A 56,003-nucleotide genomic window follows, 5' to 3' on the forward strand; every position below is an offset into this window, starting at 1 on the left:
GTCGTCAGAAACCGGATAGTGGTCCCGGCTTTCCAGAAAGCTCATCAGGACGCGGCTCTGCTCGATAATTTGCTCTGCTGATCGATGATCACCGGCGGGGCGCACTGTAGGCCCCTCCATTTCCCGGACTTGCTTTTGTTCGTTTACGCGCATGTAGTTAGGAGGAACAGGGAGCGGCTTAATGCCTTCGGGTGTAATCGTACTCATGGAAACCTCAGCGATGAATGTGTGAAGGGGTATTGTTTTATGTAAGAACAATGGCCCCCCCTATGTGGTCCATCCTGCGATTTGGTTCCTGCTCAAAACGAACGCACAATCCGCCCCAGCGTCTCCATGGCTTGTTCCGACGCTTCAGTCCACGGGCTGCCGTAGTTCAGGCGAATACAGTTGCGAAAGCGCTGGGTCGCCGAAAAGATCGGCCCCGGCGCAATGCTGATGCCTTGCGCCAGCGCCATCTGGAACAACTTCAACGAATCGGTCTGCTCCGGCAATTCCAGCCACAGGAAATACCCGCCGGCCGGTTGGCTCACCCGTGTCTGCGCCGGGAAGTAGCGGGCGATCGCCGCCAGCATGGCGCTTTGCTGTTCTTCCAGGGCATAGCGCAGTTTACGTAAGTGGCGGTCATAGCCTCCGTGTTGCAGGTAGTCGGCAATCGCCGCTTGCGCCGGCATCGAGGGGCACAGCGAGGTCATCAGCTTCAAGCGCTCGACCTTCTGCGCATAGCGCCCGGCCGCCACCCAGCCGACGCGATAGCCCGGCGCCAGGCTCTTGGCGAAGGAGCCGCAGTGCATCACCAGGCCTTCGGTGTCGAAGGCCTTGGCCGGCTTGGGTGCCTGCTGCCCGTAGTACAGCTCGGCGTACACGTCGTCCTCGATCAACGGCACTTGGTGGCTACGCAGCAATTCCACCAGCGCCTGCTTCTTTGCTTCCGGCAATGTGGCGCCCATGGGGTTCTGGAAGCTGGTCATGGTCCAGCAGGCCTTGATCGGGTAGCGCTCCAGGGTTTGCGCCAGGGCACCCAGGTCAATGCCGTCGCGCGGGTGCACGGGGATTTCCACCGCCTTGAGCTTCAGGCGTTCCAGCACTTGCAGGCAGGCGTAGAACGCCGGGGCCTCGATGGCCACCAGGTCGCCCGGTTCGGTGACCGCTTGCAGGCACAGGTTCAGCGCTTCCAGGGCGCCGTTGGTGATCAGCAGCTCCTCCATGGGCAGCATCAGGCCGCCGACCATATAGCGCAGGGCAATCTGCCGACGCAGTTGCGGGTTGCCCGGCGACATATCGGTGACCACCAGGCGCGGGTCCATCTCGCGGCTGGCGCTGGCCAGGGAGCGGGCCAGGCGCGGCAGCGGGAACAGCATGGGGCTGGGAAAGGCCGAGCCGAAGGGTACGGTGTTGGGGTCTTTGATCGAATCGAGTACCGAGAACACCAGTTCGCTGACATCGACTTCGGTGGACTCATGCACCTGCTCGCTCACCACCGGCTCGGAGAACGGGCTGGGTGCATGGGTGTTGACGAAGTAGCCGGAGCGCGGCCGTGCCCGGATCAACCCGCGACGCTCCAACAGGTAGTAGGCCTGGAACACCGTGGACGGGCTGACGCCATAGGTCTGGCTGGCATAGCGCACCGACGGCACACGCTGGCCGGGGCCGAGCACGCCGGAGCGGATCAGTTCTGCGATGTCGTCGGCGAATTTTTCGTAGCGTTTCATGTTGGCCTTAAACAAATAGGTAATATGAGTGCAGCCCCTCCCACATTTGATCTGCATCATTTTCGATAGCGAGGTCTCAGCGGTTGAGCGGTGCCACAAAGCGGCTGTCGGCGGCGCTGTAGATCCACGGCTCGTCCACATCCGAAACCTTGAAGCGCACTGTCTGCGAACTGCTCGCCGGCTTGTCGGCCAGCAACGCCACCGACACCGGCACATCGACGATTTCCCCCGGTGCCAGGCTGATCTCGGTCTTGCCTTGCAGTTGGAAACCCTCTGCATCCAGCAGCTCCACCTGGTATTCCTGGCGCTGCTGTGTCTTGTTGATGACCTTGAGGCTGTAGATGTTTTCGATCTGGCCCTGGGCGTTCTCGCGGAACATGCCACGGTCCTTGGTCACGTCCAGCGACACCATTGGCCGCTCCACCAATGCCACCACCAACGCCGCAATCATCACCAGCAGCACCGCACTGTAGCCGATCAGGCGCGGCCTGAGCAGGTGGGTCTTGCCGCCTTGGAGTTGATGCTCGGAGGTGTAGCTCACCAAGCCCCGCGCATAGCCCATCTTGTCCATGATCGAATCACAGGCGTCGATGCACGCCGCGCAGCCGATGCACTCCATTTGCAGGCCGTCGCGGATGTCGATGCCGGTGGGGCAGACCTGCACGCACAGCTGGCAGTCGATACAGTCGCCCAGGCCGACATCGGCCGGCGTGACCTCGCGTTTGCGCGGGCCGCGATGCTCGCCACGGGCGCTATCGTAGGAAATGGTCAGGGTGTCTTTATCGAACATCACGCTCTGGAACCGCGCATACGGACACATGTGCATGCACACCGCTTCACGCAGCCAGCCGGCGTTGATGTAGGTGGCGGCGGTAAAAAACAGCACCCAGAACAGACTCACGCCCCCCATCTGCCAGGTCAGCAGTTCGGCGGCCAGGGGGCGGATCGGCGTGAAGTAGCCGACAAAGGTCAGCCCGGTGAGGACGCTGATGCCCAGCCACAACGTGTGTTTGGCCGAGCGCCGCGCGAGTTTGTTCAGACTCCAGGGCGCCGCTTGCAGCTTGATACGCTGGTTGCGCTCGCCCTCGGTGACCTTTTCGCACCACATGAACAGCCAGGTAAACGAGCTTTGCGGGCAGGTGTAGCCACACCACACGCGGCCGGCGAACACCGTAATCGCAAACAGGCCGAAGGCACAGATGATCAGCAAAGCCGATAACAGGATGAAATCCTGGGGCCAGAAGGTGGCGCCGAAAATATGGAATTTGCTTTCCGCCAAATCCCACAGCACGGCTTGCCGCCCACCCCAGTTCAGCCACACCGTGCCGAAGAACGCCAGGAACAGAAAGCCCGCGCCAGCCACGCGCAAGGTGCGGAACAGGCCGGTGAAACTGCGGGTATGGATCAGGTTGTCGCTGGATTTGGCCTTCACCTTCTTTGGGTGTATCGGCTCAAAGGTTTCCACGGTTGGGATTCGTTCGCTCATGGTCGTTCGCTCATCAGCCTCCATCAGGCCGATGAACTATGCGCGCCGGTCTGTTTGCGTAACAGACTCAGGTATGGCGATAAAAAGCGGATCAGATGGGCTTTGGCCAGGGGCCTGCGTCAATGTGCTGCACCCCATGGCGCTTGAGGTGCAGCCAGATATGGCGCGTGCTGATAAAGATCAATTAAATCAGCGAACCAGGTTCTTCAGCCTTTACATGCTGGCGCCCATCATGGGCACCTGCCACCGTCAGGGCGTCGGCCTCGGCTTCGGTGATGTAGATCCGCTCGGCGGCCAGTTCCACGTACGACATGGATTTGTCGGTGTCGGTAACGATATTGACCCGGGTCGCCGGCACACTCTGTTCCTGTCCGTTCTCATCGAGCATGAAGTAGCACAACTGGTTTTCGATACGTATTGTCATGTCGATCTCCTTTTCATGGGCTGTGTAAGGTTAGGGTTCGGCGATGCCGGCGCGTTCAAGGCAACTGACTGGCGGTCGCCGCTGTCCATCCTTTATCAATAAAGACAAAGGACAGTGTTCATGGACGCCTGGTGGCATGAAGTGTGGCAAACCCTGCAGGCCGAATTTGCCGATATCGGCGACGCCCGGCAGCTCACCCAGATCACCGTGCGCCTGGTGATCGCCGCGATCCTGGGCGGCATTCTCGGGTTCGAACGCGAGAGCAAGGGCAAGGCCGCCGGCGTGCGCACCCACATGCTGGTGGCCTTGGGCGCAGCGTTGTTTGTCATGGTGCCGCAGATGTCCGGCAATCAGGCAGATGCCATGAGCCGCGTGGTGCAGGGTGTGATTGCCGGGATTGGGTTCCTGGGCGCCGGCACCATCATCAAGGGCAAGGATGATGACGAGGGGCATGTGAAGGGCCTGACGACGGCTGCCGGTTTGTGGATGACCGCTGCGATTGGGGTCTCGGCCGGATTGGGTCGGGAATCGACAGCGGTGCTGAGTACCTTGCTGGCCTTGGCGGTGTTCAGCGTGATGCCAAAAATCGTCAAGCGGTTTGAGAAGGACTGACGATCACCGGCGGCATGGTCGTCGGCGGTTCCTCTACCGGTGGCGGTTCATTTTCCGGCGGTTCCTTCTCGGGAATCGGCTCCGGCTCCGTGGGGGGCAAGGTCGGGTTGTCGATATTCGGGTCCGGGGTTTCTGCCGGGATCGGGATATTCATCGGTGTGGCCTCCTTTGTGCTTTGCTCCAGTGGTGGACATCCGCCGGGGCCAATTGATTCCCCGCCCAGTGGCGGTACATCCAGCTGAACTTTTAACCCAGGCCCAAGCTCGGACCTATAGCGGCCCTGCTCAGGGAGAGCGCGGCCGTATCGGAATTCGGATCAAGCAAAGAGCGTCCACAGGGCGTAAGGGGAAGATGCTCGATGACTGCTGAAACACTGGCTCCAGAAGACTCCATATTGCCGCTGTCCCAGGCGCTGTTGCTGCCCAGGATCGCGATCGAAAGCACTTCACCCGTGATCGACGGCGGCGAATTTGCCGTCAAGGCCGTGGTGGGCCAACGCGTCAACGTCACCAGCAAGGTATTCGCCGATGGCCACGACAAGCTGGCCGTATTGATCCGTTGGCGTGCGCTGCATGAAGAAAGCTGGCACAGCGTGGTCATGAACGACGTGGGCAACAATGGCTGGGAAGGGGCGTTTACCGTCACCGTCCAGGGCCCTCACGAATACTGCATCGAAGCCTGGATCGATACCTTCGCCAGCTTCTGCTATGAACTGCGCAAAAAACATGAAGCCGGGGTGCCGGTCAGCCTGGAGTTGCAGGAAGGCCGCAGCCTGGTGCTGCAGGCCGCCGAACGCAGCGACAACGAACTGCGCGACCGCCTGATGCTGTTGCACCACGAACTCTCCGGTTTGCTGGAAACCGAGCAGGTCGCGCTGTTTTTGCACGAAGACAGTGCACACCTGATGACCCAGGCCGACCACCGCGCCTACTTGAGCATCAGCACCGTCTACCCGATTGATGTGGAGCGCGAGGCGGCGCAGTTTGCCAGTTGGTACGAGCTGTTTCCCCGTTCGATCACCGACGATCCGGCCCGCCACGGTACGTTCAACGACGTGCACTCGCGCCTGTCGATGATCCATGACATGGGGTTTGACGTGCTGTACTTCCCGCCGATCCACCCGATCGGGCGCAGCCACCGCAAAGGCAAGAACAATTCCCTGACCGCAGGCCCCGATGATCCGGGCAGCCCCTATGCCATCGGCAGCGAGGAGGGCGGCCACGAGGCCATCCACCCGCAGTTGGGCAGCCGTGATGACTTCAGGCGCCTGGTCAAGGCCGCCGCCGAGCATGGTCTGGAGATCGCCCTGGATTTCGCCATCCAGTGCTCCCAGGACCACCCGTGGCTCAAAGAACACCCAGGCTGGTTCAATTGGCGCCCGGACGGCACGATCAAATATGCCGAGAACCCGCCAAAGAAGTACCAGGACATCGTCAACGTCGACTTCTATGCCGCGGATGCGATCCCAGGCCTGTGGACCGAGCTGCGCGACATCGTGGTGGGCTGGGTGGAAGAGGGCGTGAAGACCTTTCGCGTCGACAACCCCCACACCAAGCCGCTGCCCTTTTGGCAGTGGCTGATCGCCGATGTACGGGCAAAGCATCCCGAGGTGATTTTCCTCGCCGAGGCGTTCACCACCCCGGCGATGATGGCGCGCCTGGGTAAGGTCGGTTACTCCCAGAGCTACACCTACTTCACCTGGCGCAATACCAAGGCCGAACTGGCCGAATACCTGGCGCAATTGAACGAGTCGCCGTGGCGCGAATGCTACCGGCCGAACTTCTTCGTCAACACGCCGGATATCAACCCAGGCTTCCTGCATGAGTCCGGGCGCCCAGGTTTCTTGATCCGCGCCGCGCTGGCCACTATGGGTTCGGGCCTGTGGGGCATGTATTCGGGGTTTGAGCTGTGTGAGGCGGCACCGGTGCCGGGCAAAGAGGAATACCTGGACTCGGAGAAATACGAGATTCGCCCTCGGGACTTTACCGCACCCGGCAATATCATCGCCGAGATCGCCCAGCTCAACCGCATCCGCCGCCAAAACCCGGCCTTGCAGACCCACCTGGGGCTGAAGCTCTACAACGCCTGGAACGACAATATCCTGTACTTCGGCAAGCGCAGCGAGGACGGCAGCAACTTCATTCTCGTAGCCGTCAACCTCGACCCGTTCAATGCCCAGGAGGCCCACTTCGAGTTGCCGTTGTGGGAATTGGGCCTGCCGGAAGATGCGCAGACCCAGGGTGAAGACCTGATGAACGGCCATCGCTGGACTTGGTATGGCAAGACCCAGTGGACGCGGCTGGAGCCGCAGATGCCGTTCGGGATCTGGCGCATCAGCACCTCCTGAGCCTGGTGAAGATCAACATGTGGGAGGGGGCTTGCCCCCTCCCACATTGACCCGGTTCAGTCTGCACGATTTTCGAGTATTTCAGGAGTTTCCAATGGCGAAGAAACCCAAGGCTGCCACCTTCATCAAAGACCCGCTCTGGTACAAGGACGCGGTGATCTACCAGGTTCACGTCAAATCCTATTTCGACTCCAACAACGACGGCATCGGTGACTTTCCCGGCCTGATCGCCAAGCTCGACTACATCGCCGACCTGGGTGTCAACACCATCTGGCTGCTGCCGTTCTACCCCTCGCCACGCCGCGATGACGGCTATGACATTGCCGAATACAGGGGCGTGCACAGCGACTACGGAACCATGGCCGATGCCCGGCGCTTTATCGCCGAAGCCCACAAGCGCGGGTTGCGGGTCATCACTGAACTGGTGATCAACCACACCTCCGACCAGCACCCGTGGTTCCAGAGGGCACGCAAGGCCAAGCCGGGCTCGGCGGCGCGGGATTTCTACGTGTGGTCCGATGACGATCAGAAATACGACGGCACCCGCATCATTTTCCTCGACACCGAAAAGTCCAACTGGACTTGGGACCCGGTCGCCGGCCAGTACTTCTGGCACCGCTTCTATTCCCACCAGCCGGACCTCAATTTCGACAACCCGCAGGTGATGAAAGCCGTGCTGTCGGTGATGCGCTACTGGCTTGACATGGGCATCGACGGCCTGCGCCTGGACGCCATCCCCTACCTGATCGAGCGCGATGGCACCAACAACGAAAACCTGCCGGAAACCCACGACGTCCTCAAGCAGATCCGCGCCGAGATCGACGCCCATTACCCCGACCGCATGCTGCTCGCCGAGGCCAACCAGTGGCCGGAAGACACGCAGCTGTATTTCGGCGACCGCAAGGGCGATGACGGCGATGAGTGCCACATGGCGTTCCACTTCCCGCTGATGCCGCGCATGTACATGGCGCTGGCCCAGGAGGATCGCTTCCCCATCACCGATATCCTGCGCCAGACCCCGGAGATCCCCGCCAATTGCCAATGGGCGATCTTCCTGCGCAACCACGATGAACTGACCCTGGAAATGGTCACCGATAAAGAGCGCGACTACCTGTGGAACTACTACGCCGCTGACCGCCGCGCACGCATCAACCTGGGCATTCGCCGGCGCCTGGCGCCCCTGATGGAGCGTGATCGCCGCCGTGTCGAGTTGCTCAACAGCCTGCTGCTGTCGATGCCCGGCACGCCGACCCTGTATTACGGCGACGAAATCGGCATGGGCGACAATATCTACCTCGGCGACCGCGATGGCGTGCGCACGCCGATGCAATGGTCCATCGACCGCAACGGCGGTTTCTCCCGCGCCGACCCGGCCAGCCTGGTGCTGCCACCGATCATGGATCCGCAATACGGCTACCTGTCGGTCAACGTCGAAACCCAGGCCCAGGACCCGCACTCGCTGTTGAACTGGACCCGCCGCATGCTGGCGGTGCGCAAGCAGTCCAAGGCGTTTGGGCGCGGCAGCCTGAAAATGCTCTCGCCAAGCAACCGCCGCATCCTGGCGTATACCCGCGAATTCACCGGCGAAGACGGGCGCAACGAAATCATCCTGTGTGTGGCCAATGTCTCGCGCAGCGCCCAGGCGGCCGAGCTGGACCTGTCGGCCTTTGCCGGCATGGTTCCGGTGGAGATGCTCGGCGGCAATGCGTTCCCGCCCATCGGCCAACTGAATTTCCTGCTGACCCTGGCGCCGTATGGCTTCTATTGGTTCGTGCTGGCGGCGGAAAACCAGATGCCCAGCTGGCACGTGGAGCCGGCGCAAAGCATGCCGGACTTCACCACCCTGGTGCTGAAAAAACGCATGGAAGAGCTGCTCGACGAACCGTGTCGCACCACCCTCGAACAGACCTCGCTGCCCGCCTGGCTGCCCAAGCGCCGTTGGTTTGCGGGCAAGGACACCGCCATCGACAGCGTACGCATCGCCTACGGTGTGCGCTTTGGCGACCCGCAGCACCCGGTCTTGCTCAGCGAGCTTGAGGTGACCGCCGGTGGCCAGGTCAGCCGTTATCAGCTGCCGTTCGGTTTTCTTGGCGAAGACCAGTTCACCAGCGCCTTGCCGCAACAGTTGGCCCTGGCCCGCGTACGGCGGGTGCGCCAGGTCGGCCTGGTGACGGACGCCTTCAGCCTGGAGCACTTTATCCGCGCGGTGATCCAAGGTCTGCAGGCCGGTACCGTGTTGAACGGCAGCGACGGCGACCTGCGTTTTGAAGCCACGCCACACTTGGACACGCTGCAACTGACGGACGAGTCGCCGGTGCGTTACTTGTCTGCCGAGCAGTCCAACAGCTCGGTGGTGGTGGGCGAGAGCCTGGTGCTCAAGCTGATCCGCAAAGTCAGCGCCGGGGTGCACCCGGAGCTGGAGATGAGCGCCTACCTGACGCAGGCGGGTTACCCGAATATCTCGCCGCTGATGGGCTCGGTGATTCGCCGTGATGGCGCCGGCGAGGACAACCTGCTGATGATCGCCCAGGGCTACTTGAGCAACCAGGGCGACGCCTGGAGCTGGACCCAGAACAACCTGGAGCGTGCGATTCGCGATGAACTGGCCGAGGCCATCTCCGAACAGGAACAGCATTACAACGCATTGGGCGAGCTGGCGGACTTCGCCGGGCTGCTCGGCCAGCGCCTGGGTGAAATGCACGGGGTACTGGGCGCCAAAACGACCAATAAGGACTTCAAGCCCGAACCGACCAGCGCCAAGGATACCCAAGCCTGGGCCAAGGACGTTGGCGCGCAGATCGACCGTGCATTGCAATTGCTCAAGCTGCATCAAAGCCAATTGAACCCTGCCGATCAGGCGCTGGTCAGTGAATTGCTGGCGCAGAAAAAAGCCATCGGCACGCATGTCCAGGCGCTGGCGAAAGCCACCTTGGGCGGGCTGCGCATTCGGGTTCATGGTGACTTGCACCTGGGCCAGGTGCTGGTGGTGAAGGGCGATGCCTACCTGATCGACTTTGAAGGCGAACCCGCGCGGCCGCTGCATGAACGGCGCGGCAAGCACAGCCCGTATAAAGATGTGAGCGGCGTGTTGCGCTCCTTTGACTATGCGGCGGCCATGGCCTTGAACGTACAAGGGGTGGATCACTCGCCCGCAGCGGACCAGGCGCGCAGACGCGTGACCGATCGCTACCTGAAAGAGGCCCGCCAGGCATTTATCCAGGCTTATCAGGCCGCTGCGTCTACACTGGCGCATGACTGGCAGGATGCCAAGGGCCAGGACGCCGCGCTGACGTTGTTCAGCCTGGAGAAGGCCGCGTATGAGGTAGCGTACGAAGCGGAAAACCGTCCGACCTGGTTGCCGGTGCCCTTGCAGGGCTTGCACGGGTTGTTGAGCGGGATTACATCTAAATCGAACACTGCACGCGGTGGGGAGACGTCATGAGCTTTACGAATAAAGAACCGCTGCAACCTAAGTTGACAGCCATGCCGGCGTCCAAGGACGTCGAAGCGCTGGTGCGCGCCGAGCACCACGACCCGTTTTCCATTCTCGGGCCACACGATGACGAGCAGGGCGGGCAATTTATCCGCGCGTTCCTGCCGGAAGCCTTGAGTGTCCAGGTGCTGAGCCGCGATGGCGGTGAACAGATCGGCAGCCTGGATGCGACCCAGGTGCCGGGCCTGTTCGTCGGGCAGTTCAACACCCGCCAGGCGTACTTGCTGAAAATCCAGTGGGCCGGTGGCGAGCAGATCACCGAAGACCCTTACAGCTTCCAGCAACTGTTGCTGGGGGAGATGGACCTGTACCTGTTCGCCGAAGGTAACCACCGTGACCTCAGCAGTTGCCTGGGGGCTCAGGTGACCAGCGTCGATGGCGTAGACGGCGTGCGTTTTGCCGTGTGGGCGCCGAATGCGCGGCGGGTCTCGGTGGTGGGGGACTTCAATATCTGGGACGGCCGCCGCCACCCGATGCGCCTGCGGCATCCGTCGGGCGTGTGGGAAATCTTCATTCCACGCCTGCAACCTGGCGCCGCCTACAAGTACGAAATCCTCGGTGCCCACGGGATTCTGCCGCTCAAGGCCGACCCGATGGCGCTGGCGACCCAGTTGCCACCCGATACCGCCTCGAAAGTCGCCGCGCCGTTGCAGGTGGACTGGCAGGACCATGAGTGGATGCAAGCGCGGGTCGAGCGCCAGAAGGCCACGGCGCCGCTGTCGATCTACGAGCTGCATGTGGGTTCCTGGCAGTGCGAGCTGGATGAGGCCGGCGAAGTGGCGCGCCAATACACCTGGCGCGAGCTGGCCGAGCGGTTGGTGCCGTATGTGCAGCAACTGGGCTTCACCCACGTTGAATTGATGCCGATCATGGAACACCCGTTCGGCGGGTCGTGGGGTTACCAGGCGCTGTCGCAGTTCGCACCGACGGCGCGTTTTGGCTCGCCGGAGGACTTCGCCTATTTCATCGACGCGCTCCATCAGGCCGATATCGGCGTGATCCTCGACTGGGTGCCGGCGCATTTCCCCACCGACACCCACGGCCTGGCGCAATTCGATGGCACTGCGTTGTATGAATACGCCAACCCGCTGGAAGGCTTCCACCAGGACTGGGACACGTTGATCTACAACCTGGGCCGCACTGAGGTGCACGGCTTCATGCTGGCCTCGGCGCTGCATTGGCTCAAACACTTCCATATTGACGGGCTGCGCGTGGATGCGGTGGCGTCAATGCTGTACCGCGACTATTCGCGCAAGGCCGGTGAATGGGTGCCCAACCGCCATGGCGGGCGCGAGAACCTGGAAGCCATCGACTTCCTGCGCCACTTGAACGACGTGGTGGCACTGGAAGCGCCCGGCGCCCTGGTGATCGCCGAAGAGTCCACTGCCTGGCCCGGCGTCAGCCAGCCCACCCAACAGGGCGGCCTGGGCTTCAACTACAAGTGGAACATGGGCTGGATGCACGATTCTTTGCATTACATCCAGCAAGACCCGGTCTACCGCGCCCACCACCATAACGAGCTGAGCTTCGGCCTGGTGTATGCGTGGTCCGAGCGTTTCATCCTGCCGATTTCCCACGATGAAGTGGTGCACGGCAAGCACTCGCTGATCGACAAGATGCCCGGCGACCGCTGGCAGAAGTTCGCCAACCTGCGCGCCTACCTGACATTCATGTGGATGCATCCGGGCAAGAAGCTGCTGTTCATGGGCTGTGAATTCGGCCAGTGGCGCGAGTGGAACCACGACCAGCAACTGGACTGGTACTTGCTGCAGTACGCCGAGCACAAAGGCGTGCAAAAGCTGGTGGGTGACTTGAATCGCCTGTATCGCGAGGAGCCGGCCCTGCACGAGCAGGACGATGCGCCCCAGGGTTTCCAGTGGCTGATCGGCGACGACGCGATCAACAGCGTCTACGCCTGGCTGCGCTGGAGCAAGGACGGCAAGCCGGTGCTGGTGGTGGCCAATTTCACCCCGGTGCCCCGTGAGGCCTACAAGGTGGGCGTACCGTTCGGTGGGCGTTGGAGCGAGGTGATCAACAGCGACGCCGACACCTATGCGGGTTCCAATTATGGCAATGGCGGTGGCGTGTTCACCGAGGATGAACCACGCCATGGGCAACCGGTGTCGCTGTCGTTGAACCTGCCACCGTTGGGGGTGCTGATTTTGCGACCTGAGGCGAGTTAAAGGCTCTACCTTGCTGGATTCAGTTGTCCACGCTGCTGGCAGGGTGCCACAATGGCGCCTTTGTCATGGCAGTCGAATCAGGCGAATTTCATGAATGGCCTTGGGCATGGGCAGGACCAGGATTGCTTTATAGAGGCACAGGTGCGAACCGACCGTTTGCACCAGTTGTTTCGCCAGTCATTTGCAGCCATTTTCGGCAGCTACATGGCGGCCGCCATGCTCTGCTGGCTGTGCTGGGAGCGCTTCGATCACACGTCCATGCTGGTGTGGCTGGTGCTGCTGGGCGCCTCGTCGCTGCTGCGGGTCAAGATGTTCCTGGACTGGTTTCGCTGCCCCAACAGCGAACGCACCCCGGACCGCTGGGAGCGCCGCTACTGGGTCACGCTGGTATTGTCCGCGAGCATTTGGGGGGCTGGGGCACTCGCGCTGATGCCCCCCGATGATCGGTTGTCCCAGGCGCTGGTGATGCTGTTCACCGTGGGGATGTCGGTCAGTGCGGTGTCGTGTTATTCGGCCTATCGCTATATGACCCTGGTGTCCATCGGCCTGGTGTTGCTGCCGTGCACCCTGTGGCTGTTGTTCCAGCCGACATCGATGCAGGTGGGTATCGGTATCGCGGTCCTGGTGTTTTCCACGTTTGTGGCCAGTGCCACGCGCAAGTTGTCCGATGCACTGGAGAAAGCCTTTCGCCTGACCCGGCAAATGGAACGGGCCCATAACATCTCGACCCGTGCCGCACAGACCGATGAGCTGACCGGCCTGATGAACCGCCGGGCATTTTTCGAACATGCGCAATTGCTGTATGCGCAATGCCGTCATAACCAGCAGCCGCTGTGCGCGCTGATGATGGACATGGACCACTTCAAGCAAATCAACGACACCTATGGGCACCAGGCCGGCGATCAGGTGTTACGCCAGATTGGCGGGGTGATCAGTGCGTCGTTCCGCAAGGCCGATGTGTATGGCCGTTTGGGCGGCGAAGAGTTTGCCGTGTTGTTGCCCAATACGTCGTTGGACACCGCGCGCACTATCGCCGAGGGCCTGATCAAGGCTATCGCCGGTTTGGCCGCCGAGCCGGTCAAGGGGCTGTCAGCCAGCCTTGGGGTGGCGTTCACCCATGCCGTGGACGAGGACCTGCACGGCCTGATGAACAGCGCCGACAAAGCGCTGTACCGGGCCAAGGCGCTGGGCCGCAACCAGGTGGCCGTGGCGGAGTAGGGCGCGGCTCAGTCCTTGTGCATGGCCTTGATCAATACCCGCGAAACCTGCTCGGCAGAGTAAGGCTTGGGCAGGAACTCGAAGCCGTCATAGCCATTATCGGCCAGCTCTTCGCTGTAGCCCGAGGTCAGTATCACTGGCAGGTCCGCCCGACGCTGGCGCAACAACTTGGCCATGGCGACGCCGGTGATACCGGGCATGACCACGTCGGAGAAGATTACATCGAAAGCCCTCCCATCGTGCCCGGCAAGGGTCAGGGCCTGTTCGGCATCGGTCACCCAGGTGGCCTGGTAGCCCAGGTCTTGAAGAATCTGGCTGGCAAACCGCCCGATCTCCAGGTTGTCCTCCACAATCAGCACCCGGCACTGTGATGTGTCGTGGGACGAAGCCGGCGCTTCCTCGCAGGGGGGCGGCAGTGCTGCTTCGGCTTCGACCTGGGGCAGATACAAGGTGAATACGCTGCCTTGGCCGGGCGTGCTGGTCACATCGATATTGCCCCCCGACTGCTTGGCGAAGCCGAAGACTTGCGACAGGCCCAGGCCGGTGCCTTTACCCACCGCCTTGGTGGTGAAGAACGGCTCGAAAATGCGTTCGACGGTGTCTTCGGGAATGCCGGGGCCGGTATCGGCGAGCGAAATGGCGACATACGCCTTACCCGACCCGGCGTCGCCGCGAATGTGGGGCAACGGCTGTGCCCCGAGGACCTTCAGGGTCAGGGTGCCCTGGCCCTCCATTGCGTCCCGTGCATTGAGGGCGATGTTGATCAGTGCGGTTTCAAACTGGCTGGCATCAATCCGCGCAAAACACGGCTGCGAAGGCATCTCGACACGTACATGAATACGCGCGCCTGTGACGCTCTCCAGCATCTCGCCGATGTTCTGTACGCGCTGGCCCACGTCGAAGACTTCCGGGTTCAGCGGTTGGCGGCGGGCAAAGGCGAGCAATTGGCTGGTTAACTTGCTCGCCCGCTCTACGGTATCCGCCACTGCGCCCATATAGCGCTGGCGACGCTGTTCCGGCAGGTCTGGCTGACGCAGGAAGTCCACCGATGAGCGAATGATGGTCAGCAGGTTGTTGAAGTCATGGGCCACGCCGCCGGTGAGTTGGCCGATGGCTTCGAGTTTCTGCGACTGGCGCAGCGCGGCTTCGGCCTTGGCCAGCGCCAGGGTGCGTTCTTCGACGCGCTGTTCGAGAGTGGTGTTCAGTTCGGCATAGGCCGCCAGGCCCTTGCGCACATCGGCATCGGCACGCACGCGCTCGATATGCGCCCATGAGCGCTCGGTGACTTCCCGCAACAGGGCCAGGTCGTAGGGTGACCAGGGGCGTGGGTTTTTGTCATGGACGGCCATCAGGGCCGTCAGGCGACCGTTCTTGATCAGCGGCATGCAGATCGTCGCCGTCACCCCCAGGGCCTGGAAGGTGGCGGACTCTGCGGGCGGCAACTCGCGCAGATTGTCGTGGATCACCAGGGGCTCGCCGGCGCGCAGGCAGTTGACGGCCATCTCGCCGAACGCCGCCAGGCTGTAGCGGCCGATGATGCTGGGCGAGCCGGGCGCGGTCCAATTGTCTCGAATGGTAAAGCCGTCTTCATCGGCGTCCATGTCGGCGTAGGCGCAATTGCTCACCTGCAGGTGTTCGGCCAGCAACCGGGTGGTGCTGGTCATGATGGCTTCGGCATCGGCGGCGTTGGCCACCGCGTTGCCGATGGCGTCCAGCACCGCCAGGCGGCGTGCCAGGAACACCGTGGCGGTGGTCTCGGTGACGGTGTCGAGCATGCCGACCACCTTGCCTTGGGGATCGCGGATCGGGCTGTAGCAGAAGGTGAAGTACGCCTGCTCCCGCCTCGGGCCGCGTTCAATCACCAGGGGAAAGTTTTCGATATAGGTGGCGTGGCCCTCGAAGGCGGCGTTGGCGATGGGGCTGACGTCATCCCACACCTCGGCCCACACTTCGTTGAACGGGCGCCCCAACGCATAGGGCTTGCTGCCCAGGATCGGGATAAACGCATCGTTGTAGAGCGTGATCAACTGGGGGCCCCAGACAATCGCCTGGGGAAAGCTCGACGCGAAACACAGCGCGACCGTCGTCTTCAAAACGTCTGGCCACTGCTCCAATGGACCGAGAGGTGAATTGGCCCAATCATGCTGGCGCACCTGTTCGGCCATGTCGCTGCTGCTTTGCAGCCAATTCATCATTCGGGAAACACCTTGTTTTTCAGAATCTTCGGCGCGCCTGTCAGGATCCGGCGCAAAGCTACAGACCCGCTTGAGCGCTACCAGTTCAGCCGAATTATCCGATAGATGGCAATTTGATTCTCCGCTCGCTTGAATAGCCCGAGTTCAGCGCTATCGGACGATTACCCCACCTTATTGCGCGCCGAATAAACCCGTCCAGTAAATGCCCGCGTCACTCTTCGGGTCCATGGCATAGGCTGCGCCCAATTCGCGAAATTGCGGGTTCATCAGGTTGGCGCAATGACCCGGGCTGGCGAGCCAGCCGTCGACCACCTTGCGCGGGGTGTCCAGGCCGGCGGCGATGTTTTCGCCGATGTTCTTCGCGATATACCCGGCCAGTTCGGCGCGGTCGCCAGGCGTGCGGCCGTCGTGGTCCAGGTGGTCGAAGAAATTGCCGTTGGCCATGTTGCGCGTGTGGCTGTTGGCGGCCCCGGCCAACGCCTCGTTCCACGACAATGGTGTGGTCGCGGTAAACGCCTGGGTGCCGCACTGGCGCGGTTGTGTACGGGCGGCATTGATCAGGTCGAGCAGCTTGCGGCCTTCGGTTTGCCAATCGCCCAGGCCGCTGGACAGCAACGGGCGGGCCAGCACGATGCGCCAATCCTGGCCGCTGTTGCTCACGCCGATGTCGACGAATTGCGGGTCCAGCACCACCCTGCAGAAACTCTCGCGCACGGCTTTCATGGCTGCCTGGGCGTCCTTGGGCCCGGACAGGCTGATGGCCTGCACATTGACCATCGGGTAAGCGGCCCGCGCTAGGGCCTGCTGCAGGTCGCCGACGTTACTGGCCGGCAGCACCAGCCGTGTATCGTTGGCCAGCGGTGGCAGTTCCTGGGAACCCTGGTCGCCGCAGCGCTGCACCTGGCTGCGGTACTCGTTGATCTGTTGCACCAACTGACTTTCTTCATTCGCCATCGCGCTGGCGCAGAACACCGTACTGGCGGCCAGCGTCGTAAGACCCATCATCAATGACAGAACGCGCATGGACGTTACCCTTGAGCTTGAAAGTGCCCATGATGCGCGATGTAACCCCGTCTGGCGCAACGCCTTTTTTGTTTTTTTGCCTCAACGGGCATTCTGTGGGGCATTCACGGCGCGGATGCGGCCCGCTGCCATCGCGGTGGCCAGCAGGATCAAGCCCACGGCGACGGTGAAAGTCGCATGCAGGCCACTGGTCACGGATTGCGCGGTGGCGCGGGTGACATCCGGGGTCGCCCAGGCGAACACCGCCCCCAGGGCCGAGGTACCGAAGATCAGCCCGATATTGCGTGACAGGTTGAGCAAGCCTGCGACCGTACCTCGGCGCGCACCGTCTACATCGCACATCACCGCAGTGTTGTTGGCGGCCTGGAACAGACTATAGCCCGCCGTCAGAATCACCAGTCCCGCCAGGTAGGCGATCAATCCCGAAGCCAACGACAACAGTAAGGCCCCGCAAAACAGGATGCTCAGCCCGGCAAAAGTCATAAGGCGCCAGCCCTGGCGGTCGGTGAGACGCCCCGCCGGTACACCGCTGAGCGCCGCGACACAGGGCCCGACGGCCATGGCCAGGCCCATCCCTTGCGGGTCCAGCCCCAGCCCCTTGGACAGGTAGAACGGGCCGACCACAAAGGTCGCCATGATCACCGCCGCTACTAACGCACTCATCGCGAGACTCGTGCGCAATGACGCTTCCTTTAACGGTGACCAGACGCTGGAAGGTGAGCCTGCTTGGCGTCGATCAACCGGCAAGTAGCGCCACGCGAGGCTGGCTGTGAGTAATCCCAAGGGCATGCCCACCAGAAACAGCGCGCGCCAGCCCCACACACTGAGCAATAACCCGCCAGCGGCGGGGCCCATGGCGGTACCGACGGCTGACATCGTGCCCAGCAGGCCCATCACCCGGCCGGTGCGTTCCTTGGGCACCGTGTCGCCGACCATCCCCAGCGCCATGGCCATCATGCTCGCCGCGCCCAAGCCCTGCAGGAGGCGTGCGGCAATCAGCCAGCCCAGCGAGGGCGCGCCTGCACACAGCCCACTGCCCAGCGCAAACAGCAGCAGTCCGGCGAGCAACAGCCGGCGACGGCCCAGGCGATCGCCCATTCGGCCGGCCATGACAATCACTGCCGTGATCGCCATCAGGTAGGCGAGCACCACCCACTGCACGGCATGAAACGACGCATCGAACGCCTGTACCAAGCTGGGCAGGCCGACATTGGCGATGCTGGTGCCGAGGGCGGCGAGCAACATGGACAGCGACAGGCTGGCAAGGCCGCCCCGTGAAGACGTATGCATGGAAGATTCCTTGGGTGGACGCAACTGTCACAAATCTACGACCTCGCCTAACATGGCGGAAGACGCAGGGTTTGCAGTTAATACCTGCGTCAAACGCCTGCTAAGGAGCGCCCATGCCCGACTTTAATCTGCTGATCACCCTGGATGTCTTGCTGGCCGAAGGCAGTGTCGCCCGAGCGGCCAAGCGCTTGCAGTTGAGCCCCTCAGCCATGAGCCGGGCGCTGGCGCGCTTGCGCGAGACCACCGGCGATCCGCTGTTGGTCCGCGCCGGGCGCGGGCTGGTACCGACGCCGCGGGCGCAGGCATTGCGTGAGCAGGTCAGCCGCCTGGTGCAGGACGCCCATGCGGTGCTGCGCCCGGCACACGTCCTGGACCTGGCCCAGGTGGAGCGCACCTTCACCTTGCGCACCAGTGAAGAGTTCGTCGAAAACTTCGGTCCCGCGTTGCTGGCGCGCATCGCACGGGAGGCGCCTGGTGTACGCCTGCGTTTCGTCAGCAAGACCGACAAGGACAGCACGTTGCTGCGCGAAGGCAGCGTCGACTTGGAGACCGGTGTGGTCGACCCCGACGCCAGCCCCGAAGTGCTGACCCAGGCGCTGTTTCGCGACCGTTTGATTGGCGTGGTGCGCAGCGGCCACCCCCTGAGCCAGGGCGACATCAGTGCCGAGCGGTTTGCCCAGGGGCGGCACGTCTACGTCTCGCGGCGCGGGCAGGAGCGCGGCCAGATCGACGATGGGCTTGAAGCCCTGGGCTTGACGCGGCAGATCGGCACCATCGTCGCCGGGTTCGCCACGGCCATCGCCCTGGCCCGCGACACCGACCTGATTGCCTGCGTGCCCGAACGCTACACTGCCCATCAGCGCGAAGGCCTGTACAACTTTGCGTTGCCGTTGACGCTGGCACCGTTCACCGTGGCGATGCTCTGGCATCCACGGCTGGATGCCGACCTGGCCCACCGCTGGTTGCGCGGGTGCGTGCGTGAGGTGTGCGGGCACTGAACGGCCTGCAACAGGTACAATCGCCGCTGCCTTGACGCGAAACCCAGGAATCTGCATGTTCAGCCTTACCCGCTACACCACTCCGTGCCCCGAGCCCATCAATGCCCAGATCCTGCAGATGGTGGTGGACAACCTCACCGACATCAGCAGCGTCGCGCTGCCGCCGAGCAACCTGCTCTACAACATTTACCAATACGCTATCGGCTTTGAGGTGCACCTGTATCTGGAGGCATTGGGCGGGTCGAAGGGGATTGCCGTTGAGTTGATCGTGGCGATGCTCGAGGAGCAGGTGATTGGCTTTTGCCTGTACCTGCCGGTGAAAGACGATCCTGAAGCCTGTGGCATCGCCTTTATGGCGGTGCAGGCCGGTTTCCGGCGCCAGGGTGTGGCGCGCGGGATGATGGCGGACGTGCTGGCGCGCTATCCCCATGCGGAGTTGGCCTGTGCCGTGGAGAAGGTAGCGGCCTTCGAGGCCATGGGGTTTCAAGTGCGGGGTGCGCGGGGCACCCAGGTGTTGATGAATACCCGGGACTACGGCACCGATGGCCTGATGGGCGTGTTGGATGTGGCGGCGATCTACAGTTCGCTGGAGGTACGCCAGATCCATACCTACCTGCTGCAAAAACACGGCAAGCGGGCGATGGTGGATGCCGAGAAACAGCGGGACCGGCACCTCGATCAACTGGCCCGCAAGGTCCAGCTGTTTGTGGCAGGGCGTTAGCCTGGCCTGGTTGGCTTTTTTTGTGGTGAGCGGACTTCTGTGGTGAGCTTGCCTCTGTGGTGAACAGGCTTGTTGTGGTGAGCGGGCTTGCCCCGCGCTGGGCTGCGAAGCGGCCCCAGAAACAGGCCCGGAGCTGCCTGGCACACTGCAGCGCTCTTGTTGGGGCTGCTTCGCAGCCCAGCGCGGGGCAAGCCCGCTCACCACAGAAGCCCGCTCACCACAACAAGCCTGTTCACCACAACAAGTGTGCTCACCACAACGAGCCCCGCTTACCACAGAAGTTTCTTCAGCCTTCAACGCCGTGCGCGGTTGACCATTGCCAGGATGGTCGCCAACAACTCATCTTGCGCCTCTTCGCGGCTGATCTCGCCACTGGCCGCAGCGTAGGACAACGCTTCCGCAGCGCCCAGCATCGCCCGTAATCCTGGCTGTGAAACCTGGCCAAAGGGCCCCAGCGCGTCGCGGCATTTGTCGAGAAAAATCGCCTCGTACTTACGCTTGAGCGCTTCCAGCTCCGGCGAGCTGCTCAGTGCGGCAATCACCCCCGGAATTTCCCGGCCCTGCAATAACACGCAATCGACATAGCACGAGGCGATCACCCCGGCGCGTTCTTCCAAGGTCGCGCGGCTGGCGTCGAGGGCTTCGGCAAACACCTGGGTCTGACGCGCGTCGAAGTCTTCATACAGCGCGGCGAGCAGCCCGGCACGGGTGACGAAATGGTCGTAGACCACCGGTTTGGTGACGCCGGCCAGTTCCGCCAGGCGGCCCAGGGTCAGGGCTTCGGTGCCTTCCTCGCGCACCAGCTGCCAGGCCACTTCCAGTAATTGACGCAGGCGATCTTCACGGGACAGGCGACGACGTGGGGCAGGGGATTCAGGGCTTGACATGCTTATATACCAAAAGTAACTTGCTGGCGTTAACTTACCAAAAGTAGCTTAAACCCAAAGGGAGTCAAAGTCATGCACGCACTCATCGTCGTTGCCCATCACGACCCACAATCCCTCACCCACGCCGTGGCCGCGCAGGTGGCTGCCGGCCTGACTGCTGCGGGCCACACCTTTGAAATCGCCGACCTCGCCGCCGAAGGCTTCGACCCGCGCTACACCGCCGCCGATCACCGGGTACACCGCACCCAGGCCACGCCCCCGGCCGACGTGCTGGCGGAACAGGCGCGCATCGAGCGCGCCGATGCCCTGGTGCTGGCGTTCCCGATCTACTGGTGGTCGCTGCCGGGCCTGCTCAAGGGTTGGGTCGACCGCGTGTTCGTCAACGGCTGGGCAATCGACTACGGCCCGGATACCCCGGTGGTGAAAAAACTGCGGCACTTGCAGGTGCACTTGCTGGCCCTCGGCGGTGCGGATGACAGCGCGTTTGACCGTCATGGCTACGCCAAGGCGATGCGCACCCAGATCGACTACGGCATCTTCGATTACTGCGGGGCGAAGGTGGTGACGTCCGAGCTGTTGCTGGATTCGGAAGGCGGCGCGGCCCCGGCGCATCTGAAGACGGCGAAGGCGGTCGGGCAGAGGCTGTTCGAGGCCGAGACGGTTGCCGGTTGATTCAACCTTCGCGAAACAGGTCGTGGGCGTCCAGCAGGCGGTAGGCAATTTCCGGGTTTTTCTCCAGGCCCCGGCGAATCGCCGCCGGGATCGCTTGCCGGGTCTTGCGGCACATGCCTGGCAGCTCGTCGATGACGATCTGGATGCCGCGCATGCTCTTGACCTCGGTGTGCCCCGGCGCGATATGCACGCGGATGCCCAATAGCTCGTGCATCCGCTGCTGCATGCGCTCCAGGTCTTGCAGGCTTTGCAGGTTTTCCAGGCGCTCGACCAGGCGTTTTTCTTCCTGGCGCGTCAGGCTGAGGATACGCAGGTCGGCGCCGGGCGCCTCCAGCAGTTGTTCACGGTCGCAGACGCAGGCGCCGGGCGGGCAGGGTTGGCGAATGGTCATGATCCTTACCTCCCCATTCCGGCGCGGGTGAGTCAGTCGCTCAACGCGACCCCCAGGCTGCCCAGGGCCTTCCAGTACCCAGGATAGGTCTTGGCCACGCAGTCCGGGTCCTGAATGCGGATACCCGCGATTTTCAACCCCGCCAGGGCAAAGCACATGGCGATGCGGTGGTCGGCATGGGTGTCGATCAGGGCGTCGCACGACGTGCCGGCCAGCGCCGGGTCGGCCGCGACCAGCAGGTCATCGCCTTCAATGCTGGCGAGGCCCGGACGGATCGCATTGAGGCCGTCATGCAGGGCCTGTACGCGATCGCATTCCTTGACCCGCAGGTTGGCCAGCTCCGTGAAGCGCACCGGGGTGTTGTTGAAGGCAGCCAGGACCGCCAGGGTCGGGATCGCGTCCTGCATCTGCGACCCCACCACGGTGGCCTGCATATTCGGGAACTGCGCGATCACCGCCTGGGCCTTGGCGTCCGGTTGGGTGAAGGCCTGGGCGGCCACGCCGATGTCGATACGGCCGCCGGTCAACACTTCGGCAGCCCACAAGTAGGTGGCGGCGGACGCGTCGGGTTCGATCTGGTAATCATGGGCGGTGTAGCCGGTGGGGGCCACGCGCCAGGTGGTGTCGTCGACCACCTCGACCTGGGCGCCGAAGGCCCGCATGCAGTCCAGGGTCAGGTCCACGTAGCCACGGGCACCGATGTCCTTGCCGGTCAGTGCCACTTCAATCGGCGCTTCGCCGCAGGCGGCGAGCATCAACAGGGCCGATACATACTGGCTGGACAAGCCGCCGTCGATCTCGAAGCGCTTGGCCTGGACCTTGCCCACGCCGTGCACCGTCACCGGCGGGCAACCGGTCGGGCTGTCGACCTGGATACCGTTCCGGCCGAGGGTCGCCAGCAGCGGGCCGATCGGACGTTTCTGCATATACTCGTCGCCGTCCAGTACCACGGTGCCTTGCACGGTAGCCACGGCGGCCGTCAGGAAGCGCATCGCGGTGCCGGCATTGCCGAGGAACAACGGCTGCGCCGGCAATTGCAGCTTGCCGGTGCCGGTGACCACGAAGGTGGTGTCGTCCGGCTCGTCGATGGTCACGCCCATCTGGCGCAGGGCCACCGACATATGCCGGGTGTCATCGCTCTTCAGGGCGCCGCTCAGGCGGCTGGTGCCCTTGGCCAGGGCCGCCAGCAGCAGGGCGCGGTTGGTAATGGATTTGGAGCCGGGGGGCGCGACCTTGCCATTCAGGGGGAAGTTGGGCGGTGTAACGGTCACGGTTTTCTGCGAACTCAAGGTGCAAGGCTCCTGGTCAAGGCAAGGTGGCTGGCGCGGCCAACGGGCGGACCCGAATAATCGGGCATAGATGCAGTGCTTGTCGAGCGGGGAATCAACCACCGTGGGTTGTTACAGGACAAGGCCTGTAGGCAGATGGCCCTTGCCTAGGTAGGCGTACGCCCGAACCAGGCGCAGGACAACTGCGTCCCCTTAATGAAATGCAGGAGGCGTGCAGCGTTGCCCGCATAGCAGCCTGCTGGACAAGCCTGGGTGATGGGGTAAGTTCAGAACGTTCCCCACCCGGGGCGTTTTCAATCATGGAGTGAATGAAATGAACAAACCTCAGACACAACTTCGGCACGGACGTGTCGTCACCCCCGCCAGCCGAGGCTCGGTTGCAGTAGAGCGCGGGTTGCTGGGCAATTGGCAAGTCAATGAAATGGAAGGTGGCAAGAACTTCCCCGCGCTCGCGGCCGGGCCGTTTCCTGCGCCGTATGAAACCGACGATCAAAGCGTCACGCCGCCTGCCGATGGGCATATTCTCAGTGGCGGCAAGACCGACGAGCGCGACTGCATCAACTTCACCGACGAGGAAATGAGCAAAAAGCTCAACACACCGTTCACCTGGCCACTCCTGAATGTAGAGGCCGGCCAAGTGTTCAAGGTGCAATGGGAATACACCGCCGCCCACGTCACCCGTGGTTATCGCTGGTTCATCACCAAGGACGGCTGGGACGCCAGACAGCGCATCAGCCGTGCCCAACTCGAAGCCTCGCCGTTCTACGAGGACTTCTACCCCCAGGTGCCGTACTACCAGCATGCCGACGAATTGAAGGCCAAGGTCGAGCATCAAGTAACACTGCCCAAGGGCAAGAAGGGGCGGCATGTGGTGGTGTTGCTGTGGATCGTCGCCAACACCGGTAACGCGTTCTATCAGGCGTTTGACCTGGACTTCAAATAAGCCCGGATCAACGCCGGCTCAGCCAGTAATCATGTAGCGCCCGTGCAGCGGGTTCGATTTCTCGGGCTCGCTGCTGATGGGCGTCTACATCCAGGTCGGCCGGCAACTCGAAGTTGTCCTGCTCGGCACACCAGGAGATTTTCTCCAGCTGTGCGGCCTGTTCTGCGGGCAGTTGCGGCCAGTTGCCGATCGCCGCACCACGGATATAACCAAAGCACCATTCCTCGGCGAGGATCACGTTCTGGCCCTGGTGTTCGGTTGCATCGAAGCGTGCCTTGAAACCCTGGGCGTCAGTCGCCAGTTGACCGGCCAGCAGGTTGATATGACGCACGCACAGGTCGAGGAACTGCCGGGCCTCTTCGGCGCTTTCCCACTCCGGGTTCTGCCCGCCCCAGATCGCCGGGAACCACTCGGCGATGTCCACCTGTGCCGGGCTGGACACCAGCGCGGTGAAGTAGCCGTCGAGTTCGGCCAGGTTCAGCACCGAATGGTCGTCGCCGTATTTCAACAGGGTTTCTTCGATGAATTCGAAATCGGCGGGGGCGAGGGGTTGGGCGTGCATGGGCATATCCTTTAAACGTCGAACGCCGCTGATGGGGCGGCTCAAAGCGCGAAGGATGGCGTGTGCCGGGGCTTTTATCCAGCGTCTTTTCCATCGCCGTTGCCAGTCCTGCTTTTGGCCGATGCGCCGTCACGTACCCTTGTTATAGTTCGGGCCTTATCACTCGCCAGCCAGGGATCACTGCCATGTCCGAATACCAAGCTTTCGTCGTCGAACTCACCGACAACGTTGCCCATGTGCAGATCAACCGCCCGGAAAAGATCAACGCGATGAACGCCGCGTTCTGGACCGAGATCATCGACATTTTCCAATGGATCGAAGACACCGATGCCGTACGCGCCGTGGTGCTCAGCGGTGCGGGCAAGCATTTTTCCTCCGGCATCGACCTGATGATGCTGGCGTCGGTGGCCAATGACTTCGGCAAGGATGTGGGCCGCAATGCACGCCTGCTGCGGCGCAAGATCCTCGAGCTGCAAGCCTCGTTCAGCGCCGTCGACAACTGCCGCAAGCCGGTACTGGCGGCGATCCAGGGTTACTGCATCGGTGGCGCCATCGACCTGATCAGCGCCTGCGACATGCGCTATGCCGCCGAGGACGCGCAATTCTCGATCAAGGAAATCGACATCGGCATGGCCGCCGACGTCGGTACCCTGCAGCGCCTGCCACGCATCATCGGCGACGGCATGCTGCGTGAGCTGGCCTACACCGGTCGCACGTTCGGCGCCGAGGAAGCGCGCAGCATCGGCCTGGTCAATCGCGTGTACGCCGACCAGGACAGCCTGTTGGCCGGGGTGTTCGAGATCGCCCATGCTATCGCGGCCAAGTCGCCGATTGCAGTCACCGGCACCAAGGCCATGATCAGCTACATGCGTGACCATACGGTCAATGACGGTCTGGAATACGTTGCCACCTGGAACTCGGCTATGTTGCAATCCAACGACCTGCGCGTGGCCATCGCGGCCCATATGAGCAAGCAGAAACCCGAATTCGTGGATTGACTGACATGACCCCAGGCTGGATTACCACAACGCTGCTGGACAACGACGCCCCCGGCGGCTGGGCCGTCGCCCGCAGCCGCGACGGCTTTTTGCATGATGCCAACGGCCCGCTGTTCCCTCGGGAATGGCTCAAGCGCCAGGACCTATCGGTGTTTGCCGAACACGGCATCGGCCACCTCGACGGTGAGCCTGTGTACCTGCTGGAACTCGATTCGGCGGGCGAAGTGCCGGGTTGCAGCTGGCAGGGCCTGCGCGGCTTCATGCTGCAAGGTGATCACACCCTCTACAAAGTGCTGGGCTACGCCGCGCAGATCGGCACCTGGGCGCGGGAGCATCGATTCTGCGGCAGTTGCGGCCAGGCCATGGTCCAGGTGCCACGGGAGCGGGCGATGTATTGCCAGGCCTGCGACCTGCGCAGCTACCCACGGATTTCGCCGAGCATGATCGTGCTGGTGACCCGTGGCGACGAGATCCTGCTGGCGCGCTCGCCGCGTTTTGTCACCGGGGTCTACAGCACCTTGGCCGGCTTTGCCGAGCCGGGCGAGTCGGCCGAGGACTGCCTGATCCGCGAGGTGCGCGAAGAAGTGCAGGTGGAGGTCAGGAACATCCAGTACATGGGCAGCCAGTGCTGGCCGTTCCCCCATTCGATGATGCTGGGCTTCCATGCCGAGTACGCCGGTGGCGACATCGTGCCCCAGGCCGACGAGATCGAGGACGCGCAGTGGTTCAGCATCCACGACCTGCCGCCGCTGCCGGCTTCACGCTCGATTGCGCGCTACCTGATCGACCTCTACGTGGCCCGTCGCCTAGGCCACGCTGAACCAGTGCTGCCAGGCTAGGCGCACGGTCAGGCCAAGAACCACGGTGATAAACACCGGGCGAATGAATTTGGCGCCGCCGCTGATCGCGCTGCGGGCGCCAAAGAATGCGCCACCCATCACCGAAATCCCCATCGCCAGGCCGACAATCCAATCCACCGAGCCGTTGAAGATAAACACCGACAGCGCCGCCGCGTTGCTGACGAAGTTCATGCTGCGCGCCACGCCGCTGGCCTTCACCAGGTCGATGGGGTGCAACAGCAGGGTGCTCACGGTCCAGAACGCACCGGTACCGGGGCCCGCCACGCCGTCGTAGAAGCCCAGGCCGAAACCCTGGGTGCCTTGCCATTTCTTCTTGATCGGCGCGTCGGCGTCCAGCGGTGCCTTGGGCGTGCCACCGAACAGCAAATACACGCCGCAAGCGAATACGATCACCGGCAGCATCTTGTTCAGGGTTTCGGCGGGCAGGTAGTGGGCAACCACCGCACCGGCCAGCGCACCGATCAACGTGCCGACGATGGCATGCACCCACTGGCGCGGGTGGAACAGCTTGCGACGGTAGAAGGTGAAACTGGCCGTGGCCGAACCGAAGGTGGAGCTGAGCTTGTTGGTGCCCAGTACCAGGTGGGGCGGCATCCCGGCGGTGAGCAGCGCCGGGGTGGTAAGCAGGCCGCCGCCACCGGCGATGGCGTCGATAAAACCGGCGATAAAGGCCACGACGGCGAGAATGGCGAGGGTGGTGAGGTCTACGCTGAGTTCGAAAGGCATGGGAGGGCTTATGGTTGGCAGGGCGCTGTGCGAAGGGGCGCCATCTTACCTGCCGAATGTACCCAGGACCAAATGTGGGGGGCATGCCTTCTCCCACATTTGTTTTCGCTATACCCCGGAACGGCATTTCATGCGATCTTCCCGTCATTCGCCCTGGAGTCGCCTGGATGCCCTCATTTATCGCTGATCACCCGATGCTGTGCGCCGTGGCGCTGATCTTTATCGACATCGCCGTGTGGCGCCTGATCTCTGCCGACCTGGCCAATTGGAAGCTGGCTGCGCGACTGGCGATTTTTGCCGTGTTCAGTGCCGTGCTGTTCAACGACGGCATGAACCCCATGCAACTTGCGCCCTATGCCGACAGTACCGCCTTGCACCTGGCCGCCACGGCCTTGCAGATCGGCTGGTGGCTGTTTGCGGCGCGCACGCTGACGGTGTTGCTGGGCGCGGTGATGATGCAGCGGGTGGGTCACACCGGGCGATTGTTGCAGGACCTGATGGGCGCGGTGATTTTCCTCATCGCGATCATCGCCGCCATGGCCTACGTGCTCGACCTGCCGGTCAAGGGCGTGCTGGCCACCTCAGGCGCGGTGGCGATCATCGTCGGCCTGGCGTTGCAAAGTACCCTCAGCGATGTGTTTTCCGGGATCGTGCTCAACACCACCAAGCCGTATCAGATCGATGACTGGATCTCCATCGACGGTACCGAAGGGCGGGTCACCGACATCGACTGGCGCGCCACGCGCCTGCAAACCTCCCAGGGCAGCCTGGCGGTGATTCCCAACTCCCTGGCGGCCAAGGCCAAGATCATCAACTTTTCACGCCCGGCGGATATGTTCGGCCTGGCGGTCAGCCTGCAGGTCAGCCCCCATGCACGTCCGCAAACCGTGATCGAGGCGCTGGAGCGTGCGATGCAGGGGTGCCGGCCCCTGTTGGCCACGCCGGCGCCGAGCGTGGCATTCAAGACCTCCGCCAGTGGCGGTGTGGAGTATGAAATCAGCGGCTTCGTGCCGGCCATGGCCCTCAAGCGCGAGGTGCGCAACCAGCTCTATGACCTGGCGTTCCGGCACCTGCAAGCGGCGGGCGTGGCTGTGCTGTCCGCCACCGAAAGCAGCGCGCCGCCAGCCATGTCCGCCGCGCGGGCGTTGCTGGAGCGTTCGTCGATTTTCTCCACCCTGCGCCAGGAAGAGAAAGACACCTTCAGCCAGAACATGACCCTGCACACCTACCGCGCTGGCGAGATGATCCTGCCGGCGGGGGAGGTCAGCGATCATTTGTTTATTGTCGAGTCCGGCGTGGTTTCGGTGATGTTGACCAAGGGCGGCCATGTATTCGAAGCCGGGCGCATGGGGCCGGGAGAAGTGATTGGCGAGGCCGGGATTCTGTCCGACCAGGCTGCGCTGGCGGATTTTTCCGCCAAGACCTTCTGCACGCTGTACCGCATCGAGAATGAATACTTGAAACCGTGCCTGGACGCGCGCCACGACATCGGTGAGGCGATGAAGGCGCTGCTGGATTTCCGCCTGCACGCCGCTCAGGTCCTGACCCAGGAAGCGCCGGTGGTGCCGGTGAAGACGGGCTTTTTGCAGTGGTTGCGCAAGCGCGGTCTGTGAGAGGCGAGGGCCTGGAAGTGCTGTACTCGAGGTCGAATGATCGCCAATGTGGGGTTTCTTGACTGTCTCTGACCACGTGAGGGCTTGACCTTGATTCGACTCACCGACTACATCGCCAACCTTGCTCAATCTCCCCTGGCTCCGTGGGCCGGCTTCGCGCCCTGGGCCCTGGTCGCCCAGGCGCCGGCCGTTGTTCGCCAGATGCTCGCCGAACTGCCGGCCGACGAGTACAGCGTGAAGGACGAAGTCGCCATCCACCGTACCGCCATCGTCGAACCCGGTGCCTTGCTCAAGCCGCCCCTGATCATCGGCGCCCATTGCTTTATCGCCAGCGGCTCGCTGCTGCGCGGTGGGTGCTGGGTGGGTGAGCACTGCATCATCGGCCCCGGCGCCGAACTGAAAACCACCTTCATGTTCAGCGGCAGCAAACTGGCCCACTTCAACTTTGTCGGTGATTCAGTGCTGGGCCATGGGGTCAACCTCGAGGCGGGAAGTATCGTCGCCAACTACCGCAACGAGCGGGACGACAAGGAAGTGCTGGTACGGGTTGACGGGGTATTGCAGCGCAGCGGCTGCGACAAGTTCGGCGCGTTGCTGGGGGATCAATGCCGGATCGGCGCTAACGCGGTGCTGGCGCCTGGGGCGCTGTTGGTGCCAGGCAGTGTCGTGGGGCGTGGGCGGGTGTTTGATGCCGAGGCGTCCGTATAAACGCGAAGTTGAAAAGATCATGGTGTCCCGGCACGATATTAAATAGAATGAATCTCATTTGAGACTCAATCGCGCCGTGCAGGTTGTTGCCATGAATGATGCTGTTGTCCCCACGCACGCTCCTGAACTGACGCTATCGAGCTTGTACCGTGACCATCGCAGTTGGCTGGAAAGCTGGCTGCGGCGGCGCCTGGGCAATGCCTGGGATGCGGCCGACCTGAGCCAGGATACGTTCCTGCGGGTGCTTGCCAGTGCGCAGCCGATTGCGCAGATGCAGGAACCCCGGGCGTACCTGGTGACGGTGGGCAAGCGCCTGCTGGTGAATTTTCATCAGCGCCGCAGCCTCGAACAGGCGTATCTGAATGCCCTGGCCACCTTGCCCGACGCCTGTGTGCCGTCGCCCGAACAGCGCTGGCTGGTGCTGGAAACCCTGCAAGCCCTGGATGAATTGCTCGACGGCTTGCCCGTGCTGGTGCGCCGTGCGTTTCTATGGAGCCAGCTGGAAGGCCTGGGTTACCGCGAGATTGCCGAGCGTCTTGACGTGTCCGAACGTACGGTGAAGCGTTACATGGCCCAGGCCTACGAGCATTGTTTGCTGGTGGAGCTGTGAGCCGCGACGTCGCGCGTGCCGCCGCCCAGTGGCTGGCGCTGCTCGAATCCGGCGCGGCCACCGAGCGCGATCACGCCGCCTTGCAGCACTGGCGCGACAGCCATCCCCAGCATGAACAAACCTGGCAAAGAGCCCAAACCCTGCGCCAGCGTTTCAGCGATTTGCCCCAGGCGCTCGCCATGGCCAGCCTCGACCGCCCGCAACCGGGGCGACGTGCCGTGCTCAAGCGCGCCCTGGGGGTGGCGGCGCTGGTGCCGGCGGCCTGGCTGATCAGCCGCCAGTTGCCCATCGAAGCCTGGCGTGCCGACTTGCACACTGCCACTGGCGAGCGCAAACGAATGCCGTTGGCCGAGGGTGGCAGCCTGCAACTCAATACCGCCACAGCCGTAGACGTGGACCTGGCACAACGGCGCATCACCCTGGTCGACGGTGAGCTGGCGCTGAACGTTCCGGGCACGGCGGCGATGACGGTGCAAACCCGCTACGGCCAATTGCTCGTCAGCCAGGCCGAGGTGTGCGTGCGGCAACTGCCTTCCGGCTGCCTGGTGTCGGTGCTCAAGGGCGCGGTGCAGGTGCGTGATTTGAGCGCAAACTTGACTACATTGCAGGGGGGCCAGCAAGCGCCGTTGAAAGCCGCCGGGCTTGGCACCTCGGTGCCCTTCGATGTGCTGCAATTAGGCTGGCGCGACGGCGTGTTGACCGCACAGAACCAGTTGCTGGGGGATTTTCTGCGCGAGCTGGAACGCTATCGCCCCGGCGTATTGCGCTGGGATCCCAGCCTGGAAACGCTGCGGGTGACCGGCAGTTTTCGCCTGGATGACACCGACCGCATCCTCAACCTGCTGGCCTCGACCCTGGGGCTGGAGGTGCAAGCTCGAACCCGCTATTGGGTGAGCCTGCGCAAGGCGGCATGATGCGGTTTTGTGGCCTGCCTGCTTGTTGTGGTGAACAGGCTTATTGTGGTGAGTGGGCTTGCTGTGGTGAGCGGGCTTGCCCCGCGCTGGGCTCGCCACAGGTTACGAGTAGTCCTCAGATCACGTGGGCACGCTGCAACTCGGTCAAGGCCAGCGCCTTGAGCCGGGCCAGCAGCGGGTCACGCCGATCCCTCGGATGCGGCAGGTCGACCGTCAGCTCCTGGCGAATGCTGCTGGGCCGGTTGTCCATCACCAGTACCCGGTCACTCAGGTACAGCGCTTCGTCCACATCATGGGTCACCAGCAACAGGGCGATGGCGTGGTGCGTAGCCAGTTGCAGCAGCAAGTCCTGGAGCTTCATGCGGGTGAAGGCATCCACCGCACTGAACGGTTCATCCAGCAACAGCACCTGCGGACGTGAATACAGGCCGCGTGCGATCGCCACCCGCTGTGCCATGCCGCCGGACAACGCCTTGGGCAGCGCCTGGGCGAAGCCCTTGAGGCCGACTTCCTCGATCAATTGTGTGACCCAGGCCTTGTCGTAGCGGTTGTCATCGCTGAAACCAATGTTCTGCTCCACCGTGAGCCAGGGCATCAGGCGCGGTTCCTGGAACACGAACGCCACGTCGCCGTCAGGGCTGCGCAGTTCGCCCTGGAAGTCCTTTTCCAACCCGGCGACGATCCGCAGCAGGGTACTTTTGCCACAGCCACTGGGGCCCAGCAGGCTGACCGCTTCGCACGGCTGCAAGGCCAGGCGCACGTCTTTCAGCACGGTGGTGCTGGCAAAGCTTTTACGCTCCACCCGAATGTCCAATAACGGCTGGGTACTCATTGTTCCGCTCCTTGGCCAGTGAAGGTGTCGCGCCAGGCCAGGCAGCGTTTCTCCACCGCCGCGAGCAGGCCGTCGCTGACCTTGCCCAGTAGCGCCAATACGATGATGGCGGCCAGCACAATGTCGGGCCGTGAGGTTTCCCGCCCATCGCTGAGCAGGTAACCCAGGCCCTTGGTCGCCGCGATCAGTTCGGCCGCCACGAGGAACATCCACGCCAGGCTCAAGCCACTGCGCAACCCTGTGAACAGGCCGGGCAGGGCGGCGGGCAGCAGGATCCGGCGCACCAGGCGGCGGCGACTGAAACCGTACATTTGCCCGACTTCCACCAGCTTGCGATCAATATCGCGAATCGCCGCGACGCCATTGAGGTACACCGGGAAAAACGCGCCAATGGCGATCAGCACAATCTTCGAGGTTTCATCGATGCCCAGCCAAAGCAGCAGCAAGGGCACCCAGGCCAGGCTCGGGATCGAACGCAGGCCGGCGAAGGTCGGCTCCAGATAGGCTTCGGCTTCACGGCTCAAACCGACCCAGGCGGCGAACACCAGGGCCAGGCTGGTGCCTATGGCAAAGCCCAGCAGCACGCGGGCGAGGCTGGCGCTGATGTGTTTCCACAAGGCGCCCTCGGCCAGGTCGGTGAGGGTCACGGCGATCTCGCTGGGCGCCGGCATCTGGTAGGACGGCAGCCAGCCCACCCGCACGACCCCTTCCAGGATCACCAGGATCAGCACCGGCAAGGCCAAGCCTTTGAACCGTCGTGGCCAGGCGCTGCGCTGGCTGACCGCGGGGACCGGAAGGGGCAATGCCTGGCTTTTGCTGGTCATCACGCGCCCCTTATTGCTTCGACAGGGTTTGGCCGAACGAAGGGTCGATCAGTTGATCGATCACTTGGTCCACATTCACCCCACGACGCACCAATTCCTCGGACACCAGGATCGGCGCCGCCGCCTTCGACGACTGCACATCCTTGGCGCTCAACAACGGCGCGCTCAGATCGGTGCGCGACAACTGCAGCTTGGCTACTTCCAGCGGCAGGCCGGATTCATCCGCCAGCAACCTGGCGAATTCATCGGGGTGCTTCACCGCCCAATCCCGGGCTTTTTCATACGCCCCGAGCACCTTGGTGATGGTCTGTGGGTGCGCCTTGGCGAACTGCTCGGTGACGCTCACCACGCCGTAGCTGTTGAAATCCTTGTTGCGGTACAACAGCCGCGAACCGGCCTGGATTTCGCTCGCGGCCATGTGCGGGTCGAGGCCGGCCCAGGCATCCACGTCACCTTTTTCCAGGGCGGTGCGGCCGTCCGGGTGTTGCAGGTGCACCAGTTCCACGTCGTCTTTTTTCAGCCCGGCCTGTTGCAGGCTGCGCAGGGTGAACAGGTACGGGTCGGTGCCTTTGGTCGCGGCGATTTTCTTGCCCTTCAGGTCGCTGACGCTGTTGAGCGGCGAGTCCTTGCGCACCACCAGGGCGGTCCACTCGGCGCGGCTGTAGACGTACACCGATTTGATCGGGCTGCCATTGGCGCGGCTCAACACGGCGGACAAGCTGGCGGACGAAGCGAAATCCACGCCGCCGCTGTTGAGGTATTCCAGGGAGCGGTTGCTGCCCTGGCTGAGTACCCAGCCGACCTTGCTGTGGGGCAGGGCCTGTTCCAGCCAGCCGAAGTGCTTGAGCACCAGGCTGACCGGCGAGTAGTAGGCGTAGTCGAGGTTGACTTCGGCGGGATCGGTTTCGGCGGCATAGGCATGCGCTTGCAGGCTCAGGATGAGGGCGCAGGTGCCGAGTAGACGCTGGGTGAAGGGGTTCATGGAACAGCTCCGGACAAGGCGTTGAGAGAAGGCTTTTCTTATATTCAGAAGGATGATTTTTAATGTCTCATCATGCTTTAAAGGAATATGCAGTCTCTATGCCAAGGTCACCGCTACCCCGCGTAGATATCGTCTTAACCGTAAATATCGCCTTATCCAAATCCGCAGCTGCTACGGGGGGAGCAAATTGTTGATCGGCTGTTGGTGAGGCAACAGTGCGCATATGTTTTTATGGAATAAATAAAGAGTTATATATTCCTTTTAATGTTCTACGCGATAGCGCACTTTGAAGGCCTGCGCATTCGTGCGGATTGACCCAACAGCCAAAAGGAAAGCCGACATGACCATTAAAGCGATCAACGTGCGCAACCAGTTCAAGGGCGTGATCAAGGAAATCCTGCTGGGGGAGGTGGTGTCCGAAATTGACGTGCAAACCGCGTCCGGCATCGTCACCTCGGTGATCACCACCCGCTCGGTGCGTGACCTGGAATTGAAGGTGGGCAGCGAAGTGATTGCCTTCGTGAAGTCCACCGAAGTGTCCATCGCCAAGCTGTGACACCCACCGGATGTGGGAGCGCCGCTCCCCCATCCATAAAGCCTGCCTCAGCGCTGCTGCAGCGCACGCTCCATGCGTTGCAGACCCTCTTCCAGCAAAGCCCGTGGGCAGCCGAAGTTCAGGCGTACGAACTGCTGGCTGTCGTCACCGAATTCGATCCCCGCACTCAGCCCGACCTTGGCCTGCTCCAGGAAGAACTGCTGTGGGTCGTCCAGGCCCAGGGCGCTGCAGTCCAGCCAGGCGAGGAAGGTGCCTTGCGGCGCATGCATCACCACGCCGGGCAAGCGGGTTTGCACGGCGTCGAGCAGGTAATCGCGGTTGGCTTGCAGGTAGTGCTTCAGCGCGTCGAGCCATGCGCCGCAATGGCTGTAGGCGGCGCGGGTGGCTTCCAGGCCCAGGGGGCTGACGCTGTCGACCATGCCGCAGCGGGCCTGGTTGAAGCGCTCGCGGATCTCGGCGTTCTGGATCACCGCAAAGCAGGTCTTCAAACCGGCTACGTTGTAGGCCTTGCTCGCCGACATCAGTGTGATGGTGCGCTGGGCAATCTCGGGGCTGAGGCTGGCGGTGGGGATGTGGCGGCGGCCGTCGAAGCACAGTTCGGCGTGGATTTCGTCGCTGATGATCAGCGCGCCGTTTTCCAGGCAGGCAGTGGCCAGGGCCAGCAGTTCTTCACGGGGGAAGACCTTGCCGATGGGGTTGTGCGGGTTGCTCAGCAGCAGTGCGCCGGCGCCGGTCAGGGCCTCGCGCAGGGCGGGCATTGGCGTGATGTATTCAGCGCCGCGCAATTGGAATGGTACTTCGATACGCGGCAGGTTCCAGTGGCCGGGCGCCAGGCGAATCGGCCGGTAGTTGGGGGTTTGCAGCACCACCGGCTGGCCCGGTTGGACGAAGGCGTGCAGCGCCATATTGAAGCCAGGCTCAACGCCAGGCAGGAACAGCAGGTCGTCGGGCTGCACGCGCCAGGCGTACTTGGCCCACAGGTCGGCCACGATGGCCTCGCGTACATCCGGGCCGGCCACGCTGTAGCCGAGAATCTGCTGGTCGAGGCGCGCGTGCAGGGCCTGCAGCACGGCGGGCGGCGCGGCGATGTCCATGTCGGCGATCCACATCGGCAACACATCGGCCGGGTAGCGGTTCCACTTGGTGCTGCCGGTGCCGAGGCGGGGGTGGATCGTATCGAAATCAAAGCTCATGAAGGGGCTCGTGTCAGGGAGGGCAGGCGGGAATGGCGATGATTCTAACGGGATAAAATCCAGATGCCAGCCCCGTCTTTACAGGCCCTGGCTGCCCCGAATCAAGTCATACGCCTTGCGCGCAATGGGGTTCGCCGTATTCGGCCGAATCCACAGGTAATACGTGACCTCCGGCAACCTCGGCAACCCATCCGTTTCGCCCAGCACGCGCATGTCCGGGCCGAGCATTTCCATGCTGCGCGGCGTCACCCCCAGGCCCGCGCGAGTGGCCGCTTTAATCCCGATCAGGTTCGAGGCCAGGTACGCCTGGCGCCAGGGAATGTTCGCCCGTTCCAGCGCCTCCAGCGCGTAGCGCCGGTAGATGCTCGGCTCATCCACCAGGATCAGCGGCAGCGGCTCGCTCGGCTGGTGGATGTACTGCGCCGAACAGATCCACCACACCGGCGACGTACGCAGTGCAAAGCCTTCCAGGTTAGGGTCGGCGCGGGTGGAGATCACCATGTCCACCTTGCCCCGGTGCAGGTCGTCCATCAGGAACGGACTGCGGCCCACGTCGATCTCCAGGCGCAGGCGCGGCGCCGAGCGGGCGATATGACTGAGGATCGGCGGCAGGATGGTGTCGGCAATATCGTGGGGCGAGCCGATGCGCAGCACACCGCTCAGGCTGCTCTCGCGCAGGGAATTCAATGCATCGTCATTCAGCGCCAGCATCTGCCGCGCATGACGCAGCAGTTGCAGGCCGGGCTCGGTCAGTTGTTTTTGCCGGCCGCGCTTCTCGAACAGGCTGACCCCCACTTGCTGCTCCAGGCGCTGCATATGCTGGGTCACGGACGACTGGGTGCGCGCCAGGTGCGTGCCGGCTTCGGCGAAACTGTGGTGGTCGACCACGGCGATAAAGGTGCGCAGGAGTTCAAGGTCGAGGGTCGACATGGCCATTTCCAGGGGCGGTTTTATATCAAGGACGTGAAGTTAAACATTACAGATATTTATGCTTTTCTGAAGATTATTTTTGCGTGGATCAATAAATAAAGGGTTATGCCAAAAACGAAGGCGGGGCGGACACGGCAAGTTATAACGATATGAGATATTTGCATTTCCGTTGCCCGCGCACTCTCCCTAGCATGCCCCTCCATCAGGTCGGGGTACGCCGATCATTCGCCAGGGGGAAGTCCAATGATGTTGAAGAAATGGTTGCCGGTGGCCCTGGGGTCGATGATCGCCCTGGGCGGCAGTGTGGCGGCGCAGGCCGATGCGACCCTGGACAAGATCGAGCAGCGCCATGTGCTGGTGGTGGGCGTGTTGTTGTCCGGCGGGCCGTTTGGCAGCATCGATCCGGCCACGCAACAGCCCAAGGGCTTGAACGTCGACCTGGCCAATGAGCTGGGCCGTCAACTTAAGGCCGAGGTGCAGCTGGTGCCGGTATTGCCGGCCAATCGCGTGCAGTTCCTGCAACAGGGCAAGGTCGACCTGCTCATCGCCAATATGGAATGGACCGCCGAACGCGGTGAAATCCTTGGCTTCGTGCCGACGCCGTTCTACCGCGTCGGCGGTGCGGCTGCGGTGCTCAAAGACAGCAAGATCACCCGCTGGGAAGACCTCAAGGACCAGCCCGTGTGCACCTCCCAGGGCAGCAGCTACGTCAAGCCGCTGACCGAGTTCGGCGCGCAGCTCAAGGCGTTCAAGAGTTCGTCCGAATCGCTGCTGGCCCTGCGGGGCAACAACTGCGTCGCGGCGGTGCACGACTCTACCCTGATCAACCCATTGATCAACGACAGTGCCGAATGGAAGGACTACCGCGTCCTTGGTCCGGAGCTCAACCCGGCACCGTCGGTGATCTGGACCCGTCGCGGCGAGAATGACACCCAGGCCAGGCTCGATCCGATCGTCAAGGAACTGCACCGCAGCGGCTGGCTGATCGAGGCCCAGACCCGCAACCGCATCAGCCCGGCATCGCCGGCCCTGGTGGAGTTGCAGAAACAGTTCAAGGGCGCCTGAGCATGAACCTGAAAACCTTCACCGCACTCGGCCTGGCCCTGTGCGCGGGCTTCGCCCACGCCGACGCCACCCTCGACAAGGTCCAGCAACGCCACGTCATCAGCGTCGGCGTGATCCTCAGCGGCCCGCCGTTCGGCACCATTGATCCCAAGACCGGCGAACACCTGGGCTACAACGTCGAGCTGGCCAAAGGCATCGGCCAGGCGCTGGGTGTCGAGACCCAGACTGTCTCGGTGCTGGCGCCCAACCGCGTGCAGTTCCTGCAACAGGGCAAGGTCGACATCCTGATCGCCAATATGCAGTTCACCGAAGAGCGCGCCGAAATCCTCGACTACGTGCCCACGCCCTATGAAGAAGTCGGCGGCGCTGCGTTGATTCGCAAAGGCGCCGGCATCCAGCAGTGGGCCGACCTCAAGGGCCAGCCGGTGTGCGTGTCCCAGGGCAGCAACTTCATCAAGCCTTTGCAGGAGACCTACGGCGCGCAGATCAAGGCGTTCCGCAGCCAATCCGAATCGCTGCTCTCGCTGCGTGGCAATGGTTGCGTGGCCGCCGTACATGTCAGCCCGACCATGCATGCGCTGCTCAGCGATGCCGAGTGGGCCGGTTATGAAATCCCGTTGCCTGGCGATTTGATCCCGTCGAAATCGGTGATCTGGATTCGCAAGGGCGAGCACGACACCCAGGCCAGACTCGATGCCATCGTGAAGGGCTGGCATAAAAGCGGCTTCCTGATCGCCCTCGGCGAGCGCACCGGCATGGCCCCGTCCCAGGCCTTGCGCGACCTGCATGAGCAGTTCAGCCATGAGTGATGCGCTGTTCGCCACCTTGCAACAACTGCTCGGCGCGGCCCATGTACAAACCAGTGATGAGGCGGCGCACCGCCTCACCGATAAACAGGGCCGTTATAGCGGGCGGGTGGTAGCGGCGGTGCACCCAGGGAATACCGAAGAAGTTGCCGCGGTGGTGCGTGCCTGTGTGGCGTTGAAAGCGCCCATCGTGGTGCAGGGCGGCAACACCGGCCTGATGGCCGGCGCGACGCCGGATGCCAGCGGGCGCTCGGTGTTGCTGTTGCTCGACCGCATGAACCGTGTGCGCAATGTCGATACCGACAATGACACCCTCACGGTAGAAGCCGGCTGCATCCTGCAAAACATCCAGGACCTGGCCCGCGAGGCCGGTCGTCTGTTTCCGTTGAGCCTGGGCGCCGAAGGCAGTTGCACCCTCGGCGGCAACCTCGGTACCAATGCCGGCGGTACCGCCGTGCTGCGCTATGGCAACACCCGTGAGCTGACCCTGGGACTGGAGGTCGTCACCGCCGAAGGCGAGATCTGGCATGGCCTGCGCGGTTTGCGCAAGGACAATACCGGCTACGACCTGCGCGACCTGTACATCGGCAGCGAAGGCACCCTGGGCATTATTACTGCCGCCACCTTGAAGCTGTTCCCGCTGCCCAAGGCCCAGGCCACCGCATTGTTGGCCTTTGATGAGCTGGCCCAGGCGGTGGCGTTCCTGTCCCACGCCCGTGCCGGTTTTGGCGCCAATCTCACCGCTTTCGAATTGCTCAGCGCCGATTGCCTGGCCTTGCTGCGCGACCAGTTCCCTGACGGTCCCCAGCCGTTCAGCAGCGCGCGCCAACCCTGGTTTGCCTTGATCGAACTCTCGGATAACCATGGCGAAGGCCATGCCCGCGAGGCCTTTGAGCGCGTGCTCGGAGAAGCCTTCGAACACGCATTGATCGCCGACGCCCTGATCGCCGAGAGCCTGGCGCAAAGCGACGCCTTGTGGCTGCTGCGCGAGAACATGAGCGAGGCGCAGAAGCGTGCCGGGGGCAACATGAAGCACGACATCTCGGTGCCGATTTCTCAGGTGGTGGCCTTCGTTGCCCACACCGATGCAGTGCTCCAGGAACATTTCCCCGGCGTGCGCAACTTCACCTTCGGCCATCTGGGCGACGGCAACCTGCATTACAACGTGGCCCATCCGCTGGATTCGACGGTGGAAGCGCATATGGCCCATTACGCGCAATTGAGCGCGCTGGTGCATGACAGCGCCCACGCCCACGGCGGTTCGATCAGCGCCGAGCATGGCATCGGCCAGCGCAAGGTCGGCCTGCTCGGCCGCTATAAAAGCCCGGTGGAACTGGACCTGATGCGCCGCATCAAGCAGGCGCTGGATCCGCACAACCTGCTCAACCCCGGCAAAGTCCTCGAGGTTCAGCCATGACCGTACGCCTGTCCCGGCGCGTGCAGCGAGTGTCGCTGTCCGCCAACGCCGCGGCCAAATCCCGCGCGACTGAATTGCGCGATGCCGGTCGCGACATCCTTGACCTCACCACCGGCGAGCCGGATTTCGACACGCCCGAGCACATCAAGCAGGCCGCCTGCGCAGCCATCGCTGCCGGCGCGACCAAATACACACCGACGCCGGGCGTTAAAGCCTTGCGCGTCGCGGTGCAGCGCAAGCTGGCCGAAGAAAACCAACTCGACTACCCGCTGGCGTCCATCGTGATTGCCAATGGCGCCAAGCAGATCATCTTCAATGCCTTCGCCGCCACCCTGGATGACGGCGATGAAGTGCTGGTGCCGACGCCGTATTGGCCGTCTTTCCCGGACAGCGTGCGTTTCAATGGCGGCGAACCGGTGTTTATCGAATGCGGCCTGGAGCAGGGCTGCAAGCTGCTGCCCGCGCAATTGGAGCAGCACATCGGCGTACGCACACGCTGGCTGATCCTCAATGGCCCCGGCAACCCCAGTGGCGCGGTGTACAGCGAAGCCGAGCTGCAGGCGCTGGCCGAGGTGCTGCGGCGTCATTCCCACGTATTGATCCTGCTGGACGAGCTGTATGAGCACATCCGCTTCGATGGTCGCCCGGCGCAGAGCCTGTTGAATGTCGCGCCGGATTTGCAGGCGCGCTGCCTGCTGGTGGGCGGCGTGTCCAAGACCTATGCCATGACCGGCTGGCGCATCGGCTTTGGGGCGGGGCCGAAAACCCTCACCGACGCCATGGCGGTGGTGCAATCCCAATCCACTTCCGGCGCCTCATCGGTGGGGCAGGCCGCAGCGTTGGCGGCGTATACCGGCGGGTTGGACTTCCTCGCGGAGCAGGTCGCAGCCTATCAATTGCGCCGCGACATGCTGGTCGAGGCGCTGAAAAATATCGATGGACTGGATGTACTCGAGCCCCAAGGCGGCTTCTTCGTCTTCGTGCGTTGCGCCGGGCTGGTGGGGCGTTCTCGTCCGGACGGCCAGCGCATCGACAACGATGCCGATGTGGTGGCCTGGTTGCTGGAGGAAGGCGTGGCCGGCGTGGCGGGCGGTGCCTATGGCCTGTCGCCGTGGTTCCGCCTGTCCATCGCCACTGCGACCGACAGCGTTGCCGAAGCCGGGCGGCGTATCGCGACAGCCTGCGGAAAATTGCAATGATGGAGCTTTTCGTCGATTGGGCCGCGCGTATCGGCCTGAACTACACCTTCCTGCTGGACGCCTATCAGCGCGGCAGCCTGGTCCAGGGCGCGCTGACCACCGGCCTGCTGTGCCTGTTCACCATCCTCGGCAGCCTGCTGGCGGGGATCACACTGGCGGCGATGCTGACTTCAGGCAACCCGTGGCTGGCCAAGCCGGCGCGGGTGTTTGTGGAGGTCACGCGCAACACGCCGACGCTGGTGCAGCTGTACTGCGCGTTCCTGGTGTTGAACATGCTGCTGACCCAGGCGGTCGGCGCGGCCAACCCGCTCACGCCGTTCGCCTGGGTGGTGATCGTGATTTCCCTGCACAAGGGCGCGTTCCATGCCGAGGCCTTGCGCGCCGGCATCGAAGCGGTGCCTGCCGTGACCCTTGAGGCCGCCAGCTCCCTGGCCTTCAGCCGCCGCCAATTGCTGTGGAATGTGCAGTTGCCCCTGGCGCTGCGCTTCGCCTTGCCGTCGCTGATCAACAACCTGATTGACCTGGTGAAGATGACCGCCGTGGCCTCCGCGATTGCGGTGGGCGACATCACCTACGCGGCGATCATGATCTGGACCCAGAGTGACAACGTGCTGGAGCTGATGCTCCTGATCCTGGGTTTTTTCGGCCTGCTGAGTTTTATCGTCAATTGTGTGGGGCGCTGGCTTGAAGCGCGCCTGAGGATGCCCGGCTATGGCCATTGATTCATTTCCCGTGCTGTCGGCGTTGTGGCAGTGGTCGCCGGCGCTGGTCGCAGGCTTTGGCCAGAATATTCTGATCAGCCTGCTGGCGATCGGCATGGGTTCGGTGCTGGGCCTGTTGATCGGTGCATTGGCATTGTCGCCCCTGGGCTTTGTGGCGCGGCTGTGGGTGCAGGTGTTTCGCAATGCGCCATGGCTGGTGCTGATCTACTTCACCACCTATGTGTTCCCGTTCGAGATCCGGATCGGCAGCAGCTACGTGTCGTTCCCCGATTGGATCAAGGTCACCCTCGGCCTGGCCTTGCCGGCCAGCGCCAATGTCGCGGAAATCTTCCGGGGCGCCATCGGCTCGATCCCCAGCACCCAATGGGAGGCCGCGCGGTCCCTGGCATTCACCCGTGGCCAGCTGTTTCGCTCGATCATCCTGCCGCAGTGCTTCAAGCGCATGTTGCCGCCGTGGATGAACCTCTACGCGGTGGTCACCATGGGCACCGCGCTGGCCTCGCTGGTGGGTGTGCATGATGTGATCGACACCGCGCAGATCGCCAGCAACACCGTGAACATGACCGGCTTTACCGTGGTGATCTACCTGAGCCTGCTGGTGCTGTTCTTTGCCTACTGCTACCCGATTTCCCGCCTGACCCAACACCTGGAGCGCCGTTATGCCTTCTACTGAACCCTTGGTGAGCCTGCGGGATGTGCACCTGTCGTTCGGCGCCAACCCGGTGCTCAAGGGCATCGACCTCGACGTGCTGCGCGGGCAGGCCGTGTCGATCATCGGCCCGTCGGGCTCGGGCAAGTCGACGATCCTGCGCTGCATCACCGGGCTGTTGCAGCCCCAGCGCGGCAGCATTCGCGTGGACCAGACCCAGGTCGACACCCTGGTCCAGGAAGCCCAGCGCATCGAGCTGCGCAAGCGCGTCGGCTTTGTGTTCCAGCAATACAACCTGTTCCCGCACTTGTCGGTGCTGGAAAACCTGGTGATCGCCCCGCGCAAGGTGCTCGGTCGCAGCCGTGCCGATGCGGAAAAAGACGCGCGGGCGCTGCTGGCCAAGGTGCGCATGGAGCACAAGGCCGATGCGTACCCCGGCCAGTTATCCGGCGGCCAGCAGCAGCGCGTGGCGATTGCTCGCGCCCTGGCGATGCGCCCGGAGCTGATCCTGTTTGACGAAGTGACCTCGGCGCTCGACCCGGAAACCGTCGGCGAAGTGCTGACGGTGATCCGCGAGTTGACCGAAGAGGGCATGACCTGCGTGCTGGTCACCCATGAAATGCGCTTCGCCGAAGAGATCAGCGACGTCGTGTACTTCACCGAAAACGGCGTGATTGTCGAGCATGGCAGCGCCACGCAGATCTTCCAGAACCCGGGCAACGAACGCACCCAGACGTTCCTGCGCCATGCCTTGGGCGATTCGGGGCGCCGTGGCCCCATCCACCATGACCCGTACCTGTTGACCCATTTGAGCCGTTACAGCCTGTCAGTCTGATAAGAGGAAAACCGTGATGAGCAACGCAAACCGTGCCGCCGTGATCGAGGCGTTTTTGCAGCAGATCCGCGTCATCAACCAGCGCGGCGTAGACCGCGCGGCCCTGGTGGAAATCGTCGGCCTGCTGGAGCAATTGGCCGAGCGCCGCGACCTGTTCAACTTCGAGGCATTCCCCGCACCTGTGCCAGGGCAGGGCAGCACCGCATTCCGCTATCGCCTGAACGACGACGGCGATACGCCGACCCTGTACCTCAACTCGCTGTTGCCGGGCAAAAGCACGCTGCCGCACAACCATGAGACCTGGGCGATCATCAGCGCGGTGGAAGGCCAGGAGATCAACTACGTCTATGCACGCAATGACGAAGGTCGCGAGCCGGGCTTCACCACCCTGAGCCTTGAGAAGGAAGTGATCGTGCAGCCGGGCACGTCGATCTCGTTCCTCGGTGAAGACCTGCATGGCATCAAGGTTGAAGGTGAGCAGGCAACGTTGCATTTCCACCTGTATGGCTTGCCGCTGGAATCCCTCAATGGCCGCTACGGCGTGGACGCGGACGGCCGTATCCTCAACTACAACGCCTCGCAGATGGCGCCGTCGATCAAGGCTTATGCCTGAAGCGTTGCAGCCACTTTTCTCTTAATTGTTGGGACTTCCATGAGCCAGACCATCACCCCACGTCAACTGCAGCAATGGCTGTTCGACGGGCAGGAAATCGCCGTGTTCGACGTGCGCGAGCACGGGCAATACGGCGAAGCCCACCTGTTCCATGGGGTGAACCTGCCCTATAGCCGCCTGGAGCTGGAGGCACGCCGCCTGGCGCCCAACCCGCAGGTGCGGCTGGTGATCTATGACCAGGATGGCGGCGAGGTGGCGGCGCTGGTTGCCGCGCGTTTGCAGGCGCTGGGCTACCGCCGCGTGCATGTGCTGGAGGGCGGTGCCGAGGGTTGGCAGGCGGCGGGGTTGCAGCTGTTTGCCGGTGTGCATGTGCCGTCCAAGGCCTTTGGTGAGTTAGTGGAGGAGGCCAGTCACACGCCCCATGTCACTGCGCGCCAGCTGGCGGATTGGCAGGCGCGCGGCGAGCCGCTGGTGGTGCTGGACGGGCGACCGTTCGATGAATACCGCAAGATGACCATCCCCGGTTCCATCTGCTGCCCCAACGGTGAGTTGGGCTATCGCGTGCATGATCTGGTGCCGGATGACAGCACGCCCATCGTGGTCAATTGCGCCGGACGCACCCGCAGCATTATCGGCGCCCAGACCCTGATCAACCTGGGCTTGAAAAACCCCATCTATGCCCTGGAAAACGGTACCCAGGGCTGGTACCTGGAGGATTTCCAGCTGGAACATGGCAGTACGCGGCGCTATGCCGATCAGGTCAGCACTGACCTGGCTCGGCAGCGCCTGGCTGCGCGGCAATTGGCCGAGCGGGCAGGGGTGGTGACGGTATCGGCGGATCAGGTTCGACAATGGGCGGATGACGCGCAACGCAGCCTGTTCCTGTGTGATGTGCGCACCGCTGAAGAGTTTGCCCTTGGTTCGTTGCCAGGCGCGCAACATACACCGGGCGGGCAGTTGATCCAGGCCACCGACCTGTATATCGGCGTGCGCCAGGCGCGCATCGTGCTGGTGGACAGCGATGGCGTGCGTGCGCCGATTGTCGCCAGTTGGCTGCGTCAACTCGGGCACCAAGCCTATGTGCTGAGCGGTGGTATCGACAGCGGCCTGGTATTGCCGGTGTTGCCTCCAGTGGCGTATCAGCCGTTGCCGCTGATCAGCGCCCAGGCCCTGGCGCTGGAATTGAGTGATGTGAACCTGATCGACCTGCGCCCGAGCATGGCCTACCGCAAGGGCCATATTGCCGGTTCCCGCTGGTCGATTCGTGCGCGGCTCAAGACCGACCATCGTCCCTTGGTGCTGGTGGCGGATGACCCGGCATTGGCGGCCTTTGCTGCCGAAGGCCTGTCGGCCCGGTTGCTCGACGGTGGCTTCGCCGCGTGGGTCTCGGCCGGCCTGCCGGTCAACCAAGACCCGCAGACGCCGCCGGACGCCGAGTGTATCGACTTCCTGTTTTTCACCCACGACCGTCACAGCGGCAACAAGGACGCCGCGCGCCAGTACCTGGCCTGGGAGATCGGCCTGCTCGCACAAATGAGCGAAGCGGAAATCGCCAGCCTCAAGCCGCTGGTACCTGTGTCGCGGGTGCGCACGCGCTTGATCCATGCCGCGCGTACCGAAAAAGGTCATGGCGGCCGCGCCGTCAACGTACCCGTCACGCGCTTGAGCACCGTGCTGTTCGACAACCTGGCGCAGATGCGCGACGCCCGTGCCCGCCGCGACGGCGAGCGGGTGCTGACCTACGGCGCGCGTGGCAACCCGACCTCCCATGCGCTGGAAGACCTTGTCACCGAGCTGGAGGGCGGCTTTCGCACGCGGCTCTACGGCACGGGCCTGGCGGCAGCGGCCCAGGTGTTCCTGGCCTACCTGCGCCCCGGCGATCATGTGTTGATCACCGACGCGGTGTACTCCCCGGTGCGCAAGCTGGCACGGGAGTTCCTCCAGCCGTTCGGCATCGAGGTCAGCTACTTCGCGCCCGATGGCAAGGGGCTGGAAGCGCAACTGCAAGCCAATACCCGGCTGGTCTACGCCGAAGTACCGGGCTCACTGTTGTATGAGCTGTGCGATCTGCCGGCGATTGCCGCGTTGTGCAAGCCACGCGACATCCTGCTCGCCGTCGACAACACCTGGGGCTCGGGCTACCTGTACCGACCGCTGGCGTTGGGCGCGGATATTTCGATCATGGCCCTGACCAAGTACCTTGGCGGTCACAGCGACGTGATGATGGGCAGTGTGTGCACCACGCAGGCGGCCTGGCCGACGCTGGGCAGGATGAGCGACACCTTGGGCAACGCGGTGAGTGCCGACGACGCCTACCTGATCCTGCGCGGCGCCCGCACCCTGGCCTCGCGCCTGGATGTGCACGAACGCCAGGCCGTGGACATCGCCCTGTGGTTGCAGGCGCAACCGCAGGTCAAGCGCGTGTTCCACCCGGCCTTGCCCGGGCATCCGGGGCATGGGTTGTGGCGTCGGGACTTCACCGGCAGCAATGGCTTGGTGTCGTTTGAACTGGTGAATGCCGAGGCCGCTTACGTCGAGCGGTTTATCGACGGCTTGCAGCTGTTTGGCCTGGGCTCTTCGTGGGGCGGCTATGAAAGCCTGGTCATCGTGGCCGACACCCGCGACCGCGACAGTGCGGCCGACCGTGCGTTGAACCCGGTGGTGCGCCTGCATATCGGTCTGGAAGATGTGGCCGCGCTGATCGAGGATCTGCAACGCGGCTTTGCACGTGCCGTTCTGTGACCGACAGGTTCTGTAATAAAAACGCCATTGCGCTGGGGATTAAATTCGGGACGGGCTATTTTGGTGCATCTCAATAACTAGAGTAGCCATGGATGAAATACCAACCCTTCAGCCGCACCTTAATTGCCACCGCCCTGGTGTTGACCGTCAGCGGCGTACAGGCCGCTTCCCAGGCCCCGGTGGCCGGTGAAAATGGCATGGTGGTGACCGCCCAGCATTTGGCCACGCATGTCGGCGTGGATGTACTCAAGGCCGGCGGCAACGCGGTGGACGCGGCGGTGGCGGTCGGCTATGCGCTGGCGGTGGTGTACCCGGCGGCGGGTAACCTGGGCGGCGGTGGGTTCATGACCGTGCAACTGGCGGATGGGCGCAAGACCTTCCTCGACTTCCGCGAAAAAGCCCCGTTGGCGGCCACCGCCGATATGTACCTGGACAAGGCCGGCAATGTGGTCGAAGGCTTGAGTGCCAAGGGACACCTGGCGGTCGGTGTGCCTGGCACCGTGTCCGGCATGGAGCTGGCCCTGAGCAAGTACGGCACCCTCAAGCGCGCCCAGGTGATTGCCCCCGCGATCAAGCTGGCGGAAAACGGCTTTGCCCTGGAGCAGGGCGATATCGACCTGCTGCACACCGCCACCGGCGAGTTCGAAAAAGACAAGGATATGCGCGGGATTTTCCTGCACAACGGCCAGCCGCTGCAGGTCGGCCAGAAGCTGGTGCAGAAAGACCTGGCCAGGACCCTCAAGGAAATCTCCGCCAAGGGCAGCGACGGTTTCTATAAGGGTTGGGTCGCCAAGGCCCTGGTGGATTCCAGCCAGGCCGGCAAGGGCATCATCACCCAGGCCGACTTGGACAAGTACAAGACCCGCGAACTGGCGCCCATCGAGTGCGACTACCGCGGCTACCACGTGGTCTCGGCACCGCCGCCAAGCTCGGGCGGCGTGGTGATCTGCCAGATCATGAACATCCTCGAAGGCTACCCGATGGCCGACTTGGGCTATCACTCGGCCCAGGGCCTGCACTATCAGATCGAAGCCATGCGCCACGCCTACGTGGACCGTAACAGCTACCTGGGCGATCCGGATTTCGTGAAGAACCCGATCGAGCATCTGCTGGACAAGAACTACGCGGCCAAACTGCGTGACGCCATCGAGCCGCACAAGGCCGGGGATTCCCAGGCGATCAAGCCGGGTGTGTCACCGCACGAAGGCAACAACACCACGCACTACTCGATCGTCGACAAATGGGGCAACGCGGTCTCGGTCACCTACACCCTCAACGACTGGTTCGGTGCGGGCGTGATGGCGAGCAAGACCGGGGTGATCCTCAACGATGAAATGGACGACTTCACCGTCAAGGTCGGGGTGCCGAACATGTACGGCCTGGTGCAGGGGGAAGCCAACGCCATCGCACCGGGCAAGGCGCCGCTGTCGTCGATGAGCCCGACCATCGTGACCAAGGACGGCAAGGCCGTGATGGTCGTAGGTACGCCAGGTGGCAGCCGCATCATTACCGCGACCCTGCTGACCATCCTGAATGTCATCGACTACAAGATGAACATCCAGGAAGCCGTGGACGCGCCGCGTTTCCACCAGCAATGGATGCCGGAAACCACCAACCTGGAGACCTTCGCGGTCAGCCCGGACACCCAGAAGATTCTGGAAAGCTGGGGCCACAAGTTTGCCGGGCCGCAGGACGCCAACCACTTGGCGGCGATCCTGGTGGGCGCACCGTCCCTGGATGGCAAGCCGGTGGGCAACAACCGCTTCTATGGCGCGAATGACCCGCGGCGTAATACCGGCCTGTCGCTGGGCTACTAACCCCCCCCTAAAACCAAACACCGCGTCCTGTCTGGCAGGCTGCGGTGTTTTTTATTGGGGCGGCTTCGCCACCCAGCGCGGGGCAAGCCCGCTCACTACAACAGCTGTTCTACCGCAGCAAACGCCGCGGTGCGGCGCTCCTCCCAACTCCCCCTGATGACCACCACCGCCTGTCGATGCGCCTGCATCCACGCCAGACTGTCCTGGAAAAACGCCTGGCGGTCGGCCAGTTCCGGTTGGCAGCGCTGGCCGTCGGCGGTCCATTCCACATCATCCGGCGACAGCAGCAGGTGCAGGTCGTAATGCCGCGCCAGCAGTTCGTCGTCGAGCCATGCCGGGTAGTCGCCGAACAGGGTCTGGCTCCACAGTTTGTTGGTCAGCAGGTGCGTGTCGAGGACCAGCAGGCGCGGCTGCCGGGCGCGGGCGGCATCTTCCCAGGCCAGTTGGCCGTGGGCGATGGCCGGGATATCCCCCAGGTGGGTGTCGCGCTGGTGCCGGTCGATGAAATATCGCACGTACTCACCGACCATCAGCCCACCGAAATGCGCGTGCAGTTCGGCGGCCAGCCAGCTTTTACCGCTGGACTCGGGACCGGCGAGGACCACCACCTTCATGCGCGCAACGCCGGGTCGGCGCGCCATTCACGCCAGCCTTGCACGGCGATCACGGTGAACAGGGCATAGAGCGCAGCGGTGAGGTACAAGCCCTTGTAGAGGAACAGCCCGACGAAAATCACATCCACGGCGATCCACAGCGGCCAGCATTGCACGCGTTTTTGCGCCATCCACAGTTGCGCCACCAGGCTGAAGCCGGTAAGGGCGGCGTCGAGCCAGGGCTGGGCGGCATCGGTCCAGTGCGCCATCGCAGCGCCCAGCAGCAGGCTGCCGACCGCACCGATGGTCATGCTGGTCATGATTGCCGGCCAACCCAGGCGGGTGACCTGGCGCCCTTGCCTGACCTCGCCGGCGCGGGTCCACTGCCACCAGCCGTAGACTTGCAGGGCGGCGTAGACCACTTGCAGCAGCATGTCGGAATAAAGCTTCACGTCATAGAACACCCAGGTGTACAGCAACACCATCACCAGGCCGATGGGCCAGCACCAGGGGTTTTGCTTGACCGTCAGCCAGACAGCGATCACCCCCAGGGCGGCGGCGAACAGTTCAAGCCCGGACATGGCGGTTCCTTGGGAGAGTGGGAGAGGGCGGGGATTGTAACCAGAGGCCAGCAATCTTCAAAACACAGTAAGGCAAATGTGGGAGGGGGCTTGCCCCCGATAGCGGAGGGTCAGCTGCACATATGCAGACTGATGTATCGCCATCGGGGGCAAGCCCCCTCCCACATCTGGAGCAGTGTTAGACCTTGAACTGGCGCAAGAGGCCGTCGAGCTGCTCGCTCAGCCCGCGTAAATGCACGCTGGCCACGTTGGACTGCTCGGCCGCCATTGCGGTGCTGTGGGACAGGCTCGCAGCCTGGGTGACGTTCTGGTTGATGTCTTCCACCACATGGGCCTGTTGCAGGGTAGCGCTGGCAATCGAGGCATTCAAACCGTTGAGGTTGTGCAGCGCCTGGCCGATGGCAGTGAGGCTGGCACCCGCCTGGCCGGCTTGTTCGATGGTCAGTTGCGAGGCGCTGTGGCTGTCGCTGATCACCTTGACCGCGGCTTCCGAGTGACCTTGCAGGCGCTCGATCATCGCCTGGATCTCGGCGGTGGATTTCTGCGTGCGCTGGGCCAGCAGGCGGACTTCATCGGCCACCACGGCAAAACCACGGCCTTGTTCCCCGGCGCGTGCCGCTTCGATGGCGGCGTTGAGGGCCAGCAGGTTGGTCTGGTCGGCGATGGAGCGGATCACTTCCAACACACCACCGATCTGCGTGCTTTCGCTGGACAAGGTGCGGATCACTTCCACGGCCTGGCTGATGGTGGTGGAGAGCTGGTCGATCTGCTGCAGGCTGCTGTCGATATTGACCTGGCCTTGCTGGGCCTGGGCCTGGGCATCGCGCATTTCGCTGGCGGCGTGTTCGGCGTTCTTGGCCACGTCCTGCACGCCGTAGGTGACTTCATTGATGGCGGTGGCCACCAGTTCCATCTGCTGGGACTGTTGCTGGCTGCGGTCATGGGCCTGGGTCGCGTTGTTGCCCAGCTCCGTGGAGGACTGGCCCAGGGCGTTGGCGCACACCTGCAACTGGCTGACGACCTGGCGCAGCTTGGCCGTGAAGGTGTTGAAGTGCTGGGACAGCTGGGTGACTTCGTCGCGGCCGTGGGTATCGAGGCTGCGGGTCAGGTCGCTTTCGCCGCTGGCGATATTGCCCATGGCGTTCACCGCATCCTGCAAGGGGCGCACGATGCTACGGGCAATCAGCGAGACCAGCAGGGCCATCACCAGTGCGATGCCGAGGACGATAAGCGAGGCCTTCCACACTTGGCTGTTGAACTCGGCCTGCACATCGTCGACGTACACGCCGGAGCCGATGATCCAGCCCCACGGCTCGAACAACTGGATATACGAGGTTTTCGCCACCGGCGCCTCCGCACCCGGCTTCGGCCAGCGGTAGTTGATGATGCCGGCCCCCTTGGCCTTGGCCAGGATCACGAACTCGTTGAACACGGCAAACCCGTCGGGGTCACGGATGGCCGAGAGGTTCTGGCCGTCCAGCTTGGGGTTGGCCGGGTGCATGATCATCACGGGGGTGAGGTCATTGATCCAGAAGTAGTCGTCGTGGTCATAGCGCAAGCCGCGCACCGCGCTCAGGGCTTGTTTTTGCGCCGCTTCGCGGGTCATAACCCCGGTGGTTTCGAGGCTGTGATAAAACGTCAGGATCCCGCTGGCGGTCTGGACCACGTGCTGGGTCTGCTGGCGCTTGGCCTGGTACAGGTCGTCGTGGATCTGCTTGAGCATCAGCAAACCCAGGGCCATCAGCATCAGCACGGCGACGATCAGGATCATCCAGAGGCGTCGGCTGATCGACATATTGCGCAAACTGTTCATCGTCCTGTCACTCCGGGCTTTTTATAATTGTGGGCGTCGCATCGACTTTTACGCCTTGTCTGATAGGCTTTCGGCCTGAAATCGCAAAACCTGAGTACTGCCTGATTTTTCACAGAATTTTTGCAGGCCGGCATTGACCATGGTCAACACCGGGCACTTGAGTGCGCTCGTCAGTGAACCATTAAAAGATTGATAAGGCATGCCACAGCGCATGACCTTTGGGGGAAGCATGGATTTTTGGACCGCCATTCAGGCATTGATTCTTGGCGTCGTCGAGGGGCTTACCGAGTTCCTGCCGATCTCCAGCACCGGCCACCAGATTATCGTCGCCGATTTGCTCGACTTCGGCGGCGAACGCGCCATGGCGTTCAACATCATCATCCAGCTGGGTGCGATCCTCGCGGTGGTCTGGGAATTCCGGCGCAAGATCCTCGACGTGGTCACCGGCTTGCCGACCCAGCGCAATGCCCAGCGCTTCACGGTCAACCTGCTGATCGCGTTCCTGCCGGCCGTGGTGCTGGGGGTGATCTTTGCCGACCTGATTCACCATTACCTGTTCAACCCGATCACTGTGGCCACCGCGTTGGTGATCGGCGGCATCGTCATGCTGTGGGCCGAGCGCCGCGAGCATGAAGTGCACGCCGAAAGCGTCGATGACATCACCTGGAAAGACGCGCTCAAGGTCGGTTTTGCCCAGTGCCTGGCGATGATCCCGGGTACGTCGCGCTCCGGCTCGACCATCATCGGCGGCCTGCTGTTCGGCCTGTCGCGCAAGACCGCCACCGAGTTTTCGTTCTTCCTGGCCATGCCGACCATGGTCGGTGCGGCGGTGTACTCGGGCTACAAATACCGCGATCTGTTCCAGCCGGCGGACCTGCCGGTGTTCGCCATCGGCTTCGTCACCTCGTTCATCTTCGCGATGATCGCGGTCAAGGGCCTGCTCAAGTTCATCGCCAGCCATAGCTATGCGGCGTTCGCCTGGTACCGCATTGCGTTCGGCCTGTTGATCCTGGCGACCTGGCAATTCGGCTGGATCGACTGGGCGGCGGCCAAGGCATGATGGTTCAGCATCCGCGCTTGAAAGCGGCGATCTTTGTGCTGCTGTGCGCGGCGCCGCTGGTGGGATCGGTATTGGTGTGGCAACGCGGCGAAACCGTGATTCCGCTGGTGGCCTATGGGGTGGTCAGCGTGATCGCGTTTTTCCTGTATTGGAGCGACAAGCGCAAGGCCCGCACCGACAGTTGGCGCACCCCGGAAAACATCCTCCACGCCGTGGAACTGGCGGGCGGCTGGCCGGGGGCGCTGATTGCCCAGCAGGTGTTCCGGCACAAGACGCGCAAGGTGTCTTACCAGGTGCTGTTCTGGGTGATCGTGTTGTTGCACCAGGTGTTCTGGCTGGACCAGTTGTTCCTCGGTGGCACGCTACTGTCCGTTCTCTAGCAGCAACCCCACCTGCGTGCGCTTGGGCAGTTTGCTCACCACCAACTGGTGGGAGCGCTGCAACAGGCTACGCAGTTCCTCGGCCCCCAGCGGGTAGGGCGTGTTCATGATGATCCACTGCGCGCGTGCCAGGTACGGCGCCGGGTGGATGCCGGGACGGTCCACATGGCCGAGGAACAAGTCCTTGTCGACCTTGAACGCCAGTGAGTCGCCGCGCAGGTTTTGCAGGGCGAACATTTTGTTGCCGGCGATCGAGAACACCCGCACGCCGCCCCATTTGTAGTCTTCCCGCGCGCCGGGCAGGCTCAGGCAGAACGTCGCGACCTGTGCTTCGGTCATTTTCATAGCAGGCGGTCTCCGCAGCTTTTGAAGCCTTCTTCCAGGTAATCGATCCAGGCGCGAATCGCCGGCAGCACGCCGCGGCGATGCGGGTAGACGGCCTGCAGCCAGCCGCCCGGCAACGACCACTCCGGTAGCAATTGTACGAGCCGGCCGCTGGCCAGTTCTTCTTCGCAGTACATCATCGGCAGCACGGTAAAGCCCAGGCCCATGATGGCGCTGGCCTTGCGTACGTTGAAGTCATCGACGCCCAGGCGCGCTTCCATCACCAGGTCGTGGGCGTTGCCTTCGGGATCGAGGATGCGTTGGTGCACCATGCGGTCAGCTTCCAGCGCGCCGAGTATCGGCAGTTGCTTGAGGTCGTCGAGGGTGTTGATGTGCCGACCGTGCAAAAAGTTTGGGCTGGCGACCAGGGCCGTCTGGGCGGGGCGCAGGCGCTTGGTGACCAGCAGCGGGTCTTCATCGCCCAGTTCGCGCACGCGCAGCGCCACATCGATGCCTTCGGCTACCAGGTCGACACGGCGGTTGACCAGGGTCATTTCCAACTGCACCTGGGGGTGGGCAGCCAGGAAACCCGCGACCACATCCGGCATCATGTTTTGCGCCAGGCCCACCGGGCACGTCACCCTCAGGCGCCCACGGGGTTCGCTGGACATGCTGGCGACGGCCTCATCGGCCATTTCCGCTTCCAGCAGCATCGCCTGGCAGTGGCGCAGGTAGCGCTCGCCGACGGCGGTCAGGGTCAGTTGCCGCGTGGTGCGTTGCAGCAGGCGCGCGCCGAGGCGCTCTTCCAGCTCGGCAATGCGCCGCGACAGCCGCGATTTGGGAATCCCCAACAGCCGCCCGGCCGCCGCAAAGCCGCCGGCTTCGACGACTTTGGCAAAATAGTAGAGGTCGTTGAGGTCTTGCATGGTCAGCCTATTGTCCTGTCAGTGGGACAAACTATCGCATTTCAGGCGTCTTATCGACTATTGGTTTCATGCGTAGCATCCCCTCCATCTGATCGCCACTGTCGATCCCACACTCGGAGATCCACCATGAAACTGTTGCACATCGATTCCAGCATCCTCGGCGACAACTCGGCTTCCCGTCAGCTCAGCGCTGGCGTGGTCAAGGCCTGGCAAGCGGCCGAGCCAGGTGTGGAAGTGACCTATCGCGACCTCGCCAGCGAAGGCATCAACCACTTCTCCGGCGCGACCCTGGGCGCCCTGGGCACCGCCGCCGAATTGCGTGACACCGCGCAACAACACGAGGCCGACCTCAGTGCCAACAGCCTGGCCGAATTCCTCGCCGCCGACGCCGTGGTGATCGGTGCGCCGATGTACAACTTCACCATTCCAACCCAGTTGAAAGCCTGGATCGACCGCATCGCCGTTGCCGGCCAGACCTTCCGTTACACCGAAGCGGGCCCTGAAGGCCTGTGCGGTAACAAGAAAGTCGTCATTGTGTCCACCTCCGGCGGCATGCATGTCGGCCAGGCAACCGGTGTGGCCCACGAGGAATACCTCAAAGTGATGCTGGGCTTCCTCGGCATTACCGACATCGAATTCGTCCGCGCCCATGGCCTGGCCTACGGTGATGAAGTGCGCAGCAAATCCCTGAGCGACGCCAACGTGCTCATCAACGAACAATTGTTCGCCGCTGCGTAAGGCTTATGTAAATTTCGCCTCTGCTCGGTTTCAATCCGAAGCCGGGCGCCTAAACTCTGTATTCTTGTCGCCTGAAACGACCGGAATACGGAGTTTTTTTGTTTACCCGTTGTCATTACTTTGGCCCAGGTTATGCACGCATGGGTTTATCACCCGATGCGAGTGCCTTGAACCATGGACTTTTCATATAGACATGCCGCGGGTGTTGAACGTGGTCACGCAGCAAAGGTGGACATCCTCATGATGCGTCTTTGTGCTGTTATGGTTCTTTCCCTGCTCGGCGGCCTGATTTCAGTGCACGCTGCGCCCGCGCCGCACCCCCATTGGAGTGTGGGCTTCCACCGCATGAGCTTTCTCGACCCGCTGGACCAGCAGCCGATGAAAGCCGTGGCTTTCTACCCATCGACCGACGCTGAACACAGCACGCAACTGGGTCCCTATCACGTCGCCGCCAGCGAAGATTCCAAGATCGCCATTGGCCGCTTCCCGATGTTGATGCTGTCCCATGGCAACACCGGTACGCCGCTGGCCCTGCATGACCTGGCCACCTCCCTGGCGCGCAAAGGCTTTGTGGTGGTCGCGGTGTTGCATCCCGGCGATAACTATAAGGACCACAGCCGCCTGGGCACGGTGAGTAACCTGTACGGCCGGCCGATCCAGATTTCCGAAGCGATCACCGCGACCCTGGCCGACCCGATGTTGTCGCCGTTCGTCAACGTCGATCAGGTGGGCGTTATCGGCTATTCGGCCGGTGGCGAAACCGCGTTGATCCTGGCCGGTGCCAAGCCGGACTTCGACCGCCTGCGCCGTTATTGCCAGGAACGCCCCGAAGATCGTGATGCCTGCACCACCAAGGGCGAACTGGTGGTGGACCGTGACGACCTGCAACCGCAATCCGACCCACGCATTCATGCCTTGATGTTGATGGCGCCGTTGAGCCTGATGTTCGGCCGCCACACCCTGGCCGACGTGCATGTGCCGGTGCTGCTCTACAGCGGCGACGGCGACAAGCTGGTGGCGGTCGACAAGAACGCCGCCGCCCTGGCACGCAAACTGCCGGAGCCACCGGACTTCAAGCTGCTGGCGGGGGCAGGGCACTTCGTATTCATGGCGCCGTGCGACAGCGACCAACTGGCCGCGATGCCGGCCATCTGCACCGATGCCGACGGCGTCGACCGTGAAGGTATCCACCGCGACCTGATCTCCGAAGCCGGGCGTTTTTTCAGCCACACCCTCGGCCAGGCTACCCGCGCCGGTTTGCAGACCGCCGATCAGTAAGCGCGGCGCTTGAGCAGCAAGGTCACGCCCAGCGCCGTGACCGATAACAGCGCTGCGCAGAAGAAAATCCAGCTGTAACCCAGGTTCAGCGCCACGGCGCCCATCAACGGCCCGGCAATCGCCAGGGCCAGGTCGAAAAACACCGCATAGGCACTCAGGCCCGCACCGCGACTGCTGTTCGGCACCTGCTTGATGGCCTCCACGCCCAGCGCCGGGTACACCAGCGACAAGCCAAAGCCGGTCAGCCCTGCACCGA

Annotated in this window: 54 protein-coding genes (2 of these 54 running past the window's edge); 30 read left to right on the forward strand and 24 right to left on the reverse strand. The window is 63.0% G+C overall.

What is annotated here, in order from left to right; genetic code table 11:
* From J3D60_RS03450 to J3D60_RS03465, 4 genes are all read right to left on the reverse strand, one after another.
* On the reverse strand, positions 1-207 hold the beginning of the coding sequence (locus J3D60_RS03450; RefSeq protein WP_253489723.1) for a hypothetical protein. The gene continues 258 nt to the left of window position 1, outside the view; only the first 207 of its 465 coding nucleotides appear in the window; the start codon lies at positions 205-207; the stop codon falls past the left edge of the window.
* A 92-nt stretch (positions 208-299) separates the two neighbouring features.
* Entirely contained in the window at positions 300-1,709 is a 1,410-nt protein-coding gene (gene mapR / locus J3D60_RS03455; RefSeq protein WP_253489726.1) for a GntR family transcriptional regulator MpaR, read from the reverse strand.
* 76 nt (positions 1,710-1,785) lie between these two features.
* Positions 1,786-3,195: a cytochrome c oxidase accessory protein CcoG gene (gene ccoG, locus J3D60_RS03460; protein ID WP_253489738.1), complete on the reverse strand. Its 1,410-nt coding sequence runs from the start codon at positions 3,193-3,195 to the stop codon at positions 1,786-1,788.
* A 184-nt stretch (positions 3,196-3,379) separates the two neighbouring features.
* Positions 3,380-3,619, reverse strand: a complete 240-nt coding sequence (locus J3D60_RS03465) for a DUF3203 family protein (RefSeq protein ID WP_065941280.1) — start codon at positions 3,617-3,619, stop codon at positions 3,380-3,382.
* Positions 3,620-3,739: 120 nt separating this feature from the next.
* Here J3D60_RS03465 and J3D60_RS03470 point away from each other — a divergent pair, with 120 nt between their 5' ends.
* A complete protein-coding gene (locus J3D60_RS03470) occupies positions 3,740-4,231 on the forward strand; it encodes an MgtC/SapB family protein (protein ID WP_065941281.1) in 492 nt (163 codons plus the stop codon).
* Here J3D60_RS03470 and J3D60_RS03475 read toward each other — a convergent pair.
* Complete coding sequence (locus J3D60_RS03475) at positions 4,209-4,385, reverse strand: hypothetical protein (protein ID WP_168166841.1); 177 nt, start codon at positions 4,383-4,385, stop codon at positions 4,209-4,211. The genes J3D60_RS03470 and J3D60_RS03475 overlap by 23 nt on opposite strands.
* Before the next feature lie 204 nt (positions 4,386-4,589).
* On the opposite strand from J3D60_RS03475, the gene J3D60_RS03480 reads away from it, so the two are divergent.
* The 4 genes from J3D60_RS03480 (at position 4,590) to J3D60_RS03495 (ending at position 13,472) form a co-directional block, all read left to right on the forward strand.
* Complete coding sequence (locus tag J3D60_RS03480; RefSeq protein WP_253489741.1) at positions 4,590-6,578, forward strand: alpha-1,4-glucan--maltose-1-phosphate maltosyltransferase; 1,989 nt, start codon at positions 4,590-4,592, stop codon at positions 6,576-6,578.
* A 94-nt stretch (positions 6,579-6,672) separates the two neighbouring features.
* Entirely contained in the window at positions 6,673-10,020 is a 3,348-nt protein-coding gene (gene treS / locus J3D60_RS03485) for a maltose alpha-D-glucosyltransferase (protein WP_065941283.1), read from the forward strand.
* Complete coding sequence (glgB, locus tag J3D60_RS03490; RefSeq protein WP_065941284.1) at positions 10,017-12,254, forward strand: 1,4-alpha-glucan branching protein GlgB; 2,238 nt, start codon at positions 10,017-10,019, stop codon at positions 12,252-12,254. The genes treS and glgB overlap by 4 nt, the downstream gene beginning before the upstream one ends.
* 51 nt (positions 12,255-12,305) lie before the next feature.
* The gene (locus J3D60_RS03495) at positions 12,306-13,472 is read left to right on the forward strand and encodes a diguanylate cyclase (RefSeq protein ID WP_065941285.1); all 1,167 of its coding nucleotides are present in this window, start codon (positions 12,306-12,308) and stop codon (positions 13,470-13,472) included.
* An 8-nt stretch (positions 13,473-13,480) separates the two neighbouring features.
* Here the strand turns inward: J3D60_RS03495 and J3D60_RS03500 are convergent, their stop codons facing one another.
* The 3 genes from J3D60_RS03500 to J3D60_RS03510 form a co-directional block, all read right to left on the reverse strand.
* A complete protein-coding gene (locus J3D60_RS03500) occupies positions 13,481-15,667 on the reverse strand; it encodes a GAF domain-containing protein (protein ID WP_065941286.1) in 2,187 nt (728 codons plus the stop codon).
* Positions 15,668-15,838: 171 nt separating this feature from the next.
* Positions 15,839-16,690 carry a CAP domain-containing protein gene (locus J3D60_RS03505; RefSeq protein WP_065941287.1) on the reverse strand — a complete coding sequence of 284 codons (852 nt, stop codon included), beginning with the start codon at positions 16,688-16,690 and terminating at the stop codon, positions 15,839-15,841.
* Positions 16,691-16,771: 81 nt separating this feature from the next.
* Positions 16,772-17,980 carry an MFS transporter gene (locus J3D60_RS03510; RefSeq protein WP_253489744.1) on the reverse strand — a complete coding sequence of 403 codons (1,209 nt, stop codon included), beginning with the start codon at positions 17,978-17,980 and terminating at the stop codon, positions 16,772-16,774.
* A gap of 113 nt (positions 17,981-18,093) precedes the next feature.
* Here J3D60_RS03510 and J3D60_RS03515 point away from each other — a divergent pair, with 113 nt between their 5' ends.
* Both J3D60_RS03515 and J3D60_RS03520 read left to right on the forward strand, forming a co-directional pair.
* A complete protein-coding gene (locus J3D60_RS03515) occupies positions 18,094-18,978 on the forward strand; it encodes a LysR family transcriptional regulator (RefSeq protein WP_253489747.1) in 885 nt (294 codons plus the stop codon).
* A gap of 55 nt (positions 18,979-19,033) precedes the next feature.
* Positions 19,034-19,699, forward strand: coding sequence for a GNAT family N-acetyltransferase (locus J3D60_RS03520; RefSeq protein ID WP_065941290.1), 666 nt, complete (start codon positions 19,034-19,036; stop codon positions 19,697-19,699).
* 293 nt (positions 19,700-19,992) lie between these two features.
* Here J3D60_RS03520 and J3D60_RS03525 read toward each other — a convergent pair whose 3' ends face one another.
* The gene (locus J3D60_RS03525; RefSeq protein WP_065941291.1) at positions 19,993-20,586 is read right to left on the reverse strand and encodes a TetR/AcrR family transcriptional regulator; all 594 of its coding nucleotides are present in this window, start codon (positions 20,584-20,586) and stop codon (positions 19,993-19,995) included.
* Between the two features lie 72 nt (positions 20,587-20,658).
* Between J3D60_RS03525 and J3D60_RS03530 the strand changes: the two genes are divergently transcribed.
* Positions 20,659-21,258 (forward strand): NAD(P)H-dependent oxidoreductase, encoded by a 600-nt coding sequence (locus J3D60_RS03530; RefSeq protein ID WP_065941292.1) that lies wholly within the window; start codon positions 20,659-20,661, stop codon positions 21,256-21,258.
* A gap of 1 nt (position 21,259) precedes the next feature.
* On the opposite strand, the gene J3D60_RS03535 is transcribed toward J3D60_RS03530, so the two are convergent.
* Positions 21,260-21,649, reverse strand: coding sequence for a hypothetical protein (locus J3D60_RS03535; protein ID WP_065941293.1), 390 nt, complete (start codon positions 21,647-21,649; stop codon positions 21,260-21,262).
* 32 nt (positions 21,650-21,681) lie between these two features.
* Complete coding sequence (locus J3D60_RS03540) at positions 21,682-22,938, reverse strand: 3-phosphoshikimate 1-carboxyvinyltransferase (protein WP_253489750.1); 1,257 nt, start codon at positions 22,936-22,938, stop codon at positions 21,682-21,684.
* A 313-nt stretch (positions 22,939-23,251) separates the two neighbouring features.
* Between J3D60_RS03540 and J3D60_RS03545 the strand changes: the two genes are divergently transcribed.
* A complete protein-coding gene (locus J3D60_RS03545) occupies positions 23,252-23,881 on the forward strand; it encodes a lytic polysaccharide monooxygenase auxiliary activity family 9 protein (protein ID WP_253489753.1) in 630 nt (209 codons plus the stop codon).
* 7 nt (positions 23,882-23,888) lie between these two features.
* Here J3D60_RS03545 and J3D60_RS03550 read toward each other — a convergent pair whose 3' ends face one another.
* Positions 23,889-24,443 carry a UPF0149 family protein gene (locus J3D60_RS03550; protein WP_065941296.1) on the reverse strand — a complete coding sequence of 185 codons (555 nt, stop codon included), beginning with the start codon at positions 24,441-24,443 and terminating at the stop codon, positions 23,889-23,891.
* Between the two features lie 185 nt (positions 24,444-24,628).
* Here J3D60_RS03550 and J3D60_RS03555 point away from each other — a divergent pair, with 185 nt between their 5' ends.
* A complete protein-coding gene (locus J3D60_RS03555) occupies positions 24,629-25,441 on the forward strand; it encodes a crotonase/enoyl-CoA hydratase family protein (protein ID WP_253489755.1) in 813 nt (270 codons plus the stop codon).
* A 5-nt stretch (positions 25,442-25,446) separates the two neighbouring features.
* Positions 25,447-26,280 carry an NAD(+) diphosphatase gene (gene nudC / locus J3D60_RS03560; protein WP_253489758.1) on the forward strand — a complete coding sequence of 278 codons (834 nt, stop codon included), beginning with the start codon at positions 25,447-25,449 and terminating at the stop codon, positions 26,278-26,280.
* On the opposite strand, the gene J3D60_RS03565 is transcribed toward nudC, so the two are convergent.
* Positions 26,248-27,027, reverse strand: a complete 780-nt coding sequence (locus J3D60_RS03565) for a TSUP family transporter (protein WP_065941299.1) — start codon at positions 27,025-27,027, stop codon at positions 26,248-26,250. The genes nudC and J3D60_RS03565 overlap by 33 nt on opposite strands.
* Before the next feature lie 167 nt (positions 27,028-27,194).
* On the opposite strand from J3D60_RS03565, the gene J3D60_RS03570 reads away from it, so the two are divergent.
* The 4 genes from J3D60_RS03570 (at position 27,195) to J3D60_RS03585 (ending at position 30,872) form a co-directional block, all read left to right on the forward strand.
* Positions 27,195-28,640 (forward strand): mechanosensitive ion channel family protein, encoded by a 1,446-nt coding sequence (locus J3D60_RS03570; protein ID WP_253489761.1) that lies wholly within the window; start codon positions 27,195-27,197, stop codon positions 28,638-28,640.
* A 90-nt stretch (positions 28,641-28,730) separates the two neighbouring features.
* The gene (locus J3D60_RS03575) at positions 28,731-29,348 is read left to right on the forward strand and encodes an LpxA family transferase (protein ID WP_253493943.1); all 618 of its coding nucleotides are present in this window, start codon (positions 28,731-28,733) and stop codon (positions 29,346-29,348) included.
* A 91-nt stretch (positions 29,349-29,439) separates the two neighbouring features.
* Positions 29,440-29,958: a sigma-70 family RNA polymerase sigma factor gene (locus tag J3D60_RS03580; RefSeq protein WP_065941302.1), complete on the forward strand. Its 519-nt coding sequence runs from the start codon at positions 29,440-29,442 to the stop codon at positions 29,956-29,958.
* On the forward strand, positions 29,955-30,872 hold the full coding sequence (locus J3D60_RS03585; RefSeq protein WP_253489764.1) for a DUF4880 domain-containing protein: 918 nt from the start codon (positions 29,955-29,957) through the stop codon (positions 30,870-30,872). The genes J3D60_RS03580 and J3D60_RS03585 overlap by 4 nt, the downstream gene beginning before the upstream one ends.
* Positions 30,873-30,987: 115 nt before the next feature.
* On the opposite strand, the gene J3D60_RS03590 is transcribed toward J3D60_RS03585, so the two are convergent.
* Genes J3D60_RS03590 through J3D60_RS03600 form a run of 3 tightly spaced genes read right to left on the reverse strand, consistent with a single transcriptional unit; the run spans position 30,988 to position 33,510 of the window.
* Positions 30,988-31,704: an ABC transporter ATP-binding protein gene (locus J3D60_RS03590; protein ID WP_253489768.1), complete on the reverse strand. Its 717-nt coding sequence runs from the start codon at positions 31,702-31,704 to the stop codon at positions 30,988-30,990.
* The gene (locus J3D60_RS03595; protein ID WP_253489771.1) at positions 31,701-32,528 is read right to left on the reverse strand and encodes an ABC transporter permease; all 828 of its coding nucleotides are present in this window, start codon (positions 32,526-32,528) and stop codon (positions 31,701-31,703) included. The genes J3D60_RS03590 and J3D60_RS03595 overlap by 4 nt, the downstream gene beginning before the upstream one ends.
* Before the next feature lie 10 nt (positions 32,529-32,538).
* Positions 32,539-33,510: an aliphatic sulfonate ABC transporter substrate-binding protein gene (locus tag J3D60_RS03600; RefSeq protein WP_065941306.1), complete on the reverse strand. Its 972-nt coding sequence runs from the start codon at positions 33,508-33,510 to the stop codon at positions 32,539-32,541.
* A gap of 340 nt (positions 33,511-33,850) precedes the next feature.
* Here J3D60_RS03600 and J3D60_RS03605 point away from each other — a divergent pair, with 340 nt between their 5' ends.
* Positions 33,851-34,066: a molybdopterin-binding protein gene (locus tag J3D60_RS03605; protein ID WP_003173733.1), complete on the forward strand. Its 216-nt coding sequence runs from the start codon at positions 33,851-33,853 to the stop codon at positions 34,064-34,066.
* 47 nt (positions 34,067-34,113) lie between these two features.
* Here the strand turns inward: J3D60_RS03605 and J3D60_RS03610 are convergent, their stop codons facing one another.
* Both J3D60_RS03610 and J3D60_RS03615 read right to left on the reverse strand, forming a co-directional pair.
* Entirely contained in the window at positions 34,114-35,259 is a 1,146-nt protein-coding gene (locus tag J3D60_RS03610; protein WP_253489774.1) for a MalY/PatB family protein, read from the reverse strand.
* A 78-nt stretch (positions 35,260-35,337) separates the two neighbouring features.
* The gene (locus J3D60_RS03615; RefSeq protein WP_027607924.1) at positions 35,338-36,195 is read right to left on the reverse strand and encodes a LysR substrate-binding domain-containing protein; all 858 of its coding nucleotides are present in this window, start codon (positions 36,193-36,195) and stop codon (positions 35,338-35,340) included.
* Positions 36,196-36,432: 237 nt separating this feature from the next.
* Between J3D60_RS03615 and J3D60_RS03620 the strand changes: the two genes are divergently transcribed.
* The 10 genes from J3D60_RS03620 (at position 36,433) to ggt (ending at position 48,054) form a co-directional block, all read left to right on the forward strand.
* On the forward strand, positions 36,433-37,254 hold the full coding sequence (locus tag J3D60_RS03620; RefSeq protein WP_253489777.1) for a transporter substrate-binding domain-containing protein: 822 nt from the start codon (positions 36,433-36,435) through the stop codon (positions 37,252-37,254).
* A 2-nt stretch (positions 37,255-37,256) separates the two neighbouring features.
* Complete coding sequence (locus J3D60_RS03625) at positions 37,257-38,063, forward strand: transporter substrate-binding domain-containing protein (protein ID WP_253489780.1); 807 nt, start codon at positions 37,257-37,259, stop codon at positions 38,061-38,063.
* A complete protein-coding gene (locus tag J3D60_RS03630; RefSeq protein WP_253489782.1) occupies positions 38,056-39,477 on the forward strand; it encodes an FAD-binding oxidoreductase in 1,422 nt (473 codons plus the stop codon). Before J3D60_RS03625 ends, J3D60_RS03630 begins: the two co-directional genes overlap by 8 nt.
* Complete coding sequence (locus J3D60_RS03635; RefSeq protein ID WP_253489785.1) at positions 39,474-40,676, forward strand: aminotransferase class I/II-fold pyridoxal phosphate-dependent enzyme; 1,203 nt, start codon at positions 39,474-39,476, stop codon at positions 40,674-40,676. Before J3D60_RS03630 ends, J3D60_RS03635 begins: the two co-directional genes overlap by 4 nt.
* A complete protein-coding gene (locus J3D60_RS03640; RefSeq protein ID WP_253489788.1) occupies positions 40,673-41,398 on the forward strand; it encodes an amino acid ABC transporter permease in 726 nt (241 codons plus the stop codon). Before J3D60_RS03635 ends, J3D60_RS03640 begins: the two co-directional genes overlap by 4 nt.
* The gene (locus J3D60_RS03645; RefSeq protein WP_115486151.1) at positions 41,388-42,071 is read left to right on the forward strand and encodes an amino acid ABC transporter permease; all 684 of its coding nucleotides are present in this window, start codon (positions 41,388-41,390) and stop codon (positions 42,069-42,071) included. The genes J3D60_RS03640 and J3D60_RS03645 overlap by 11 nt, the downstream gene beginning before the upstream one ends.
* Positions 42,058-42,882: an amino acid ABC transporter ATP-binding protein gene (locus tag J3D60_RS03650; protein WP_253489791.1), complete on the forward strand. Its 825-nt coding sequence runs from the start codon at positions 42,058-42,060 to the stop codon at positions 42,880-42,882. Before J3D60_RS03645 ends, J3D60_RS03650 begins: the two co-directional genes overlap by 14 nt.
* Positions 42,883-42,898: 16 nt before the next feature.
* Complete coding sequence (locus J3D60_RS03655; protein ID WP_253489794.1) at positions 42,899-43,495, forward strand: cysteine dioxygenase; 597 nt, start codon at positions 42,899-42,901, stop codon at positions 43,493-43,495.
* 39 nt (positions 43,496-43,534) lie between these two features.
* Positions 43,535-46,237, forward strand: a complete 2,703-nt coding sequence (metC, locus tag J3D60_RS03660; protein ID WP_253489797.1) for a cystathionine beta-lyase — start codon at positions 43,535-43,537, stop codon at positions 46,235-46,237.
* 92 nt (positions 46,238-46,329) lie between these two features.
* Positions 46,330-48,054 carry a gamma-glutamyltransferase gene (ggt, locus tag J3D60_RS03665; protein WP_253489800.1) on the forward strand — a complete coding sequence of 575 codons (1,725 nt, stop codon included), beginning with the start codon at positions 46,330-46,332 and terminating at the stop codon, positions 48,052-48,054.
* Between the two features lie 95 nt (positions 48,055-48,149).
* Here the strand turns inward: ggt and J3D60_RS03670 are convergent, their stop codons facing one another.
* The 3 genes from J3D60_RS03670 to J3D60_RS03680 all read right to left on the reverse strand — a co-directional run bounded on the left by J3D60_RS03670 (position 48,150) and on the right by J3D60_RS03680 (position 51,041).
* Positions 48,150-48,668, reverse strand: a complete 519-nt coding sequence (locus tag J3D60_RS03670) for an AAA family ATPase (protein ID WP_253493944.1) — start codon at positions 48,666-48,668, stop codon at positions 48,150-48,152.
* Positions 48,665-49,228, reverse strand: a complete 564-nt coding sequence (gene pnuC / locus J3D60_RS03675; protein WP_115486146.1) for a nicotinamide riboside transporter PnuC — start codon at positions 49,226-49,228, stop codon at positions 48,665-48,667. Before pnuC ends, J3D60_RS03670 begins: the two co-directional genes overlap by 4 nt.
* Before the next feature lie 178 nt (positions 49,229-49,406).
* Positions 49,407-51,041: a methyl-accepting chemotaxis protein gene (locus J3D60_RS03680; RefSeq protein ID WP_027607911.1), complete on the reverse strand. Its 1,635-nt coding sequence runs from the start codon at positions 51,039-51,041 to the stop codon at positions 49,407-49,409.
* A 229-nt stretch (positions 51,042-51,270) separates the two neighbouring features.
* Between J3D60_RS03680 and J3D60_RS03685 the strand changes: the two genes are divergently transcribed.
* Together J3D60_RS03685 and J3D60_RS03690 are read left to right on the forward strand one after the other, a co-directional pair.
* The gene (locus tag J3D60_RS03685; protein WP_065941752.1) at positions 51,271-52,101 is read left to right on the forward strand and encodes an undecaprenyl-diphosphate phosphatase; all 831 of its coding nucleotides are present in this window, start codon (positions 51,271-51,273) and stop codon (positions 52,099-52,101) included.
* Positions 52,098-52,481: a DUF1294 domain-containing protein gene (locus J3D60_RS03690; RefSeq protein WP_092489192.1), complete on the forward strand. Its 384-nt coding sequence runs from the start codon at positions 52,098-52,100 to the stop codon at positions 52,479-52,481. Before J3D60_RS03685 ends, J3D60_RS03690 begins: the two co-directional genes overlap by 4 nt.
* Here J3D60_RS03690 and J3D60_RS03695 read toward each other — a convergent pair.
* Complete coding sequence (locus J3D60_RS03695; protein WP_065941321.1) at positions 52,464-52,826, reverse strand: MmcQ/YjbR family DNA-binding protein; 363 nt, start codon at positions 52,824-52,826, stop codon at positions 52,464-52,466. The genes J3D60_RS03690 and J3D60_RS03695 overlap by 18 nt on opposite strands.
* A complete protein-coding gene (locus tag J3D60_RS03700) occupies positions 52,823-53,731 on the reverse strand; it encodes a LysR substrate-binding domain-containing protein (RefSeq protein WP_253489802.1) in 909 nt (302 codons plus the stop codon). The genes J3D60_RS03695 and J3D60_RS03700 overlap by 4 nt, the downstream gene beginning before the upstream one ends.
* A gap of 126 nt (positions 53,732-53,857) precedes the next feature.
* Here J3D60_RS03700 and J3D60_RS03705 point away from each other — a divergent pair, with 126 nt between their 5' ends.
* Positions 53,858-54,469, forward strand: a complete 612-nt coding sequence (locus J3D60_RS03705; protein WP_253489809.1) for an FMN-dependent NADH-azoreductase — start codon at positions 53,858-53,860, stop codon at positions 54,467-54,469.
* 240 nt (positions 54,470-54,709) lie between these two features.
* On the forward strand, positions 54,710-55,747 hold the full coding sequence (locus tag J3D60_RS03710; RefSeq protein ID WP_141155075.1) for a dienelactone hydrolase: 1,038 nt from the start codon (positions 54,710-54,712) through the stop codon (positions 55,745-55,747).
* Here J3D60_RS03710 and J3D60_RS03715 read toward each other — a convergent pair.
* A protein-coding gene (locus tag J3D60_RS03715) for an MFS transporter (protein WP_253489811.1) crosses the window boundary here: on the reverse strand, positions 55,741-56,003 show its end. It continues 913 nt past the right edge of the window; 263 of the gene's 1,176 nt are visible here — the last part of the coding sequence; its start codon lies beyond the right edge, outside the window — the gene reads right to left on this strand; the stop codon is at positions 55,741-55,743. The genes J3D60_RS03710 and J3D60_RS03715 overlap by 7 nt on opposite strands.

Origin of the sequence: Pseudomonas sp. S3E17 (assembly GCF_024168685.1) — a bacterium.
Lineage (GTDB): Bacteria > Pseudomonadota > Gammaproteobacteria > Pseudomonadales > Pseudomonadaceae > Aquipseudomonas > Aquipseudomonas marginalis.

Coding starts and splice junctions, on each gene's coding strand:
- mapR (WP_253489726.1), bottom strand. CDS start 1,709: ATGAAACGCTACGAAAAATTCGCCGACGACATCGCAGAACTGATCCGC.
- ccoG (WP_253489738.1), bottom strand. CDS start 3,195: ATGAGCGAACGAATCCCAACCGTGGAAACCTTTGAGCCGATACACCCA.
- J3D60_RS03465 (WP_065941280.1), bottom strand. CDS start 3,619: ATGACAATACGTATCGAAAACCAGTTGTGCTACTTCATGCTCGATGAG.
- J3D60_RS03470 (WP_065941281.1), top strand. CDS start 3,740: ATGGACGCCTGGTGGCATGAAGTGTGGCAAACCCTGCAGGCCGAATTT.
- J3D60_RS03475 (WP_168166841.1), bottom strand. CDS start 4,385: ATGAATATCCCGATCCCGGCAGAAACCCCGGACCCGAATATCGACAAC.
- J3D60_RS03480 (WP_253489741.1), top strand. CDS start 4,590: ATGACTGCTGAAACACTGGCTCCAGAAGACTCCATATTGCCGCTGTCC.
- treS (WP_065941283.1), top strand. CDS start 6,673: ATGGCGAAGAAACCCAAGGCTGCCACCTTCATCAAAGACCCGCTCTGG.
- glgB (WP_065941284.1), top strand. CDS start 10,017: ATGAGCTTTACGAATAAAGAACCGCTGCAACCTAAGTTGACAGCCATG.
- J3D60_RS03495 (WP_065941285.1), top strand. CDS start 12,306: ATGGCGCCTTTGTCATGGCAGTCGAATCAGGCGAATTTCATGAATGGC.
- J3D60_RS03500 (WP_065941286.1), bottom strand. CDS start 15,667: ATGATGAATTGGCTGCAAAGCAGCAGCGACATGGCCGAACAGGTGCGC.
- J3D60_RS03505 (WP_065941287.1), bottom strand. CDS start 16,690: ATGCGCGTTCTGTCATTGATGATGGGTCTTACGACGCTGGCCGCCAGT.
- J3D60_RS03510 (WP_253489744.1), bottom strand. CDS start 17,980: ATGCATACGTCTTCACGGGGCGGCCTTGCCAGCCTGTCGCTGTCCATG.
- J3D60_RS03515 (WP_253489747.1), top strand. CDS start 18,094: ATGCCCGACTTTAATCTGCTGATCACCCTGGATGTCTTGCTGGCCGAA.
- J3D60_RS03520 (WP_065941290.1), top strand. CDS start 19,034: ATGTTCAGCCTTACCCGCTACACCACTCCGTGCCCCGAGCCCATCAAT.
- J3D60_RS03525 (WP_065941291.1), bottom strand. CDS start 20,586: ATGTCAAGCCCTGAATCCCCTGCCCCACGTCGTCGCCTGTCCCGTGAA.
- J3D60_RS03530 (WP_065941292.1), top strand. CDS start 20,659: ATGCACGCACTCATCGTCGTTGCCCATCACGACCCACAATCCCTCACC.
- J3D60_RS03535 (WP_065941293.1), bottom strand. CDS start 21,649: ATGACCATTCGCCAACCCTGCCCGCCCGGCGCCTGCGTCTGCGACCGT.
- J3D60_RS03545 (WP_253489753.1), top strand. CDS start 23,252: ATGAACAAACCTCAGACACAACTTCGGCACGGACGTGTCGTCACCCCC.
- J3D60_RS03550 (WP_065941296.1), bottom strand. CDS start 24,443: ATGCACGCCCAACCCCTCGCCCCCGCCGATTTCGAATTCATCGAAGAA.
- J3D60_RS03555 (WP_253489755.1), top strand. CDS start 24,629: ATGTCCGAATACCAAGCTTTCGTCGTCGAACTCACCGACAACGTTGCC.
- nudC (WP_253489758.1), top strand. CDS start 25,447: ATGACCCCAGGCTGGATTACCACAACGCTGCTGGACAACGACGCCCCC.
- J3D60_RS03565 (WP_065941299.1), bottom strand. CDS start 27,027: ATGCCTTTCGAACTCAGCGTAGACCTCACCACCCTCGCCATTCTCGCC.
- J3D60_RS03570 (WP_253489761.1), top strand. CDS start 27,195: ATGCCCTCATTTATCGCTGATCACCCGATGCTGTGCGCCGTGGCGCTG.
- J3D60_RS03580 (WP_065941302.1), top strand. CDS start 29,440: ATGAATGATGCTGTTGTCCCCACGCACGCTCCTGAACTGACGCTATCG.
- J3D60_RS03590 (WP_253489768.1), bottom strand. CDS start 31,704: ATGAGTACCCAGCCGTTATTGGACATTCGGGTGGAGCGTAAAAGCTTT.
- J3D60_RS03595 (WP_253489771.1), bottom strand. CDS start 32,528: ATGACCAGCAAAAGCCAGGCATTGCCCCTTCCGGTCCCCGCGGTCAGC.
- J3D60_RS03600 (WP_065941306.1), bottom strand. CDS start 33,510: ATGAACCCCTTCACCCAGCGTCTACTCGGCACCTGCGCCCTCATCCTG.
- J3D60_RS03605 (WP_003173733.1), top strand. CDS start 33,851: ATGACCATTAAAGCGATCAACGTGCGCAACCAGTTCAAGGGCGTGATC.
- J3D60_RS03610 (WP_253489774.1), bottom strand. CDS start 35,259: ATGAGCTTTGATTTCGATACGATCCACCCCCGCCTCGGCACCGGCAGC.
- J3D60_RS03615 (WP_027607924.1), bottom strand. CDS start 36,195: ATGGCCATGTCGACCCTCGACCTTGAACTCCTGCGCACCTTTATCGCC.
- J3D60_RS03620 (WP_253489777.1), top strand. CDS start 36,433: ATGATGTTGAAGAAATGGTTGCCGGTGGCCCTGGGGTCGATGATCGCC.
- J3D60_RS03625 (WP_253489780.1), top strand. CDS start 37,257: ATGAACCTGAAAACCTTCACCGCACTCGGCCTGGCCCTGTGCGCGGGC.
- J3D60_RS03630 (WP_253489782.1), top strand. CDS start 38,056: ATGAGTGATGCGCTGTTCGCCACCTTGCAACAACTGCTCGGCGCGGCC.
- J3D60_RS03635 (WP_253489785.1), top strand. CDS start 39,474: ATGACCGTACGCCTGTCCCGGCGCGTGCAGCGAGTGTCGCTGTCCGCC.
- J3D60_RS03640 (WP_253489788.1), top strand. CDS start 40,673: ATGATGGAGCTTTTCGTCGATTGGGCCGCGCGTATCGGCCTGAACTAC.
- J3D60_RS03645 (WP_115486151.1), top strand. CDS start 41,388: ATGGCCATTGATTCATTTCCCGTGCTGTCGGCGTTGTGGCAGTGGTCG.
- J3D60_RS03650 (WP_253489791.1), top strand. CDS start 42,058: ATGCCTTCTACTGAACCCTTGGTGAGCCTGCGGGATGTGCACCTGTCG.
- J3D60_RS03655 (WP_253489794.1), top strand. CDS start 42,899: ATGAGCAACGCAAACCGTGCCGCCGTGATCGAGGCGTTTTTGCAGCAG.
- metC (WP_253489797.1), top strand. CDS start 43,535: ATGAGCCAGACCATCACCCCACGTCAACTGCAGCAATGGCTGTTCGAC.
- ggt (WP_253489800.1), top strand. CDS start 46,330: ATGAAATACCAACCCTTCAGCCGCACCTTAATTGCCACCGCCCTGGTG.
- J3D60_RS03670 (WP_253493944.1), bottom strand. CDS start 48,668: ATGAAGGTGGTGGTCCTCGCCGGTCCCGAGTCCAGCGGTAAAAGCTGG.
- pnuC (WP_115486146.1), bottom strand. CDS start 49,228: ATGTCCGGGCTTGAACTGTTCGCCGCCGCCCTGGGGGTGATCGCTGTC.
- J3D60_RS03680 (WP_027607911.1), bottom strand. CDS start 51,041: ATGAACAGTTTGCGCAATATGTCGATCAGCCGACGCCTCTGGATGATC.
- J3D60_RS03685 (WP_065941752.1), top strand. CDS start 51,271: ATGGATTTTTGGACCGCCATTCAGGCATTGATTCTTGGCGTCGTCGAG.
- J3D60_RS03690 (WP_092489192.1), top strand. CDS start 52,098: ATGATGGTTCAGCATCCGCGCTTGAAAGCGGCGATCTTTGTGCTGCTG.
- J3D60_RS03695 (WP_065941321.1), bottom strand. CDS start 52,826: ATGAAAATGACCGAAGCACAGGTCGCGACGTTCTGCCTGAGCCTGCCC.
- J3D60_RS03700 (WP_253489802.1), bottom strand. CDS start 53,731: ATGCAAGACCTCAACGACCTCTACTATTTTGCCAAAGTCGTCGAAGCC.
- J3D60_RS03705 (WP_253489809.1), top strand. CDS start 53,858: ATGAAACTGTTGCACATCGATTCCAGCATCCTCGGCGACAACTCGGCT.
- J3D60_RS03710 (WP_141155075.1), top strand. CDS start 54,710: ATGATGCGTCTTTGTGCTGTTATGGTTCTTTCCCTGCTCGGCGGCCTG.